This is a genomic window from Natronorubrum halalkaliphilum, from assembly GCF_009834785.1.
GTDB lineage: Archaea > Halobacteriota > Halobacteria > Halobacteriales > Natrialbaceae > Natronorubrum > Natronorubrum halalkaliphilum.
Genome location: NZ_WUYX01000033.1, coordinates 113,916 through 160,186, shown reverse-complemented (window position 1 = coordinate 160,186; position 46,271 = coordinate 113,916). Strand labels below are relative to the sequence as shown.

The 46,271-nt window shown below is 64.0% G+C and carries 39 protein-coding genes (1 of these 39 only partly in view); 19 read left to right on the top strand and 20 right to left on the bottom strand.

Translation table 11 applies throughout. The features are described from left to right. The first annotated feature begins 305 nt into the window (after positions 1-305). Positions 306-1,298 carry a transposase gene (locus tag GS429_RS11550; protein WP_235920794.1) on the top strand — a complete coding sequence of 331 codons (993 nt, stop codon included), beginning with the start codon at positions 306-308 and terminating at the stop codon, positions 1,296-1,298. Between the two features lie 56 nt (positions 1,299-1,354). On the opposite strand, the gene GS429_RS11545 is transcribed toward GS429_RS11550, so the two are convergent. Then, positions 1,355-3,631 (bottom strand): heavy metal translocating P-type ATPase, encoded by a 2,277-nt coding sequence (locus tag GS429_RS11545; protein WP_160065508.1) that lies wholly within the window; start codon positions 3,629-3,631, stop codon positions 1,355-1,357. A 228-nt stretch (positions 3,632-3,859) separates the two neighbouring features. On the opposite strand from GS429_RS11545, the gene GS429_RS22480 reads away from it, so the two are divergent. The 3 genes from GS429_RS22480 to GS429_RS11530 all read left to right on the top strand — a co-directional run bounded on the left by GS429_RS22480 (position 3,860) and on the right by GS429_RS11530 (position 7,806). Further along, the gene (locus GS429_RS22480) at positions 3,860-4,489 is read left to right on the top strand and encodes a helix-turn-helix transcriptional regulator (protein WP_328821360.1); all 630 of its coding nucleotides are present in this window, start codon (positions 3,860-3,862) and stop codon (positions 4,487-4,489) included. Between the two features lie 191 nt (positions 4,490-4,680). Further along, on the top strand, positions 4,681-4,917 hold the full coding sequence (locus GS429_RS11535) for a hypothetical protein (RefSeq protein ID WP_160065506.1): 237 nt from the start codon (positions 4,681-4,683) through the stop codon (positions 4,915-4,917). A gap of 246 nt (positions 4,918-5,163) precedes the next feature. Beyond that, complete coding sequence (locus GS429_RS11530; RefSeq protein ID WP_160065505.1) at positions 5,164-7,806, top strand: heavy metal translocating P-type ATPase; 2,643 nt, start codon at positions 5,164-5,166, stop codon at positions 7,804-7,806. A 163-nt stretch (positions 7,807-7,969) separates the two neighbouring features. Here GS429_RS11530 and GS429_RS11525 read toward each other — a convergent pair whose 3' ends face one another. Both GS429_RS11525 and GS429_RS11520 read right to left on the bottom strand, forming a co-directional pair. After that, the gene (locus GS429_RS11525) at positions 7,970-9,034 is read right to left on the bottom strand and encodes a stage II sporulation protein M (RefSeq protein WP_160065504.1); all 1,065 of its coding nucleotides are present in this window, start codon (positions 9,032-9,034) and stop codon (positions 7,970-7,972) included. A gap of 10 nt (positions 9,035-9,044) precedes the next feature. Further along, positions 9,045-10,121 carry a phosphotransferase family protein gene (locus GS429_RS11520; protein WP_160065503.1) on the bottom strand — a complete coding sequence of 359 codons (1,077 nt, stop codon included), beginning with the start codon at positions 10,119-10,121 and terminating at the stop codon, positions 9,045-9,047. A gap of 116 nt (positions 10,122-10,237) precedes the next feature. On the opposite strand from GS429_RS11520, the gene GS429_RS11515 reads away from it, so the two are divergent. The 3 genes from GS429_RS11515 (at position 10,238) to GS429_RS11505 (ending at position 13,316) form a co-directional block, all read left to right on the top strand. Next, positions 10,238-11,002 (top strand): FkbM family methyltransferase, encoded by a 765-nt coding sequence (locus tag GS429_RS11515; protein ID WP_425438202.1) that lies wholly within the window; start codon positions 10,238-10,240, stop codon positions 11,000-11,002. 165 nt (positions 11,003-11,167) lie between these two features. Further along, positions 11,168-12,466, top strand: coding sequence for an amidohydrolase (locus GS429_RS11510; RefSeq protein WP_160065502.1), 1,299 nt, complete (start codon positions 11,168-11,170; stop codon positions 12,464-12,466). 148 nt (positions 12,467-12,614) lie between these two features. After that, positions 12,615-13,316: a hypothetical protein gene (locus GS429_RS11505; RefSeq protein WP_160065501.1), complete on the top strand. Its 702-nt coding sequence runs from the start codon at positions 12,615-12,617 to the stop codon at positions 13,314-13,316. Positions 13,317-13,899: 583 nt separating this feature from the next. On the opposite strand, the gene GS429_RS21855 is transcribed toward GS429_RS11505, so the two are convergent. The 6 genes from GS429_RS21855 to GS429_RS11480 form a co-directional block, all read right to left on the bottom strand. Then, the gene (locus GS429_RS21855) at positions 13,900-14,058 is read right to left on the bottom strand and encodes a hypothetical protein (protein ID WP_201294004.1); all 159 of its coding nucleotides are present in this window, start codon (positions 14,056-14,058) and stop codon (positions 13,900-13,902) included. A gap of 246 nt (positions 14,059-14,304) precedes the next feature. Then, a complete protein-coding gene (locus tag GS429_RS11500; RefSeq protein ID WP_160065500.1) occupies positions 14,305-15,645 on the bottom strand; it encodes an ABC transporter ATP-binding protein in 1,341 nt (446 codons plus the stop codon). Further along, the gene (locus GS429_RS11495; RefSeq protein ID WP_160065499.1) at positions 15,642-16,868 is read right to left on the bottom strand and encodes an ABC transporter ATP-binding protein; all 1,227 of its coding nucleotides are present in this window, start codon (positions 16,866-16,868) and stop codon (positions 15,642-15,644) included. Before GS429_RS11495 ends, GS429_RS11500 begins: the two co-directional genes overlap by 4 nt. 2 nt (positions 16,869-16,870) lie before the next feature. Then, the gene (locus GS429_RS11490; RefSeq protein WP_160065498.1) at positions 16,871-17,893 is read right to left on the bottom strand and encodes an ABC transporter permease; all 1,023 of its coding nucleotides are present in this window, start codon (positions 17,891-17,893) and stop codon (positions 16,871-16,873) included. Between the two features lie 20 nt (positions 17,894-17,913). After that, positions 17,914-18,912 carry an ABC transporter permease gene (locus tag GS429_RS11485; RefSeq protein ID WP_160065497.1) on the bottom strand — a complete coding sequence of 333 codons (999 nt, stop codon included), beginning with the start codon at positions 18,910-18,912 and terminating at the stop codon, positions 17,914-17,916. 128 nt (positions 18,913-19,040) lie between these two features. After that, positions 19,041-20,648 carry an ABC transporter substrate-binding protein gene (locus GS429_RS11480; RefSeq protein ID WP_160065496.1) on the bottom strand — a complete coding sequence of 536 codons (1,608 nt, stop codon included), beginning with the start codon at positions 20,646-20,648 and terminating at the stop codon, positions 19,041-19,043. Between the two features lie 399 nt (positions 20,649-21,047). Between GS429_RS11480 and GS429_RS11475 the strand changes: the two genes are divergently transcribed. Next, positions 21,048-21,467, top strand: coding sequence for a PPC domain-containing DNA-binding protein (locus GS429_RS11475; protein WP_160065495.1), 420 nt, complete (start codon positions 21,048-21,050; stop codon positions 21,465-21,467). Position 21,468: 1 nt separating this feature from the next. Continuing rightward, positions 21,469-25,197, top strand: a complete 3,729-nt coding sequence (locus tag GS429_RS11470; protein WP_160065494.1) for a DNA polymerase II large subunit — start codon at positions 21,469-21,471, stop codon at positions 25,195-25,197. 187 nt (positions 25,198-25,384) lie between these two features. Here the strand turns inward: GS429_RS11470 and GS429_RS11465 are convergent, their stop codons facing one another. After that, positions 25,385-26,290 (bottom strand): alpha/beta fold hydrolase, encoded by a 906-nt coding sequence (locus GS429_RS11465; RefSeq protein WP_160065493.1) that lies wholly within the window; start codon positions 26,288-26,290, stop codon positions 25,385-25,387. Between the two features lie 646 nt (positions 26,291-26,936). Here GS429_RS11465 and GS429_RS22670 point away from each other — a divergent pair. Both GS429_RS22670 and GS429_RS11455 read left to right on the top strand, forming a co-directional pair. Continuing rightward, positions 26,937-27,296 carry a DUF7130 family rubredoxin-like protein gene (locus GS429_RS22670; protein ID WP_425438201.1) on the top strand — a complete coding sequence of 120 codons (360 nt, stop codon included), beginning with the start codon at positions 26,937-26,939 and terminating at the stop codon, positions 27,294-27,296. After that, entirely contained in the window at positions 27,215-28,123 is a 909-nt protein-coding gene (locus GS429_RS11455) for a ketopantoate reductase family protein (RefSeq protein WP_160065491.1), read from the top strand. Before GS429_RS22670 ends, GS429_RS11455 begins: the two co-directional genes overlap by 82 nt. Before the next feature lie 52 nt (positions 28,124-28,175). Here GS429_RS11455 and GS429_RS11450 read toward each other — a convergent pair whose 3' ends face one another. Next, the gene (locus GS429_RS11450) at positions 28,176-28,541 is read right to left on the bottom strand and encodes a NifU family protein (protein WP_160065490.1); all 366 of its coding nucleotides are present in this window, start codon (positions 28,539-28,541) and stop codon (positions 28,176-28,178) included. A gap of 95 nt (positions 28,542-28,636) precedes the next feature. Beyond that, complete coding sequence (locus GS429_RS11445) at positions 28,637-28,954, bottom strand: DUF5783 family protein (protein ID WP_160065489.1); 318 nt, start codon at positions 28,952-28,954, stop codon at positions 28,637-28,639. A gap of 163 nt (positions 28,955-29,117) precedes the next feature. On the opposite strand from GS429_RS11445, the gene GS429_RS11440 reads away from it, so the two are divergent. Then, positions 29,118-29,501 (top strand): hypothetical protein, encoded by a 384-nt coding sequence (locus GS429_RS11440; protein WP_160065488.1) that lies wholly within the window; start codon positions 29,118-29,120, stop codon positions 29,499-29,501. Between the two features lie 1,020 nt (positions 29,502-30,521). Further along, on the top strand, positions 30,522-31,277 hold the full coding sequence (locus GS429_RS11435; protein ID WP_160065487.1) for a PHP-associated domain-containing protein: 756 nt from the start codon (positions 30,522-30,524) through the stop codon (positions 31,275-31,277). A gap of 54 nt (positions 31,278-31,331) precedes the next feature. Here the strand turns inward: GS429_RS11435 and recJ are convergent, their stop codons facing one another. The 5 genes from recJ to hemC form a co-directional block, all read right to left on the bottom strand. Further along, positions 31,332-32,801: a RecJ family nuclease gene (gene recJ, locus GS429_RS11430; protein WP_160065486.1), complete on the bottom strand. Its 1,470-nt coding sequence runs from the start codon at positions 32,799-32,801 to the stop codon at positions 31,332-31,334. A gap of 116 nt (positions 32,802-32,917) precedes the next feature. Further along, positions 32,918-33,289: a hypothetical protein gene (locus tag GS429_RS11425; protein WP_328821359.1), complete on the bottom strand. Its 372-nt coding sequence runs from the start codon at positions 33,287-33,289 to the stop codon at positions 32,918-32,920. A gap of 131 nt (positions 33,290-33,420) precedes the next feature. After that, complete coding sequence (locus tag GS429_RS11420; protein WP_160065485.1) at positions 33,421-34,164, bottom strand: uroporphyrinogen-III synthase; 744 nt, start codon at positions 34,162-34,164, stop codon at positions 33,421-33,423. Between the two features lie 12 nt (positions 34,165-34,176). Continuing rightward, positions 34,177-34,977: a uroporphyrinogen-III C-methyltransferase gene (cobA, locus tag GS429_RS11415; RefSeq protein ID WP_160065484.1), complete on the bottom strand. Its 801-nt coding sequence runs from the start codon at positions 34,975-34,977 to the stop codon at positions 34,177-34,179. Between the two features lie 13 nt (positions 34,978-34,990). Continuing rightward, positions 34,991-36,133 (bottom strand): hydroxymethylbilane synthase, encoded by a 1,143-nt coding sequence (gene hemC, locus GS429_RS11410; protein ID WP_160065483.1) that lies wholly within the window; start codon positions 36,131-36,133, stop codon positions 34,991-34,993. Between the two features lie 332 nt (positions 36,134-36,465). On the opposite strand from hemC, the gene GS429_RS11405 reads away from it, so the two are divergent. Further along, positions 36,466-36,831 carry a group I truncated hemoglobin gene (locus GS429_RS11405; RefSeq protein WP_160065482.1) on the top strand — a complete coding sequence of 122 codons (366 nt, stop codon included), beginning with the start codon at positions 36,466-36,468 and terminating at the stop codon, positions 36,829-36,831. 65 nt (positions 36,832-36,896) lie between these two features. Continuing rightward, positions 36,897-37,703: a prephenate dehydratase gene (gene pheA / locus GS429_RS11400; protein WP_160065481.1), complete on the top strand. Its 807-nt coding sequence runs from the start codon at positions 36,897-36,899 to the stop codon at positions 37,701-37,703. Between the two features lie 88 nt (positions 37,704-37,791). On the opposite strand, the gene GS429_RS11395 is transcribed toward pheA, so the two are convergent. After that, complete coding sequence (locus tag GS429_RS11395) at positions 37,792-38,919, bottom strand: site-2 protease family protein (protein WP_160065480.1); 1,128 nt, start codon at positions 38,917-38,919, stop codon at positions 37,792-37,794. 118 nt (positions 38,920-39,037) lie between these two features. On the opposite strand from GS429_RS11395, the gene GS429_RS11390 reads away from it, so the two are divergent. The 4 genes from GS429_RS11390 to GS429_RS11375 all read left to right on the top strand — a co-directional run bounded on the left by GS429_RS11390 (position 39,038) and on the right by GS429_RS11375 (position 43,764). After that, complete coding sequence (locus GS429_RS11390) at positions 39,038-39,493, top strand: peroxiredoxin (RefSeq protein ID WP_160065479.1); 456 nt, start codon at positions 39,038-39,040, stop codon at positions 39,491-39,493. Positions 39,494-39,553: 60 nt separating this feature from the next. After that, on the top strand, positions 39,554-39,970 hold the full coding sequence (locus GS429_RS11385) for an Hsp20/alpha crystallin family protein (RefSeq protein ID WP_160065478.1): 417 nt from the start codon (positions 39,554-39,556) through the stop codon (positions 39,968-39,970). 123 nt (positions 39,971-40,093) lie between these two features. After that, positions 40,094-42,754 (top strand): leucine--tRNA ligase, encoded by a 2,661-nt coding sequence (leuS, locus tag GS429_RS11380; protein ID WP_160065477.1) that lies wholly within the window; start codon positions 40,094-40,096, stop codon positions 42,752-42,754. 200 nt (positions 42,755-42,954) lie between these two features. Continuing rightward, a complete protein-coding gene (locus GS429_RS11375) occupies positions 42,955-43,764 on the top strand; it encodes a YqjF family protein (RefSeq protein ID WP_160065476.1) in 810 nt (269 codons plus the stop codon). Positions 43,765-44,000: 236 nt separating this feature from the next. Here the strand turns inward: GS429_RS11375 and GS429_RS11370 are convergent, their stop codons facing one another. Together GS429_RS11370 and thsA are read right to left on the bottom strand one after the other, a co-directional pair. Then, complete coding sequence (locus GS429_RS11370) at positions 44,001-44,993, bottom strand: ornithine cyclodeaminase family protein (protein WP_160065475.1); 993 nt, start codon at positions 44,991-44,993, stop codon at positions 44,001-44,003. A gap of 282 nt (positions 44,994-45,275) precedes the next feature. Next, positions 45,276-46,271, bottom strand: partial view of a thermosome subunit alpha gene (gene thsA / locus GS429_RS11365; RefSeq protein ID WP_160065511.1) — the 3' portion only. The gene runs 666 nt beyond the window's last position; only the last 996 of its 1,662 coding nucleotides appear in the window; the start codon falls outside the window, past its right edge — the gene reads right to left on this strand; the stop codon is at positions 45,276-45,278.

Here is a 46,271-nt window from a genome sequence, read left to right as displayed (position 1 = left end):
CGTTCGCCGACGAACTGCTCGAGCGCTCAGCCAAAACAGCCATCACAATGGAGGTGTCAATTGAAGCTACCAGAGGCGAACTCTAGACGACTTTGGGACGGGACCAAAAACTCGGAGGCATGGCGGAGCCACTTCCGCCTCCTCGACAAATACCACGACGACTCTAACTCATCGGTCACCGAGAAACCCAGTCCACCCGGCTACTGGGGCAACCGTGACGACGGCTACGAACTTCACGGCCTCGTCCGCAACGACCTCTACACCCTCAACTGGGACGAAAACCGAAGGACGAAAACCGAAGTACGTTGGAGTTCGGCGTCGGTGACGTACTCGAAGACCGCTACGACTTCGAGTATCAGGAACGCATCACACTCGAAGTCCGCGGCAACCCACAGTGGGACGGCGACGACAGCCGATTGGAACTCATCTACGACGAACACGCTGACCAGCTTCGTGTCCAGCATCTTGCCCGCATTCAACCAGACAAACTACGTGAACAGCGGGAGGATGCGTTCACTCACACACTCGATTCAGAGAACACGACGCGGGCAGCCGCCATCGACGTAGGTGCGAACAACACACTAGCTGTCGTCACCGAAAGCGGTGATACCGCCGTCTACCACGCCCGCCCGGAGTTTGATCGATTCCAGAGGTATTCCAAGCGAATCGCCACACTCCAATCGAAACTACCAGACGACGAATACACGAGCCACCGTATCCAACGCTTGTACGATGCGAGGTCACGAAAACGCAATCACAGTCGTGACGCGGCGGTGAAACACGCCGCAGAGTGGCTGCTCGAACGGAACGTTGACACGGTGTACGTTGGTGACTTGACCGACGTGTTGGATACTCATTGGAGTGCGGACGTGAACAAGAAGACGCACAATTTCTGGTCGCACCGCCAACTCGTGGAACGGGTAGCGTTGACGCTGGGTGATGTTGGTATGCGTGTTGCGGACGTGTCTGAAGCCGATTCGAGTAGTCGGTGTCCGGAGTGTGGTAGTGAGGATGTGACTCGATCAGGCGATTCGTTCCGGTGTCATGACTGTGAGTTGGATGCTCATAGTGACGTTGTTGGGGCGTGGAACGTGTTGCAGAGTGAAGTGGGGCCGATGGCCCGGCCCGCTGCCCTGTCTGCTGAACGCGGCAGGGACGCACCCGTGAACTCGGAAGAGTGTGATGGGGTGTACTGGGAGTGGGATGGACACGACTGGGTACCCGCCCGTTTTGGGGAAGGTTCGTGTCTGTTTGACCAAACCAGCGTCAGCAAACCCGCAAGTTCACAGCCGGGGTAACCAGTCTGGTTGGATTACCCACGGAGGAATCCTCGCGCTTCAGCGCGGGGAGGAGGTCAAACCGATAGATCCGCCCGTCGAAGCAACTGCGCGTTGATCGCGACGATCACCGTGCTCGCGGACATGAGCACCGCGCCGACCGCGGGCGAAAGCAGGATCCCGATCGGTGCGAGCACGCCGGCAGCAAGCGGCAGGGCGAACACGTTGTAGCCAGCCGCCCAGATGATGTTCTCCTGCATCTTCCGGTAGCTCTTCGCGCTCAGCCGGACGAGGCTGGCGACGTCGCGCGGATCATTTTCGACGAGCACGACGTCGGCGGACTCGACGGCGACGTCGGTTCCCGAGCCGATGGCGATGCCGACGTCCGAGCGCGTCAGCGCGGGGGCGTCGTTGACGCCGTCGCCGACCATCGCGACCAAGTGGCCCCGGTCCTGTAACTCGAGGATCTTCTCGTCTTTGTCCTCGGGTAACACCTCCGCGAAGACGGTGTCGATGCCGAGTTCGTCGGCGACGCTGTGGGCGACGTCCGCGTCGTCGCCGGTCAACATCGCAACCTCGACGCCCATCCCGTGGAGCGCGTCGATCGCCTCGAAACTTTCCTCGCGAATCACGTCTGCCAGCGCGATCGCCCCGACGACCTGCTCGTCCCGGAGCACGTAGACGACGCCCTCGCCGCGGGACCCGGCGTCGTCGGCGAAGCGCTCGAGGTCGCCGTCCGGGTCGACCTCGAGATGGCGGAGCAGGTTCGGGCCGCCGACGGAGACGGTGCGGCCGTCTCGGTCGCTCGATCCACCGGTGCCGTCCGGCTCACCGCCAGCTACGGCCGGTGCCACGTCGTGCTCGATCGTCGCGCGGACGCCCCGGCCCTCGAGTGCCTCGAACCCGCGGACGTCGGGCACCTCGAGGCCGCGGTCGGCCGCTTCGTCGCGGATGGCCTGGGCGATCATGTGTTCGGAGTCGCCCTCGGCGGCGGCCGCGAGCGTGAGGACGTCGTCCTCGCTCCAGTCTGCGACCGTCTCGATCCCGACGATGCCCTGCTCGCCCGCGGTTAGCGTCCCCGTCTTGTCGAAGACGACCGTATCGAGATCTCGGGCTTGTTCCATGGCGATCCGATCACGAACGAGCATCCCGTGCCGGGCGGCCATCGAGGTGTTGATGGCCACGACCAGGGGCACGGCAAGCCCCAGCGCGTGGGGACAGGCGATGACGAGCACCGTCACGACGCGCTCGACGACCGGCAGTCCGAAGCCGACGGCGAGCGTCCAGCCGACGGCGGTCACCGCGGCGACGCCGAGCGCCGCGTAGAACAGCCAGCCAGCGGCCCGGTCGGCCAGAACCTGCGTCCTCGACCGACTCTCCTGTGCGTCCTCGACCAGTCGCATGATTCCCGACAGCGTCGTCTCCTCGCCGGTCGCGGCGACGCGAACGCGCAGGCTGCCGTCGCGGTTGGTCGTCCCGCCGATGACCTCGCTGCCGGGCTCTTTCTTCACCGGTTTCGACTCGCCGGTGACCATCGACTCGTTGACGTTCGACTCGCCCTCCTCGACGACGCCGTCGGCCGGCACGTTCGATCCGGGCCGGACGAGGACGAGTTCGCCTTCCTCGAGGTCGTCGATCGGGACCTCCCGCGTCTCCCCGTCATCAGCGATCCGCTCGGCCGTCTCGGGCATCAACTCGGCGAGTTCGTCGAGCGCACCCGAGGCCCGCCTGACGCTGCGCATCTCGATCCAGTGGCCAAGAAGGAAGATGACGATCAGGGTAACGAGTTCCCAGAAGAACGGTTCGCCGATGCCGAAGCCGGCGGCCGCGATGCTGTAGACGAACGCGACGGTGATCGCCAGCGAGATGAGCAACATCATCCCGGGCTCTCGGTTTCGGGCCTCGACGGCACCCATTCGGAGAAACGGGATCCCGCCGTAGGCGAAGACGACCACGCCGAGGACGGGACCGACGAACCCGCTTCCCGGGAACGTCACCGCGGTGAAGCCGAACCAGTCCTGAAGCATCGGACTGTAGTACAGCACCGGCAGCGCGAGCACGAGACAGACGAAAAACCGCTGTCGGAACATGTCCTCGTGGTCCGAGTGGTCGACGTGGTCGCCGTGGTCGTGCTCGTCGTGCCTGTCATCACGGGGTTCGTCGTGGTCGTGTTCGGTATCGTCATCGTCGCGCCCAGCGTTTCGATCCGCGGCCTTCTCGTCGGCACCCGGCGCGTCGCGGTAGCAGTCACACACGCGACAACACGAGCAGTAGCTGTCCGACGGCTTTTCGTCTCGATCGGGGTTGGTCTCTGTCCGTGAATTGTCGCCGGGATCGTTGGTCGACTCGCTCATCGGTCTCGACAGCCCTCTTCGAGTCGGCGTCGTCGGTGCTCGAACGTCCCGATTGAGGTGACCTCGACTCTCATTGCCGGATAGCTATCGGCGGAGCAACATAGTACTATCACCCAGTTATCACCGATCGCCGCATGGCATCGAACAGGTTCGCTTGCGGGTGCGTGTCCGGTCTCTCCAAAGCGAAACATGGAGGATGCTCACCGAAAAACGATGGAGACGAGAGCCGTGGATCAAACGAGACTCGACGCCGTAATCGCCGCCGTAACGGCCGGGATCGTCGCCCTAGGCGCGATTGCCGCGTGGCAGCAGTATCGCCAGATGCGGATTCACGGCGAGATGATGGGCCACACCGCGACCCACGGCCTGCAGCCGGCCTGGTACCTGCTCGGATCGCTACTCGTCGCGGGCGCTGTTGCTGGGATCTACTGGGCCGTCCGCGACTCGACGGGGACGGACGCGAGTCAGCGGGTCGACACTCGAGCGCACGATACCGATCCGACGATGACCGACTCGACGCTTGCGAGCATCGAGAGCCCGTCGTCGCCGGACTCCGGAACCGAACCGAGAACCGAGTCCCAATCGGAACCGAAGACAGACACCGAACCCGCAGCCGACCCGACGTCGGACTCGACCCCACGAGTGCTCGAGGTTCTCCCGGCGGACGAACGCCGAATTCTCGAGCCCGTCCTCGAGTCGCCCGGAATCACGCAGATCGCGCTCCGGGACCGAGCAGACTTTTCGAAGAGCAAGGTCAGCCAGACCGTCACCGACCTCGAAAAACGGGGATTGCTCTATCGGGAACGACAAGGCCGGACGTACCGCGTCTATCCGAGCGACGACCTCGAGGAGCGCTGATCGCGGCTGACTGCCGCCGCCGGTGGCTCGTACTGATCGTTCCAGCGGGTCGTGTTCGGGCCGCACGAACGGTCTCGTCAATGAAACACGATTAGATCGCCCGAGAAACGGTCTCGAACGCTCTCGTCGCTGAGTTTGCACCCATACTGATACCCTTTCCCCGGTGATACCGGTAACTGAGGAGATCCCAAATGAACCGAACCCCACTCCGAATCGGGCTGGCCGTACTGGTCGCCGTCGGATTACTCGGCGGCGTGGCACTCGTGAGCGCGGACGACGGCAGCGCCGACACGGATGCGATCCAGTGGATGCACGACCGGTTGAGCGATCACGTACACGGTGACCATCACGACCACACCGATCACCACGACGGCAACCACAGCCACGGCGCCCACCACGACGGCAATCACCAACTGGGTGAGCATTAGGGCGGCGTTGGCGGCTGCTAACTGCCTATTTTCCGGCTGAAATCACCGTTTCCTGGGAAAGTCAGTCGTTGCACGGCCCATGATCAGCCGACGGAGATCTCGAGCCGAACATGAACGGCGCTGGGACGATCATCTTCGATCATTCGTCCGATGGACCGACCGAGTTTAGTTTCGAAACTTGTACCCGGAGATATTCACGCTTTCTAAGACACAATCCGCTTGAACGTGTATCCCCTACAGCTATACATGACCACCAGGAGAGCGCACCTCGAGATCACCGGCATGTCCTGTTCGACGTGTTCGGGGGCCGTCGAGGACGCGGTTGGCGGCCTCGAGGGCGTCGAGTCGGCGAGCGCGAACTACGCGACCGACGAGGGGACGGTCGCCTACGACCCGAACGAGCGCTCGCTGGCCGAGATCTACGACGCGATCGAAGACGCGGGCTACGAGGCGGCCTCCGAGACGGAGACGATCACCGTCATGGGAATGTCGTGTTCGACGTGTTCGGGGACCGTCGCGGACGCCGTGACTGAGCTACCGGGCGTGATCCGAGCCGACGTAAACTTCGCCTCGGACGAGGCTCGCGTCGAGTACAACCCGACCGACGTTTCGCTGGGCGAGGTTCACGCGGCCATCGAAGAGGCCGGCTACGAACCCGTCCGCGACGAGGTCGAGGAAACCCAGGGCGAGAGTCAGCGCGAACGGGCCGTCGAGAAAGAACTGCGACGACAGCGACGGCTGGTGATCGGCGGCGGGATCCTCACGCTGGCGTTCATCCCGATGATGTTCGAGATGCTGTTCGGCCTCGCCGGCGTCGCCTCGCCGATTCCGGGCGCGATCGCTCACCCGCCGGGCTGGCTCGAGTTCGTCCTCGCAACCGTGCTGATGGCCACGCTCGGCATGGAGTTCCTTCGGGGCGCCTGGCGGGCGTTTTCCCACAACCGCCGGGCGAACATGGACACGCTGGTAGCCGTCGGTACCTCCGCCGGCTACGTCTACAGTACGGCTGTCCTCGCCGGCGCGATCACCGGCGGACTCTACTTCGAGGCCGTCGCCTTCATCCTCTGGTTCATCACGCTCGGCAACTGGCTCGAGGTCCGCTCGAAGGCCCGAGCCGGTAACGCACTGCGCGAGCTCTTGCAGATGGAAGCCGAGGAGGCGACCGTCGTGGAAGACGGAGAAGAGAAGCAGGTGCCGCTCGAGGACGTCGCCGTCGGCGACGTAATGAAGGTTCGGCCGGGCGAGCGAATTCCGACGGACGGTGTCGTCGTCGACGGCCAGAGCGCCGTGGACGAGTCGATGCTCACCGGCGAGTCGGTCCCGGTCGAAAAGGGTGAGGGGGACGAAGTCGTCGGCTCGACGATCAACGAGAACGGCGTCTTGCTCGTGGAAGCGACGAAGGTCGGCTCCGAGACGGCGATCCAGCAGATCGTCGACCGAGTGAAGGAGGCCCAGTCGCGCCAGCCCGAGATCCAGCGACTGGTCGACAAGGTGAGCGCGTACTTCGTTCCCGCGGTGATCCTCAACGCGGTCTTTTGGGCGCTGCTGTGGTTCGCAGCACCGGATGTGCTGTACGATGTTTCCGCGGCGCTGGGCGCGTGGATCCCGGTCTTAGAGCCCGTCGGCGGCGGCCCCGTCGCGGGTGGCGTGCCGGTCCTCGAGTTCTCCGTGGTCGTCCTCGCCTCGGCGCTGCTGATCGCCTGTCCCTGCGCCCTGGGGCTGGCGACGCCCGCGGCGACGATGGTCGGCTCGACGCTCTCGGCAACCAACGGCGTCCTGTTCAAGGGCGGCGACGTGCTCGAGCAGGTCCGAGGTATCGATACGATCGTCTTCGACAAGACGGGGACCCTGACTCACGGTGAGATGGTGCTGACGGACGTCGAACTCGTCGGGGAGCAGGCCGCGACGGACGGCGGCACCGACGCCGATACAGCAGCGGACGGCGGGGTACTGGCGGGTCCCAACGAACGCGAGGAGGACCTCGAGTCGTACGTTTTGGGCGCGGCTGCGGCGGCCGAGTCCGGCTCCGAACACCCAATTGCGCGGGCAATCGTCGAGGGCGCTGACGAGCGCGGCGTCGCGATCGGCGACGTCAGCGAGTTCGAAAACGTGCCCGGGCACGGAATCCGTGCCGAGACCGACCGCGGCAGCGTCCTGATCGGTCGCCGGAAGCTCCTCGAGGACGCGGGGATCGACACCGGCCCCGCAGAGGAGACGCTGACCCGACTCGAGCGCGAGGGGAAGACGGCGATGCCGGTCGCGGTCGACGGCCGACTGCTGGGCGTGCTCGCGGTAGCCGACGAAGTGCGCGAGAGCGCCACGGAGACCGTCGCAGCGCTCCGCGAGCGCGGCACCGAGGTCGTGATGCTCACCGGCGACAACGAGCGGACGGCCCGCGCGGTGGCCGAACAGGTCGGAATCGATCCCGACAACGTGCGCGCGGCGGTGCTGCCGGAGGACAAGGCGGATCACATCGAGGAACTGCAGTCCGACGGCGCTCGAGTGATGATGGTCGGGGACGGCGTCAACGACGCCCCGGCGCTCACCACGGCGCAGGTCGGCGTCGCCATCGGCTCGGGCACCGACGTCGCCATCGAGTCGGCGGACGTCACCCTGATGCGCGACGATCCGGCGGACGTGCTCAAGGCCGTCCGCATCTCCGAGGCGACCATCTCGAAGGTGCGACAGAACTTGTTCTGGGCCTTCGCTTACAACACGACGCTGATCCCGATCGCCTCGCTGGGCCTGCTGAACCCGGCGCTGGCGGGCCTGGCGATGGCTGCCTCGAGCGTGAGCGTGATGGCCAACAGTCTCTCGTTTGCGAAGTACGACCCGCACGAGGAGTACCGGCTGGCGGTGTTGAAACCGATCGCGTGGCTTCGCCGCTAGCGGGTCGTTGTAGCCGGTAGCCGCAGCGCGGTCAGTTGTCGGTAGCCGGTTGTCGTCGGGTATCGACTAGCAGGTGTCCGCTATTGTCATCGGTCATCAGCCGTCAGCTGTCGACCGTTCGCCGTTGTTCCATATTTTCGATCGGACAGCGTCGAGCCCGTTCTCACCCCATCTGCGTCGGGAAGAGCGCCTCCGCGATGATGAAGGTCACGTAGGCCTCGACGAACGCCGCGAGGACGAGAAGTAGCCACGCGAAGACGACCAGTGCGGTCGTCCGAAGGAGGTACGATCTGGTCACCAGCGCGTCGCGCGTGCCGGCGATCCGCTGGCCGGCGCGGTGGACGAACCGGAACCCGATCCCCGCGGCGATGAACAGCGCGGGCAGTTCGAAGATACCGTGGGGTGCAAGCAGCGCGATGATCAGGCCGAATCCGGTTTCCATCCCGGCGAACACCGCGATGTTGCCGACCAGAACGCCGTTGAATATCATGATGATGACCGTCAGGGTACCCAGCGTGAGCGCCCCGAAGATCGCCGCCAGAAACGGCGGCGTGTTATTCATGATGAAAAACGACGCCGAGAGCTCGAGGTTCTCTTCGCCCGCGAGGTCGTCACCGCCGCCGGGGAGTTCGTCCTCGCCGAACTCCTGCATGATCATCTCGAGAAAGAGGTCGATCAGGTTGACGCCGGCGGCGTAGAGCAACGCTCCGATAAGGGCGCCGAACGCGAACAGCCCGGTCGCAAACCAGGCGTACAGTCGGTGTTCGGTCCAGGCGTCGTCGAGGACCCGGAATACCGCTGGCGTTGTCGTCCGGCCGGCGAGCGCGATCGCACCGAATCCGAGGCCGAGGACGACGGCCCCGGCGGCCGCCGTCGATTCGCCGTAGGCGACGAAGATCGCCGCGGCGGTAGCGAACGTGATCAGCGCGAGCGCGAGCGTGAGTCCGGTCCAGTAGCGGACCGTCGTGGAATTCGGTGGCTCCGGCGGGCCACCGCCGCGTTCCGAATCCGGATCCGAACCCGGATCCGGAGTCGAGGGCGAGGGGGCCGGCTTATCCCTGGGGTCGACCGTCGGCTGCCCCACTCGGGACTCGTCGGCCTCACTGCTGCGATCGCGGTCGACGCCGTAGGTGTCGCGGTGCTCGGCGTCGCCCGTGTCGTCGCGTTCGGATGCGATCGAGGGCCGTCCGTCGCGGTCGTCGCTGTTCCTACTCCCGTTCCCGTTCATACACGATCAGTCAACGAAACGCGAAATAAATCCGCCGACTACTGCAGGATCCGGTTGGTCGCGATTCGGACGGGTCGGAGCCGAGCGACACGACCGACTGTCTCACTGGAGTCCACCGTCCACACTCGAGCAGCTGACGACACTGCCGTCGGAGCTGTTGTCGGCCTCGCGAGTCGCGGGCGATCTGCAGGTAGTTCGCGCCGGACTGGGCCGCCCACAGCAGCTTGTAGATCGGCGCTCGCCGGTCGAACGCCGACTCGAGCGAACCGCGTTCGGCGTACCTCCCTCGAAACGCGCGCCGCAGCCGGTTCCGCTCGTCGCGGGAGAGCCGGCCCGCGTAGCCGTCGATAAACCTGACCTCGGCTCGGGCCAGCGCGTACTCGGCGTGGGTGACGTGGGCGTTTCCCCAGTCGAGGACGGCGGTGACGGTTCCCGGCTTCGCGTCGCTATCGCTCCCGGCGATCAGCAGGTTGCCGGGCTGGTAGTCTCCGTGAGTTACCACCGGCCGACAGCCGTCGTCGCCGGCCAGCGACACCGGCAGCGAATTCAGCGGCGGACCGGGATCGATCGCGTGCCAGCCGTCGGGGTCGCGCAGATGGAGTCCGGTTCCGTCCGCGCTGCGGGCCAGCCCGCCGACCCGATCGAACGCCAGCGCCGGCGTCGCGTGCAACCGACCGAGAAGTCCGCCGGCGTCGGCGACCAGTCGGCGACGAACGGCCGGCTCGAGGTCGAGATAGCGCGGGCCGGGATTCGTCCCCGCGCGGAACTCGTAGCACGCCCAGCGCTCGAGCGGGTCGCCCCGTCCGCGTTCGCGTTCGGTACCCGAAATCGACCCCGAGGCGAGCACCGCTGGCACGGGGAGATCGGTAGTCGCAGCGACGTGCTCGACCACGAGCGGTTCGATCACGTCGCCGGTCCAGACGCTCGCGCCGCCGCGTTTGCACACGACTCGAGGAGCGTCGTCGCCATCGACAGCGAGCCGGCAGATCGCGGTGTCGGCAACGGACCCTGACCGAGGCCGATAGCACGACCGGACCTCGGATCCGAGGGCAACGCTGACGATTCGTTCGACCGTCTCGGCTTCCATTCTCGAGGAGGGACACCGGCGACGACCGTAGGCGTTGGGTTGGAACGCCCCGTCTGTCGCGCGGTAGGAACCGAATATACAATCCGTTTGCGCCCGTCGTCCCGGTCGAACCCAGCGTGTCGATTCACCCCTGTGCCGTCGCGACGCGTCTCTTTCGGAGCGTGCGCAGCGTCGGCTATCGGAGCTACTTCCGACTCGCTCGAGCGAACTACGACCGCGAACTGGTCGCCCGTCGGAACCGGACGCCCGCGGGGACGGTTCGCTGTTACGAACCCCTCAACCGCCACGGGAGCGACGCGATGCTCGCGGACGTGGCCGCCTGCTGCGGTCCCGAAGACACCGTCTACGACATCGGCGCGAACATCGGTATCTACGCCCTTGCGCTGGCGAGCGACGCGCCCGATCGACGGATCGTCGCGTTCGAACCGTCGCCGTCTACCGTCTCCCGACTCCGGGCGAACGTCCGACTGAACGCGCTCGAGGAGCGGATCTCGGTCCGCGCCTGCGGACTCGGCGACGAGACCGACGAGCGCCCCTTCTACGTTTCGACGTACCCCGAACTTTCGGGGTTCGACCGCGAGAGCGCGACCCGCTGGGAAGCGACCGTCGCCGACGTTCGATCCGTCCCGATCCGCCGGCTGGACGACCTCGCCGCCGAGCTTCCGCCCCCGGACGTCGTCAAGATCGACGTCGAAGGGGCGGCTCCGGCCGTCGTTCGGGGGGCTCGCGACACGCTCGAGCGCCACGGGCCGATCGTCTTCCTCGAGAGCCACGCCGAGGGATTCGGTCGGGACATTCCGGGCGAAACGAGGGCGGCGCTCGAGGCGGTCGACTACGCGGTTCGGGAACGAGACGGGTACTGGCGGTGTTCGCCGCGGTAGCGTTGGTTTCGGGGGCTGTCGTGGTGGCGGTTTCGGGGGAGTAGCGATACGTTGGCGGGGGAACCGCGACAACGTCGGTTTCGCGGGAGCCGCAACCGCATCGACCCCCGAAAAGCCGCGGCCCCATTCGATAGTATAAGGCCGTCGCGGGAGAAACGGCGATCCATGACGACACTGGCGATCACCGGCGGGCAGGTGCTGTTGCCCGACATCACGGTGGCTCGTGCGGACGTACTGATCGATCAGGACGACGGCGAGATCCTCGAGATCGGCGATGATCTCGCGGGCGACGTGGACGAGACGCTCGACGCGTCCGACTCGCTCGTGACGCCCGGCTTCGTCAACGGCCACTGTCACGTCGCGATGACGCTGCTCCGGGGGTACGCCGACGACAAGTCCCTCGACGCCTGGCTTCAGGAGGACATCTGGCCGACGGAAGCCGAACTGACGCCCGAAGACGTCAACCTGGGCGCGAAACTCGGCTTGCTCGAGATGATCAAGTCCGGGACGACCGCCTTCGCGGACATGTACTTCATGGTACCCCAGATCGCGGACGCCGTCGAGGAGGCCGGCCTCCGCGCTCGCCTCGGTCACGGCATCGTCACCGTCGCCTCGGACGACGAGGAGGCCCGCGCGGACGCACGGGAAGGACTCGAGGTCGCCCGCGAACTCGACGGCCGGGCCGACGGCCGTATCTCGACGGCCTTCATGCCGCACTCGCTGACGACCGTCGGCGCGGAGTACTTAGACGAGTTCGTACCGCAGGCCCGCGAGATCGGGGTTCCGATCCACTATCACGCCAACGAAACCGCAAACGAGGTTGCGCCGATCGTCGAGGAACGCGGCGTGCGGCCGATGGCCTACGCCGCCGAGCGGGGGATGGTCGAACCGGAGGACTTCATCGCCCACGGCGTCCACCTCGACGAGAGCGAGATCGCCCTGCTCGCGGAGGCCGGGACGAGCGTGATCCACTGTCCGGCCTCGAATATGAAACTGGCCAGCGGGATGGCTCCCGTCCAGCGCATGCTCGACGCCGGGGTGACGGTGGGGATCGGCACAGACGGCGCAGCCTCGAACAACGATCTCTCAATGTTAGACGAGGCCCGAGACGCGGCCATGATCGGAAAGATCGCCGGCGAGGACGCCAGCGCCGTTCCCGCGGAAGCGGTCGTCGAGATGATGACCCAGGGCAGCGCCGACGCCATCGGTCTCGATACCGGCTATCTCGAGGAAGGTGCGCCCGCCGATCTGGCCGTGATCGACCTCGAACAGGCTCACCTGACGCCGCGTCACGATCTCGTCAGCCATCTCGCGTATGCCGCCGCGGCGGCCGACGTCCGCCACACCGTCTGTGACGGCCAGGTGCTCATGCGCGACCGAGAAGTGCTGTCTCTCGATGCGGACGCGGTTCGGACTCAGGCGAGCGAAGCGGCCGAGGCGTTGGTCGCCCGCGCCGAAGAGTGAGTCCGACCGGTAGACAAACGGCACGAAATCTAAACACTCAGAATAAGTTATAAACTCTCAAAACGCCTCTAAAGTCGTTTTGTAGGAACCGAACCGTCGGGAACTGCCGGGTGGGTTTATTCGCTAATTCCTGAATGTCTCGATCGGGATGAGTACACGGAAACTGGTCGCGGCGACGCTGGCTGCCGTCATGATTTTCGCGGCGTTCGCACCCGCGGGTGCGGCGGCTGCGACGGCCGATGACGGTGACGGCGACAGTCTCGACGTGTCCGACGACGAATTCGCACTCGAGGTCAAACAGACAGGGAACGACGTACTCGCGACGGTCACCGAGGCCGGCGCGGGCGTCGAGAACGTGACCGTCACCGCCTCGGCCGTCGACGAGAACGCGTCCTACGCGGACAGCGCGACGACGGACGGGAACGGAACGGCCGTCTTCGACGCGCCGATCGGGAACGAGAGCGTCGCGGTCGAGTTCGAAGCGACGCTCGACGACGAGTTCGCGACGGAAACCGTGACGCTCGAACCGGCCGAATTCGACACCTTCGGATCGCTCGTCTCCGCGTTCGTCGAGGACGCGAAAGGCGACACCGACGGGCCGCTCGGGCTGACGGTGGCGAACTTCGTCGTCGCGAACAATCCGGGTAACGCGCCCGATCACGCGGGCCCGCCGAGCCACGCGGGGCCGCCTGGCGAGGATACGGAGACGGGTAATCAGGGACCACCGGAACACGCCGGTGGCCCGTCGGATGCGGACGATGATGACGACGAAACGGGCGACAATGAAGCGGACGATGACGGGAACGGTAACGGCGGCGGTCCACCGGACCACGCCAACTCGTCTGACTAATACGGTCGCCTGTACCGATTCACCGGTACAACCGCATGACGGTCGCGGTTGCGCCGGAACTGACGTACGGCGGCCCGTATAACGAACGGACATCGGTCGACGGCGCAGTCATCGTGAGGTCAGAGGCACGATCCCGTCGTCGGTGTCCCGATCGAACGTCGGTGCCGTTTTCCGTCTCGATTTTCGGTCGGTCGCACTCATACTGTTAGAAACGTTTTTAAACGGAACACAGCGCGAGTACCCCGTCCCACCGTAGGGAGGGGATGAAGCGCGTTCGCGCGACTGCTTCCCCAGTTCCTATCGGAACGTCGTAGTGCTGTTTGGAATCCACGCTATTGGTCTCGCAAAACACCGCACGGTTGCGCCGGGCCTGCGTCCTGCCCCCCTGAAGGGGGTGGGCGCACGGACATACCCACGCAAGTCGCTGCCGTAATTCGTCTACGCGATCGGGTTCGACGTAGCACCTCCCGTTCGATCGCCTGCCTTCTCAAAGAGACGTACCTTCAGTGGCTACTACAGTCGGTTTCGATCGGACGGAAGAAGGGGAATCCGCAACCGCGGCGAGGGTCATCGGGCCCGTTCCTCACCCGGTGAGGAAACCGCCCGGCGGAATACGCGTTGCGGGACTGCCGTCGTCGTTCGTCGATCGGTCGTCACCGAACCCGGGTGAGTGTTCGATCGTTCGTCGCGCCTTCGCGAGTCGGTTCGAGCCTGCCGTAACGGTAGCGAGTATTTTACTCATACACGAGTAACAAGGAGAGTCGAGCGTATAAGTATTTATGAGATGAAAGATCGTGTCACTCTGACGGCGAGAAGAACGGTTTCCGGTATAGAGCGAACGAACGTCTCGAGACCGCTCGATACGGAATGAGGACCCTCATTTTGAACAGCACCTCGTGTCTTGAGCACAGTTGACAAGCATACAAAATCAGATACTACTGGCGAATCGTTGCGAGAGGACCGCCGTATTCGACCCGACGGAGGTCCGTTACCGGTGGAGGTGACAGGCCGCGAAGTGCGTCCCCGTCCCGAGTTCGGACTCGAGTTCGTAGGCGGGTTGCTCCTGGGCGCAGATACTCCGCTCGGCGAAGGACTCGAGCAGGAGATCGGTCGCCCGTTTCCACCCCTCTCGTTCGTCGTCTTCGTCGCCCTGATACTCGCCGTCGCCTTCGATGAGATCGATCGCCTCCTCGACGATCTCACCAGCCTCGCCTCGGGGTGTGTCGCCGCCGAAGAACTCCCGTCGGATCTCGGGGGCCGTCATCGGTTCGAACGTCCGACGCTTGACGGCGCGCATGAACGCTCGGGTGTGCTTCCACTGCTCGTCGGTCAGATCGTACTCCTCGGGCTTTATCAGCCGCGGACACCGCGTCCGGAACCGACAGCCCGAAGGCGGATTCTGGGGACTCGGAACCTCGCCCTCGAGGACGCCCCGAACCCCGGTCTCCCGCGGATCCGGGACGGGAATCGACTCGAGTAACGCCCTCGTGTAGGGATGCTGTGGGTTCTCGAACAGTTCCTCCTTCTCGGCGAGTTCGACGATATGGCCCAGATACATCACCGCGACCCGGTCGGAGATGTGCCGGATAACCGAGAGGTCGTGGGCGATAAAGAGGTAGGTCAGCCCGAACTCCTCCTGGAGTTCCTCCATCGTGTTCATCACCTGCGCCTGGATGGAGACGTCGAGTGCGGAGACGGGTTCGTCACAGACGACGAAGTCGGGGTCGACCGATAGTGCACGCGCCAGGTTAATCCGCTGGCGCTGTCCGCCGGAGAAGGCGTGGGGATGGCGGTTATAGTGGCGCGGATCGAGACCGACCTTCTCGAGCAACTCCTTCGCACGGGCTTCGCGGCCCTCGTCGTCGAACATGTCGTGGGCCCGCATCGGCTCTTCGATGATCTGACCGACTTTCATCCGGGGGTCCAGCGACGACTGCGGATCCTGGAAGATCATCTGGATCTCCGAGCGCTTCTGACGCAGTTCCTCGCCGCTCATCTCGGCCAGATCGTCGCCCTTGAAGCTGATCGTCCCGTCGGTGGGATCCAGCAGGCGAAGGAGGGTGCGCCCGAGCGTACTCTTCCCACAGCCCGACTCGCCGACCAGTCCCAGCGTCTCACCCATCTTGATCTCGAAGGAGACGTCGTCGACGGCTTCTACCTGATCGACCCCGAAACTCACCGGCGGGAACTGGTCGGTCTCGAGGTTGATGCCCGCGAACAACCCCGAATCCGACGAGAAGTACTTCGTCAGCCCGTCGACCTCGAGCAACGTCTCGCCGTGGGCGATATCGCTCTCTCCGAAGCCGATCGGTTCGTCCGGCGTACTCATGGCCGTGACTCACCTCCGTCTCTGTTCGGACTTCGATTCGTTTGGTTTGCTTCGTTCGCCTTTCCGCCGTCGGTAGATGCTTGCCCCTCTTCGACCGTCGAATCCACGTTCTCATCCGAGCCCGTCTCACCGACTCTCGTCTCGGCTTCGTCACCTTTCTCGAGTGGCACGCTCTCGTCGTAACCCACGTCGAAGACGTCGTGTTTGACACAGGCTGCCCGATGCGGGTACCCCTCAGCCTGGTCGACCTCGAGATTCTCCGGATGAACGCGCGTACAGACTTCCCTGGCGTCGGGACAGCGGGGATGGAACCGACAGCCGGAGGGTGGGTTGATCGCTTCGGGCATCACGCCTTCGATGGGCTCGAGTTCGTCGACGGTTCGGTCGGGTCGTGGCATCGAATCCAGGAGAGCGCTCGTGTAGGGGTGTTTAGTGTCGTAGAACAACTCGTCTACCGGTGCCTGCTCGACGACTTCGCCGAGATACATGACGTTCACCCGGTCACAGATTTCGGCGACGACGCCCATATCGTGGGTGACCCAGATAAAACTCGTATCGTAGCGATCCTGCAGATCGTCGACGAGGTCGAGGATCTGCCCCTCGACGGTGACGTCCAGTGCGGTCGTCGGCTCGTCGGCGATGATCAGGTTCGGCTCGCAGGCCAGCGCCATCGCGATGAGCACGCGTTGGCGCATGCCCCCGGAGAACTGGTGCGGGTACTCCTCGTACCGGTCTTCGGGGTCGGGAATGCCGACCTCGCGAAGCATTCGAACGGCCTCGGCTTTCGCCTCGTCTTTCGGAAGCTCACGGTTGATTTCGATGAATTCCCGAAGCTGACCGCCGACGGTAAACACCGGGTTGAGCGACTCCATCGGATCCTGAAAGATCACCGCGATCTCCCGGCCGCGGATCCGCTCGCGCATTTCGGACTCCGAGAGCATGTCCGGGTGTTCCCGGAGCTCTCCGTCGGGGCCCTCCTCGAGATCGAAGATCGTTTCGCCCTTGTACTCGATCGTCCCGCCGACGATCTCGCCAGGGCTTTCGACGAGCCGAAGCAGGCTCATCGAGGCGACGCTCTTGCCGGCCCCCGATTCGCCGACGAGGCCGACGATCTCTCCCTCGTAGACTTCGAAGGAGATGCCGTCGACGGCGCGAACGGTACCGGTCTCGGTGAAGAACTGAGTCTTGAGGTTTTCGACGCGAAGCAGTGGTTCAGAGCTCATGGTTAGTTTTCGATCCGCGGGTCGAGTGCGTCCTGAAGCCCGTCGCCGAACAGGTTGAACCCCATGATGGTCACGAGGATCGCCAGGCCGGGCCAGATCGACAGCCAGATGTTCGAGTGCATATACCGACCGTGAGCGATTCGGAGCATTTCACCCCAGTCGGGCGTCGGCGGCTGGGCACCGTACCCCAGGAAGGAGAGACCGGCGACGATCAGGATCGTCACGCCGATCTGCAGCGTTGCGTACACCATGACGGGTGCGAAGCTGTTCGGAATGACGTGTCTGCGGATGATGTTGCGGTCCTTGACTCCCGCGGCGCGTGCGGCCTCGATATAATCCATCTCCCGAACGGACAGCACCCGACTGCGGATGATCCGGGCGAACACCGGGATGAAGGCGATGCCGACGCCGATCACCGCGTACTGAATGTCGGGGCTGCCTCCGCTGATGAAGACCGTGAAGACGATGATCAGCACGAGCGGCGGAATCGCGTACACCGTCTCGACCGACCGCATCAGGAGGTCGTCGATCCAGCCGCCGTAGTAGCCCGCGATCGAACCGATTATCGTTCCGCCGATCAGGCCGATCGCCGTCGATGCGAGCCCGACGCTGACCGACACCTGCGAGCCGTAGATGATGCGGGTGAAGTAGTCGCGTCCCTGCGGATCGGTCCCCAGCGGATGGGAGAGGGACCCGCCGTCGACGAACACCGGTGGCTCGTTCGGGTGCGCTTCACCCGGCGGCGGAATCCGCGTCGGGTGGTCGAAGAACGGAATCGCCTGTGCGGCGGTGTAGTCCGACATCGTGTCGAACGTGAGCCGCGAGAGGTTGCTATCGATCGCCGCGAACGCCGCGATGAAGATGACGAACGCGACGATGTACAGCCCGATACGAGCGGTCGCGTCTCGCTTGACCTTCGCCAGGGTGTAGCGCCAACCGACGCGCGTTTCGACCTCTTCGTCGACCGACCCGCCTTCGGCGGCACCCGGCTCCTGATCGTCGAGTTGTGATTCGGTCGTCGCCATTTGTTATGCACCTCTCATTGTCACTCACGCTCCCCGTAGGTCACTCGCGGATCGATGTACGCGTAGGAGATGTCCGTAATGACGACACCGACGACGAACATGAACCCGAGGACCATCGTGATTCCCATGATTAACTGGTAGTCGAGTTGCTGGATCGCCTCGACGAACAGGCGTCCGATCCCATTGATCGCGAAGACGGTCTCGACCAGGACGGCACCCCCGAGTGCCGTCGACAGGTTGAGCCCGATGATGGTGATGATCGGTAGCTGGGCCGATCGGAACGCGTGTTTTCGGAGGATCGTCCGCTCCGGAACGCCGTACGCGCGGGCGAGTTTGACGTACTCCTCCTGTAACGATTCGATCATCTGCGTTCGTTCGACCCGCATCAGCGTCGCCATCTGGAGCGTCCCCAGCGCGATCATCGGCAGTATCAGGTGCCTGATCGTCTCCGTCCAGTGTTCGAGGTAGCTGCCGTGACCGGCCGCTTCGGGCGGTTGCCACGGGTAAACCAGTCCCGCCGACGGAAGGACGCCGAGTCTGACCGCGAAGACGATGATCAGCATGATGCCGATCCAGAACGAAGGCGTGCTGACGCCGATCAGGGCGACGATCCGCGAGATGTGGTCCGTCGGTTCGTTCCGGCGTTTGGCCGCGATGATCCCGAGGGGGATCGCGGTCACAATCGCGAAGAGATACGCTGACAGGACCAGCAGTAGCGTCGGACCGGCCCGCTCGAGCATGAGATCGGAGACGGGCCGCCTGCGGTGGATGCTGTAGCCCAGATCGCCCTGGACGAGTCCGGTCATGTAGTTCCAGTACCGGACGTGCAGCGGCTGATCGAGCCCGTAGCGTTGTTCGATCGTCCTGATGAGTTCCTCGTCGGCTTGCTGGCCCTGTAACATGAGTCTGACGGGGTCGCCCGGTGCCAGATTTGCCAGCACGAACGTGATGATGGAGATTCCGATCAGGACGGGAATCGCCTGGAGCAGTCGGTAAATCGTGTATCGAAGCAGTCCCATGTGCGTTCGTCTCGATTACAGTGTCAGTATCGTCATCCTGTGAGGCGTCCGTTGGCGCCGTTCGGTTCGGTGATCCAGTCGGTTCCGGTTTCGATCGCATCCGAAAGGAGGCGATGGCGTCTCGACGCCTACTCCTCGTCGATGCCGACGTTGTTGTCGTCGGAGACGAGTTCCGGATTGTACGAGACGTTCGGATGCGGCTGCATGTCGGTGACGTAGTCCTGGGTCGCGATCGTGTTGTGCTCGGAGTAAGCGGCCATCGCTGGAAGCTCCTCGACGATTTCGTCGATGACGTCGATATACATCTCGCGACGCTCGTCCTGATCGGCCGTCTGTCGCGCCTCGGAGATCGTATCGTGGAAGTCGTCGCTTCCCTCGTAGAAGTGCCCCTGGGTGACGCCGGCGTTGTCCTCGTGGAACAGGTTGTAGAGGTAAACGTCGGGATCGGGGCCGCCGGTCCAACCGAGGATGTACATCTCGTAGTCGTCCGCGTCGCCCGAGATGTACGTGTCAGTCAGCGTCGCGAAGTCGAGGCTCTGGACTTCGGCGTCGTAGCCAAGTTCGTCCAGTCGTGACGCGATCAGTTCGCCCAGCGCGATGCGCACGTCGTCCGGCGGGACGATGATGGTCGGATTCCAGTCGTCGGGATCGTCCAGCCCCGACTCGAGTAACTCCTCGGCTTCGTCTGGATCGTAGTCCGGTGTGGCTTCGTCCCAGTCGTCCGTCGGGAAGTCCCAGATCTCGTTGACGATCGGCGGAATCGGAGAGGCTATCGGCGTTCCGCCGTCGCCGAGGTTCGCGTCGACGAACTCGCTCATCGAGAACGCGTGGGCGATCCCCCGTCGCACCTCGGGATCGGTCGTCTCCCCTTCGTTGCAGTTGAACGCGACGTACATGTAGGACGGGCTCTCGGTCCGGTGGACGTCGATCCCCTCCTCGCCGTCGATCTGGTCCCAGTCTTCCGGCGGGACGGTCGCGATCGCGTCCGTGTCGCCCGCGAGAATCTGTGAGACGCGGCCGGCGTCGTCTTCGGCCGCCTCGAACCGGACCGACTCGAGTTCGGGCTGTGGGTCGCCCCAGTAGTCGTCCCATGCCTCGAGTTCGACGAACTCGTCGGACGTCCAGTCGTCGAACGTGAACGGGCCGGAGCCGACGGGGTTCGTGTTGTAGTCGTCCGGATCGTCGGTTCGTACCGACTCGTTGACGACGTACGTCGCCACCGTGAGAGTTTCGAACGGCCCGTAGGGATGTTCGAGATCGATCTGGACCGTGTGCTCGTCGATAGCCTCCGTTCCGTCCACGTCGATGAAGTCGTACTCCGGCCGGTTGTCGGTGTCCTCTTCGACGGGTGCGGTAAACGAGTGGGCGACGTCCTCGGCGGTGACGGGGTCACCGTTGTGGAACTCCGCGTCGTCGACGATTTCGATGATGTATCGTTCGCCGTCTTCCTCCTCTTCGGGCTCGCCCGCGGCGAGTTTGGGCTGGAGCTCGAGGTCGTAGTCGTACTCGTACAGGCCGTCGTAGACCTGGTGGATGATTTGCGCGCTGTAGGCGTCGTTGGAGACGATTGGATCGAAGTCGCCCTCCGGATTCACTTCCTGCGTATACAGGAGGTGTTGTCCGTCGGGTCCGGCGCCATTGTCCCCACCAATGCACCCCGCAACCATGCCTGCACTGACCGCTGCACCTGATGCAAGTAACCGCCGTCGTGTGGCGGTGAGCTGGTCGTGTACCATCTCGATAAACAATGCCACCCGTGGTATATTGGTAGCAGGGGGCTACAGATCGAAAGCAGATTTTACCGCATTCCTAATCGGACAAATATTGACTCTTTCACAAACAACTATTAAAGATACATCTATTTTAACTATATGAGATACTAAATGAATAGCTACGCTGACACATCCCTTTCATATCTGACCTACAATCAAACCGCGCGACGACGCTCTCGACGGCATCGATATGAGGCCCTATTTGTCCGCAAAACTACTGATGTGTATTCAATTGCACAGGACAGTACAGCAGTGAGTGAATGTGTGATAGCAATTACTAATCTGATTCGGAAACAGCTCGGTCGCCAGCCTCTGGATCGAAGACCAGTGGCATTTTTGTCATCGCCCCCGTGATGGCACAGTATGAACTACAGGGCGGTCGAGACGGACGCGGAGTATATCGCCCGCCTCGAGACTGGTGCCGACTGGCGGGCCGAGATCGAGTCACTCGCCCGCGAGGTCGAGGCCGACGCGGCCTGGTTTCAGGGTCTCGGGGCTGTCCAGGATGCCGAATGCTGGTTTTACGATCAGGACGACTGCACGTACGAGGCCATCGAGTTCGACGAGCCACTCGAGGTCGCAAGCTGCGTCGGCAACGTCTCCTGGCTGGATGACGAGCGCTTTGCCCACACTCACGCCGTTCTCTCGGATCCCGACGGGAACGCCCTTGCAGGCCATCTGAACGAAGCAACCGTCTGGGCCGGCGAGGTCTACATGCGGGTCTTCGAGGAGGGTCTCGAACGCGAGTACGACGAATCGACCGAACTCGATCTCTGGCTCTGATATGCGGGAGGAAGACAAACGGTACTTCCAGCGTCTCGAGTCCGAGTTAGACGAGGCGTTCGACGTCGCCGAACGAGCCAAAGAGCGCGGCGCTGATCCCGACTCCGAGGTCGAGATTCCGGTCGCCAAGGACATGGCCGACCGCGTCGAGAACATTCTCGGCATCGACGGCGTCGCCGAACGGGTCCGCGAACTCGAGGGCCAGATGTCCCGCGAGGAGGCTGCGCTCGAACTCGCGAAGGACTTCGCGGAAGGCAGAGTCGGCGACTACGAAACGAAAGCGGGCAAGGTCGAAGGGGCGGTCCGAACCGCAGTCGCTCTGCTTACCGAGGGTGTTGTCGCCGCGCCCATCGAGGGGATCGACAGGGTCGAAATCCTCGAGAACGACGACGGGACCGAGTTCATCAACGTCTACTACGCCGGGCCGATCCGATCGGCCGGCGGGACGGCACAGGCGCTGTCCGTCCTCGTGGCCGACTACACGCGCGCTTTGGTCGGAATCGAACAGTACAACGCTCGAACCGACGAGATCGAACGCTACGCCGAGGAGATCGGTCTCTACGACAAGGAGACCGGACTCCAGTACACGCCGAAGGCGAAGGAGGCCAAGTTCATCGCCAAACACCTCCCGATCATGCTCGACGGAGAGGCGACGGGCGACGAGGAAGTCTCCGGCTTTCGCGACCTAGAGCGCGTCGACACCAACAGCGCCCGCGGCGGGATGTGTCTCGTCCTCGCGGAGGGAATCGCGCTCAAGGCTCCGAAAATCCAGCGTTACACGCGAAATCTTGACGAGATCGACTGGCCGTGGCTGCAGGACCTGATCGACGGCAACTACGCCGACGACGAGGGGGACACAGCGGGCGACGGAACTGAGGACGGGGACGACGATGCGAAAGCAGACGCGGACGCGGACGAGAACGACGGTGGGGCAGCCGACGGCGAAGACGGCGACTCCGACGACGGGACGGGCGGTCCACCGCGGGCCGACCCGTCGACGAAGTTCCTCCGAGATCTGATCGCCGGCCGTCCGGTCTTCTCCCATCCCAGCGCCGAGGGTGGGTTCCGACTCCGGTACGGCCGCGCGCGTAACCACGGGTTCGCGACCGGCGGGATCCATCCCGCGACGATGCATCTGGTCGACGACTTCCTCGCGACGGGGACCCAGATCAAGACCGAACGACCGGGGAAAGCCCACGGGATCATCCCCGTCGACAGCATCGACGGCCCCACGGTCAAACTGGCAAACGGCGACGTGCGCCGGATCGACGACCCGGAGGAGGCCCTCGAGATCAGAAACGGCGTCGAGAAGATCCTCGATACCGGCGAGTATCTGGTCAACTACGGTGAGTTCGTCGAGAACAACCACCCGCTCGCACCGGCCTCCTACGTCTACGAATGGTGGATTCAGGACATGGACGACGCTGGCGCGGACGCGCAGGCACTCGAGGACGACCCGCGGATCGATCAGGAGTTCCCCGACGCCGAGACCGCCCTCGAGTGGGCCCTCGAGTACGACGCGCCGCTCCATCCCCAGTACACCTACCTCTGGCACGATATCTCGGTCGAAGCGTTCTGTGACCTCGCCGACGCGGTCTCGGGGGGCTGGATCGAGAACGAGAGCAGTTCTAATGACGCTGACGACAACGACGGCACGCTCGTCCTCGAGTACAGCGACGCGACTCGAGACGCCCTCGAGACGATCATCATCGAACACCGCCAGCGGCCTGACGAGAACCGGATCGAGATCGACGACTGGCGGCCGTTCGTCCGGACGGTCGGCTGCGAACCGCGACGGGCGGTTACCGACGGTGCTGCGCTGGAGTCCGATCGGGATACCGATGCCGGTGCTGATCCCGACGCGGACGAGCAGACGGGCGAGCAGACGGAACGCCGGGAGTCGGCCCCCACCATCGAACTCGAGCGCACCTGGACCGACGATGACCTCTCCGAACGCGCTCGGATGTGGGGCCACGAAACGGACGGCGACAACGCCATCGAGGCGGTCAACGAGGTCGCTCCGTTTACGGTCCGCGAACGCGCACCGACCCGGGTCGGCAACCGGATGGGCCGCCCCGAAAAGTCCGAACGCCGCGACCTGAGCCCGCCGGTCCACACCCTGTTCCCGATCGGCGAGGCCGGCGGCGCACAGCGCAACGTCGCCGACGCCGCCAAACACGCCGAGACGATGCAGGACACCCCCGGCGTCGTCGAGGTCCAGATCGGCCGCCAGCGCTGTCCCGACTGCGAGACGGAGACCTTTAAGAACCGCTGTCCGGACTGCAACTCGCGGACGACTCCCGACTATCGCTGTCCCGACTGCGACTCGCGGATCGAGCCCGACGAGGCCGGTCGCGTCGAGTGTGACCACTGTGAGCGCGAGGCCACCTGCGTCGAGAACCGCGAAATCGACGTCCACGAGGAGTACCGCAACGCCCTCGAGTCGGTCGGCGAACGCGAGAACGCCTTCGAGATTCTGAAAGGCGTTAAAGGGCTGTCTTCGGCGACCAAAATCCCCGAACCGATCGAGAAAGGTGTGCTCCGGGCGAAACACGACGTCTCCTCGTTTAAAGACGGCACCGTCCGCTACGATATGACTGACCTTCCCGTGACGTCGGTCCGGGCCGCCGAACTCGATATCGACGTCGGCCAACTACAGGCGCTCGGCTACGAGGAAGACATCCACGGCGATCCGCTGACCCACGAGGACCAACTGGTCGAACTCAAAGTCCAGGATATCGTGCTCTCGGATGGTGCAGCCGAGCACATGATGCAGACCGCCGACTTCATCGACGACCTGCTCGAGCAGTACTACGGCCTCGAGCCGTACTACGAGATCGACGACCGACAGGAACTGGTCGGCGAGTTGGTGTTCGGGATGGCGCCACACACGAGCGCAGCAACTGTCGGGAGGGTGATCGGTTTCACGAGTGCGGCTGTCGGATATGCACATCCGTACTTTCACGCCGCAAAACGCAGGAATTGTGACGGTGACGAAGATTGCGTTATGCTCCTTATGGACGGGTTATTGAACTTTAGTACCAGTTTCTTGCCAGATCAACGGGGCGGGAAGATGGACGCGCCCTTGGTCATGTCCTCTCGGATCGACCCCTCCGAAATCGACGACGAGGCCCACAACATGGACATCGCCTCGCAGTACCCCCGCGAGTTCTATCTCGCGACCCTCGAGCAGGCCGATCCCGAGTCCGTCGACATCCAGATCGGTGAGGATACCCTTGGCACCGACGGGGAGTACGCTGGTTTCGAGCATACCCACGACACCACCGACATCGCGATGGGCCCCGATCTCTCCGCCTACAAGACGCTGGGCTCGATGATGGACAAGATGGACGCCCAGCTCGAGCTCTCGCGCAAACTCGAGGCCGTCGACGAAACTGACGTGGCCGAGCGGGTTATCGAGTACCACTTCCTGCCGGACCTGATCGGGAACCTGCGGGCGTTCGCCCGGCAGGAGACCCGCTGTCTCGACTGCGGCGAGAAGTTCCGCCGGATGCCCCTGACCGGCGACTGCCGGGAATGCGGCGGCCGCGTTAACCTCACCGTCCACAAGGGGTCGGTCAACAAGTACATGCAGACCGCGATCCAGGTCGCCGATGAGTACGATTGTCGCCCCTACACGAAACAGCGGCTAGAAGTGCTCGAGAAATCGCTCGAGAGTATCTTCGAGAACGACAAGAACAAGCAGAGCGGGATCGAGGACTTCATGTAGGAGCTTTTTCGCTACAGTCTCCCGCGACGGCGAATCGCCGTCGCGGTGTCCCTCCGCAAACCCTCCACCAGAAGCACTCCTTCCTCCGTTCCGGCCGATCCGCGGTCTCCACATCAGTCGTCGGCCCGCTCGTTCGCCCTGAGGGCTCACTCACGGTGAGTAGCGGTGAACATTCAAACGATCCCGATCAGTCGCTCGCTCGAGTGAGCCCCGGAATCTCCGCTTTCGGATACTGGGGCCGTGGCGCGTGGGAGTCCGGCAGCCAGTCCAGGAGGCGCTCGTTGAACCGCTCGGGTCGTTCACGGGGGGTCCAATGACCGCAGTTGTCCACCAGATCCAGTTCAGCGTCCGGAATCCGGTCCGCCGCTCGCATCGACCACTCGACGGGAACCAGCGGGTCTTCCTTGCCGTGGACGAGTAACGTCGGAACGGATAGCGTCTCGAGATCGTCGACGAAGTTCGTCTCGACGCGGCCGTCGAAGGAGAGTTCGTTCCCCTGAAACTCCTTGAACGCCTGGATCGAGCCCGGTTCCATGAGCTTCTGCCTGACGTCCTCGACGAACGGGTCGGGGAGGTCGTCGGCGTCCGCAACGAGACTGTCGAGGACCATTCGGACACTCTTGGTGGAGGTGCTGGCGGCGATTTTCCCAAACTCGGTCATTCCGGGGACCTGTGACAGGAGTTTCCAGGGCAACGCGTTCGGTAGTCGGTCACCGAGCCCGTAGCTGTCGACCAGCGCGAGCTGTTCGACGCGGTCGGGATGCTCGAGGGCGTAGCCCAGCGCGACGCCGCCGCCCATCGAAATCCCGGCGAGCGAGACGCGTTCTTCCGGAATCGTCTTGAGGAACCCCTCGAGGACGTCGACGTACGTCTCGAGGGTGTGGGTCACGTCTCCGGTGCTGTTTCCGTACTCCGGCCAGTCGATCCCGTAGACCCGGTAGTCGTCCGCGAGGGCGTCGATGGTGTGTCGCCACGAAACCGTCGCGTCGTCGATTCCCGCGCCGTGACAGAGCACGACGGGTGGGCCGCTCGTTCCCGCCCGCCGATAGGCGATTCGGCAGTCGCCGACGGTGGCGATACCGGTTCCCGTCATGGCACGGATACGCCGTCGCTGGGCTTGTTTCGAAGCGGTTCAGTAGTCGCAGTCGGCTGGAGGGGACTGTCGAAACGAGTCGAGCGACGCTTCATAACTGCCGGTTGCGCCGGAACGGTGTCGGCCTTTTCCCCAGCAGTAGCCGGGCCACTGCTGACGCTCACGAACTCGAGACAGTGTGATTCGACCGGAAGCGCACTATCGGGCGAACCAGGTGTGCTACTAACTCTCACTCTCTGGTATCTGGATGGGGATGTTATATCGTTTTCTATTACCGTGTGTACCACTCACATATACTCGTCTGCTGGTGGTTTTGCGAACGACGGCCGACAGACGCTCGCGAACTGGCCGAATACCGGGTGTTCAACGGCGTTTTCGCGGAAGAACTTCCGAGGTAAGTAACTACACTCGAGTACAATACTCACGCCGTCTCGACGAGTGGGGTGCGAGGAACAGGATTCTATATCGCGGCTATTGATTTACGCACTGTTTACTGCATATCTGTACAGTCTCACAGCGATATAATTCACCCGCCTCGAGCATCGCACTACCGTTCTTGCCTCTGAGGGCGTTATTCATCACTAAGGATACAGAACACGACCAGCCGCATCCCGAGTTCGAACGGCAGTCTACGCGGAAGGCAGCGATGATCGGCCGTATCCGCGGCTTCGACGAGGAGGGGTTCCACGTCACGCTCCGGGACGGTCTCGAGAGACTGAGCATCGAGCACGTTCGATGCGGCGACGAGTTCGGTGAAGCGCACGTGATATGGCGTTGTCTCGAGTGCGGAGAGATGGGCGGACTTCATAGCGACCTGCCCGACAGCTGTTCGTTCTGCGGGACCGTACGCGAAACCTCTCCTACTGAACGAGGACTGGGCCGAAAACCGCTTTTATTACGGTCGCCTCACTGCAAGCTACAGCCATGGATATCGTGGTCTTCGGAGCCGGCAGCCTCGGCAGCCTCGTCGGCGGGATACTCGCGCGTGACTCTTCCAACGAGGTAACGCTCGTCGCTCGCGACGCCCATGCCGACGCTGTCGCCGAATCGGGCCTCGAACTGGTCGGCAAACTCGAGGCGACCGTCGACCCGGCCGCGACGACCGACGGTCGCGGACTCGAGGCCGACCTCGCGATCGTCACGGTCAAATCGTTCGACACGGCAGCCGCGGCCGAGGTGCTCGAAACGGGGTCGTACGGGTCCGTTCTCTCACTCCAGAACGGCATGGGGAACGAGGAGGCGCTCGCGGCCCGACTCGAGTGCCCGATTCTTGCCGGAACCGCTTCCTACGGCGCAATCCTGCGAGATCCGGGAGTCGTCGAGTGTACGGGTATCGGTGAGATCGTCCTCGGCGCACGAACCGGCGGCCCCTCCGCCCACGCCGACCGGATCGGGGACCTGTTCGCCTCGGCGGGCCTTGAGACGACCGTCGCCGCGGACATGCCGCGGCGACTCTGGGAGAAACTCGCAGTCAACGCCGGAATCAACGCGGTGACGGCGCTGACGAGGACCGAGAACGGTGCGGTTCTCGAGGCCGACACGAACGACCTCGCCCGGACTGCGACGAGAGAAACGGCACGGGTCGCTCGCGCCGTCGACGTGAGGCTCTCGAATCGTACGGCTCTCGACGCGATGGAAGACGTCGCGGCTGCGACGGCGGGGAACACGTCTTCGATGCACCAGGACGTTCTCGCAGCCCGACGGACCGAAATCGACGCGATCAACGGCTACGTGGTCGACCGAGCGGCCGAACGCGAACTCGAGGTACCGACGAACCGGCTGCTGGCATCGCTCGTTCGGACGTGGGAACGTGGTCGTGGCCTTCGAGAGTAACAGCTGTCCGGTGTCGAAAACAACAATCAACGCCGCCGGAGACGATGTCGAGTTAGAACGGAGCTTCGGGGCCTTCGTCCGTTTCAGCGCCGTCGTCGTCGACGGTTTCGCCGGGGAACGACGGGCTCATGCCGCCGCCCATGTCGTCGCCGCCCTCGGCGCCGGTGTGGGCGTTGACTTTTTCGATTTCGGGAATTTCTTTGACCATTCGGCTCTTGATCGCCTGAATCGTCATCGGGGAGATACCGCAGCCGCTGCAGGCGCCGCCGAGTGCGATGGTGACCTCACCGCTCTCACGGTCGAGGTCCTGAATCGCAGCGCTGCCGCCGTGCATCTGAATCTGCGGGAAGTTCCGTCGCAGGAAGTTCGCGACGCGGTCTTCGAGATCGTCTCCGTCGTTCTGGGTCTCGGTGCTCATAGAACTGCATTGGGTATCAGCCCCCCTAAACCTTCCGTCATCCATGTTCGGCTGTCGACACCTCCGGCACGCGTCCGACGGGTGTCCCGTGTCGATTATGCGAAGCCGAAGACACGCCGCAGTTCGGTTTCGATCTCTTCGACGTGGATCTCGAGGACCTCTTCGAACCGATCTTCCTCGACGAGGACGCCGGTTACCCGGCCGTGGGGATCGTCGGGAAGTTCGATTCGGAACTCGCCGTCACCCTCGTAAAACGGTTCGCTTTCGTTCAACACCTGTTGATCGATCGCGTGTACGAGCTCGGAGTCGTACCGGTCGTTCATCCGATTGAACGCGTTCTTGTACGCCTGTTGGAGTTCGGGAAAGTAGTTGGCGTACTTGTCTTCGAATTTCTCGGGGTCGAAGTCGGCCATACCCGTATCGACGATGAGCGACGACAAAAGTCGGACGATCGACCGCTCGGCGGTAACAACCGATTAAACGTATCAACCACCTGTCTCGGTAGGCATCTCCTATATACGGACGACGCGTACGCAAGCGGAACCAACACTCATGCGTCGGTCCTGAGCACTGCATATGTCCCTCGATCATCCCCCCATTCCACGCGAGGCGCTGCCGCCAAAATGGGGGCCCGTTGCCTGCTGTGACGGCAAGTTCGCGTACCGTCACAGCCAGCCACCGATCGAACTCATCGCCGACCGGTCTGCAGACCGGTCGCATCCGGGACTCGGCCTCAGTCACTGCTGGGAACTCCGATATCGATATTCGCTCGGCGACCGAGCCATTGTCGAGTCCATCGGTCGGGTCTCGACTCGGCGAGCCGCCGTCGATGGATTGCTCGAGTGTATGCACCGAATCCACGAGTCCGTTGACCAACCGGCCGATCCAATCGAGATGGAGGCGACCCTCGACCGAATTCGGTTTTCGGACGCCGTTCCCGACGACGAGCCAGCGCCGTAGTACGGTGTGACTCGTCGTTTTCACCTCGCCCGCCCCATTCTATATAGTGGTATGTGGTGTATTGCTCTCTTCGCGCTCGAGACTGGAGCGCTGCTCTCACACAGCGAGTAGCCGCGCAGCGGCCGTTATTCGTCCGTACGCAAATGTGGTTTATGGACCACAACGGATCCAGCAGTCTTCCATCGATGGTACTTGATCGCGTTCAGGATCTGATACACGCCGAACTCGTCCGATAGTTCGACGTCATTCACCGTGTTGAACGGCTTGCTCATCACGGATACGACGAATGTACTCGCCACTCGCGATATGTGATCGGGGCGGGACTGCAGTCTCCCGATCGGATCGGCAGTGGATTCTATTGTCGCTCTCGAACCTCATCGCACACCGGTCACAACGCCATCCAGTGGTCGGATGGCCAGTGACGGTCGGGAGTCACTATCGACCACTATCCGCGATATCGATCAACCGTACGTCGGCCGGCCCTCGATGATCGAACTATCACAGTCGACAACGTCGGCCGTGAGAACTGACGTGGCGAATACGTTTTTCACTCACAGCCTCCGAGATGCGTCGGATTCTCAACTGTGTTGTCGAAGGTGCTCGTTCGAATACCGCAGACTATCTCCCGTAGCTCGATGCCGAACCGTCTCCGTTAGCCGACACGGTGCTCGGTTTGTTTTCGGCGCACTGATCTACGCCGGAGAACGCACCAGTTCGTGATACCGAGATTCACCTCTTCTGGGTCCGACTTTCCCCTCGCACTAATCGATGATTGCCTCGAATGGGTGCAAGACGACCGCTCGGTATCTCTCGGCTGCTTCACTCCCGGACCTACTCGCTCGAATCGTCCAATCTCGATACTTCTGGGCTGGCAGTGACCGACGACATCTCCGGAATCTAATCCTATAAATCACATATTGCGATACGGAATAGCAACCTTTCCGTCGTCTTCGCTCGGTGGCGGAGCGCTTATACTTGATTCCGAAGAAGAGGGGGTACCGGAAGCTCTCCGATCGTCCTATGACATCTCAGATCCCCTTCGCTATCGACTTCCACGTCCACTCAGACGACTCCTACGACGGTCACGAACCGATCGAACTCGTTCTCGAGCATGCGGCGGATATCGGCCTCGATGGGGTCGTTATCACCGATCACGACGAAATCAGCGAGTCATTACGTGCTGCAGCCCTCGCCCCCGAGTACGGCCTGGTCGGTATCCCCGGTGTCGAGGTCTCGACCCGGCACGGCCACCTGCTGGCAATCGGTGTCGAGGAACGTCCGGATCCCGGACAGCCGTTCATGGAGACGGTCGAAACCGTCCGTGAACTCGGCGGAATCGCGATCGTTCCCCACCCCTTCCAACGCAGCCGCCACGGCGTCCGCAAACGACGCATCAAAGACGCCGATGCGATCGAGACCTACAACTCGATGGTCTTTACCGGGTACCGGAATCGGCGCGCTCGCACGTTCGCTCGCCGCCGCGACTATCCCGAAATCGGCGCGAGCGACGCTCACTACCTTCCGAACGTCGGCAAGGCCTACACCGAGATTCTCGTCGAACCCGACGCCGAAAACCCGACCAAGGCCGATATCGACGGCGACGAACTCGTCGAAGCCATTCTCGAGGGTCGAACGCAGATTCGCGGTAAGCGCACGCCGATTCACAAGAGCACGGTTCAGTACGCCAAAGGTGCGGTTCGGAAGTCGACGTATCTGCTGACCTCGCGTGCGCCGCTGCTGCCGACGGTTCCGGCGTCGATGGATCGGTCGGGATAGCGGTTCGTATCCGGGTATCCGATTACCGATTACCGACTATCGACTATCGACTAATCAGGAAAGTTGCTCGCCGAGGATTTCGTCGGCGCGTTCGACGAACGCTTCCTCTTCGCCTGTCGGTACCGTCGCACCGGCAGCAACGTCGTGGCCGCCACCGTCACCGCCGACGACGCGCGAGGCGTCTCCCATCACGGCGGAGAGGTCGAGCCCCTTCCGGACGAGGTTGTGCGTGCCCCGAGCCGAGACTTTGACCTCGTCGTCGTTTTTCTCCGCGAAGGCGATGATCGGCTTCGACCGACTGATCCCCGCGTTGCCCATCGCCATTCCGGCGACAATGCCCACGATGGTCTCCCGGATCCGGTCGCCGGCGTGGAACCACTGCAGGTTGTCCGCGTGAGTGACGCCTTCGCGCGTCACGAGATCGATTCCTTCCGAAAGGTTGCGGCGGTGCTCCCGGAGCAGTTTTCGGGCGCGCTCGAGGGCGTCCGTTCGATCGCCGAGGCAGACGCCGAGACCGACGTCGGCCCGTTCGTAGCGGGCGGTCGCGTTGAGCAGCGTCGAGAACTCGCTGGCATCCCGGAGTTCGGTCCCGACCGGCTCCTCGGGAAGGACGTAGGCAGTGCTGACGAGTTGGTCGATCTTTTTCGCGGGGACGCCGCTCGAGACCGCCCGTTTGACGAGCGCGCTGGCGACGGTTTGTTTCTCGTCGTTCGTCAGTCCGGACCAGCGCCGCCACTCGCCGTCGCGTTTCAACTCGAGGTCGAGGCCATCGAGAAATCGCAGCGCACCCTGTTGGTCGTTCGAGATACCGGGAATGTGGACGTCGGTGGCGTACTCGAGGAGTTTCGGTAGCGGACGGGTCTGTTTCCCGTAGAGTGCGAGATCTTTGCCGGTCTCGATGACGCCGGCGTCGACGCCTTCTTCGACGATTTTTGCGTTCGCGCCGTGGAGTTCGCCGCCCGAGGCCTGCATGTCGCCGACGGCGCCGACGACGGCGAGGGCCGCGAGGTCGCGGTTGTCCGCTCGGGCGGCGGCAGTCGTCCCGCCGTCGGTCGCGACGGACCGGGCCGTCCGGTTGTCCGCAACGGTCGCCAGTGCTCGGGCGAGCACGTAACTCGCGCCGGCTCCCGAAAGCTCTGAGGCACCGTTGATGCCGAACAGGAGCGGGTTGAGGTGGTATTCGGTTTCTCGATCGGCGGGCTGGTGGTGGTCCGCGATGACGGGGGTGAAATCGCCGGCGTCCTCGCGGTCGCCGATCACGTCGAGCTGGCCGCTCCCGAAGTCTGTAAAGAGGACAGTGTCGTAGTCGGTCGCCGCGATATCGGCGACCGCCGCCTCGTCGAGCTGTTTCTCGAAGACCGTCTCGAAGGGAATTCCAGCCCGCTCGAGCGCGCTCGAGGCGATCGCGGCGCTGGTTAGTCCGTCGGCGTCGATGTGGGAGGCGAGCAGGACGCGATCGGCCTCGCACAATCGCTGTGCACAGCGAGTCGCACGGTCTTCGAGATCGGGAATCGGCCCAGCCATCGAGGTGTGGTTGGGCCGCCTTCGCTGATAAAGGTGCGGTCTGGTCCTCGTGTGACCAACCGATCGGGTGCCACACTGATCGCCGACTCGGCCGGCGATCGGGTGTGTAGTGGCGTTCAGAGGTAGCCGTGGGTTGCGAGCAGTTCCGGCAGCGATTCGGCGTACAGCAGCAGGGGGATATTGTTCGCTGCGAACAGCACGTACATGAGCACGACGACCGCGACGAAGCGACTGTCCAGCGGTTCCGGGAGCACGTGACCGATCGCGACGACGATCAGGGCGTATCCGGTCGCTGCAAGCGCGACGCCGGGTAATCCGAACAGTCCGTAGAAGAAGACGGTGACGGGGTTGAGTTCGGTGGCGTACGGAACGAGAAAGAACAGCGTCGCGGCGATCACGTCGATACCCCAGAGGAGGAGAAAGGCTACTCGCAATCTGACAGTTCCCGGCGGATCCAGTTTGTTCTCGAGGACTGATTCTACTGCCACGGGCCGTCTAGGCGTCCGACGAGCGTACGTGTTGACCTTGCGACCTCCAGTTGCGAGCGACTCACACGCGCTTTCGCCGCGGTTTCAACCGTGTTCCGTAGATACTTCGTGAGAGACGAAGTGGAGGCCGTTCACTCGCGAGGCGTCGGGACGGTCGCGAACGTCTCGCGGGCGAGTGCATCGAACGTGGCGTCGTCGGGAACCACGTCGACGTCGATCCCTAGGGACCGGGCGGTCTCGGCGGTCGGATCGCCGATGACCCCGACGGTAGCGTCTGCAAGGCCCGCCAGCGCGTCCTCGCGGATCCCTCGCTCGGCGGCGGCCTCGAGGAAGTGCTCGACGGTGAGAGAGGAGGTGAAACAGAGAGCATCGAGGCTACCTTCGGCGGCTAACTCGGTCGACTTGCCGCTGCCAGCCGGCCGAACCAGCCGGTAGAGAACCGTCTCGTGGACGTACGCGCCTGCATCTTCGAACCCGTCGAGTAACACGTCGCTGCCGTGGTCGCTGCGGGCGACTTCGACGCGCGCGCCGTCGATCCGCCCGTCGAGTGCGGCGACCAGACCGCTCGAGGTGAACTCCTCGGGAACGAGATCGACGGCGTACCCTTCGGCACGGAGCGCATCGGCCGTCGCAGGACCGATCGCACAGACGGTTTCCGCGCCCGGTTGCCAGCCCGCTTCGGAGACGAGTTCTGCGCCGGTCTTGCTCGTGAAGACGACGTAGTCGGCGTCGGTTCGCGGCGTCGCGCCGGTCGCGTCGACCGCGAGCATCGGGTCCGGGACGGGGTCGGCTCCGAGGTCTTCGAGCAGGGCGACGGCGTCAGTGAGTCGGTCGTCGTCGGGTCGGAAGACGGCGACCGTGGGTGTTCCGTGCATCGTTCGCTCTCGTTAGCTACCTTCGCCGGCGTCGCCGTAATCGTTCCGAAGGAACTCGACGACCGAGTCGCGGGTCCCGGCGACGTCGCCGATTACCGTCACGGCGGGTGGCGAAATGCCGTTCTCGTCGCGAACGTCGACGATCGTTTCGAGCGTGCCCGTGCCGACCTGTTGGGTGGGCCAGGTACCGCGTTCGACGAGCGCGACGGGCGTTTCGGGTCGCATCCCGGCGTCGCGGAGCGCTCTCGTGTAATCGGGTAACCGAGTGACTCCCATGAGGACGACGATGGTTCCACCAGTCGCTGCGAGGGCCTCCCAGTCGACGGTCGACTCCGGTTTGTTCGGATCTTCGTGGCCCGTGACGAACGAAACGGAAGAGGCGTGATCGCGGTGGGTCACCGGAATGCCGGCTACCGCGGGTGCAGCGATGGCGGACGTAACGGCCGGAACCACCTCGAACGGGACGTCGCGAGCGGCGAGATACTCGGCCTCTTCGCCGCCGCGGCCGAAGACGAACGAGTCGCCGCCTTTGAGCCGAACGACGGAGTTACCCTCGCGGGCGAGTTCGACTAACCGCTCGTTGATCTCGGACTGGGGTGTTCGATTGTCGCCGTGTGCGCGTTTTCCGACGTCTTCGCGGCGACCTGCGGGAAGCAGTTCGATGATTTCCGGCCCCGGTAGCTTGTCGTGGAGCACGATGTCAGCGGTTTCGAGCAGGCGCTTGGCTTTGATGGTCAGCAGATCGGGATCACCGGGTCCGCTCCCGACGAGATAGACGGTTCCGGGAGCGGGGTCGATAGTGTCTTCAGCCATCTCCGTCTGATCGCTACTTCCCCATCGGCTTATCATCCTCGGCAACGTCAGTATTGTCGGTCCCGTCGGCGTCGTCCCGCGCCCGTTCGATGAGCGTGGCCGCACCGCGCTCGGACAGGTCGCGGGCAAACTCCCGTGCGGCTTCGGCGTGGGTTTCGACCGGCAGATCGCGGCTCCCGGTCACCGACTCCTTGCCGTCGCGGTCGAAGACGGTGACGCTGGCGTGAACGTACTCGCCCTGAAGCACCGCGTAGATGCCGACCGGGGCGATACAGCCGCCGCCGAGTTCCGCGAGAATGCTCCGTTCGACCGTCGTCTCGACGCGACTGCGGGGGTGGTCGATCGCGGACTGAATCTCCCGGGCCGTCTCGCCGTCGGTCGCCGTCACCGCGAGCGCACCCTGGCCCGGCGCGGGGACGAACGTCGACGTGGGCAGTTCCTGGTACTCAACGTAGTGTTCTAACCCGCTGCGCTCGAGGCCCGCCTGTGCGAGGACGATCGCATCGTACTCGGTCTCGACCTCGCGGCCGAGGGCCTGCTTCTCGAGTTCCGAAAGGCCGTCGAACCACTCGTCGGCCGTCCGGTCGAACTCGGGTTCGAAATCCTCGTCGCCGGTGTTACCCTTGCGTTCCTTATCGGCCTCCGTGCGCTCCTGATGCTCGGCCTGTAACGCGGGCGCGAGTAGCTTCTCGAGGCGCGTATCCACGTTCCCGCGCAGCGGTTCGATTTCGAGATTGGGGCGCTCCGAGAGCAACTGCGCGCGCCGTCGGAGACTCGAGGTGCCGACGGTCGCGCCGTCGGGGAGTTCCTCGAGCGTCGACCCGTCGGGCGTGACGAGGGCGTCGCCCGGCGCGCCCCGTTCCGGCACCGCCGCGGTGATCAGTTCCTGTGGCTGCTCCGTCGGCATGTCCTTCATCGAGTGGATCGCGCCGTCGAGGTCGCCCTCGAGGACGCGCTCGTCGAGTTCGCGGACGAACGCGCCGGTCTTTCCCAGCCGGTGGATTAGCTCGTCTCTGATCTGGTCGCCCGTCGTCTCGACGGTGACGAGTTCGGCTTCGTACCGTCGGTCCTTGAGGGCCTCCTGTACCAGTGAGGCCTGTCGTCGGGCGAGCGTAGAGCCCCGCGTCGCCAATCGCAACGTCCCGCGTGTTCTCATAGCCATCAGTCGTCGCTTGGAGTATGAAAAGCGCACGCTTGACCGGCGCGGGTCCGTTTCGATGACATTACCGGCTGGGGGACGGAGTGGGGTGGCGAGTGGGCGGGTTGAACGGGTCGGCTGGATCGAGCGGTCGGACGGATCGGATAGATTGGACGGATCGGACAGATTGACGACTTGGGCGGACTGAACGGGCCGGACCAGTACGAGGGATCCGACGGATCCGACGGACCGGTTCCCCGCTATCGACGCGACCGACCGCAGCCGAGTCTGATCGCAGCGAATATATTCGAACTGTTGTTTATGTGCGTCGGGCCGGTAGCCGCAGGCGGATGAGCGACACTCTCTACGAACGACTCGGCGGCGAGGACGCGATTGCGGCGGTTGTCGACCGATTCTACGAACGAATTGTGGCGGACGAACGAGTTTCCCACTTCTTCGACGACGTCGACATGCAAAAACAACGGGCCCACCAGACGCAGTTCATCAGCGCGGTCGCCGGCGGTCCCGTCGACTACACCGGTGAGAACATGGCGTCCGCACACGACGATCTCGGCATCAACCGGACGGACTTCACTGTTATCGCCACGCACCTCGAGAAGACGCTCGCGGAGTTCGACGTCGACGAAGCCGACCGGAACGCCGTCCTCTCGGCGGTCGCGGAGTACGAGGACGACATCGTCACGGCGACCGCGTGAGCCGATCCACGCGAGACTAACACCGACCCGAGGTATTTTGGCCCCGTCCACGCTATCACCTGCCAATGACTGCAGTTACGTTGGGTCCCGAAGGAACCTACTCACATCGAGCAGCGACGGCAGTCGACGACGCGGTCGAGTTCCGTCAGTCCGTGACCTCGATCGTCGACGCCGTTGCCGGCGGCGAGTACGACCGCGGCGTCATCCCGATCGAGAACAGTATCGAGGGCAGCGTCACCGAAAGCCTCGACGCCCTCGCGGAGTACGACGTCGCCGTCGTCCGAGAAATCGTCACCCCGATCAGACACGCCCTGATCGCTCAGGGTCCGGAGTTCGACACCGTTGCCAGCCACTCGCAGGCGCTCGCACAGTGTCGCTCCTACCTCGAGCGCGAGTATCCCGACGCTACGCTCGAAGCCGTCGCGAGCACCGCTCAGGGCGTCGAATTCGCCCGCGACGATCCGTCGATGGCGGGCATCGGTCACCCCGACAACGGTGGCGACGGTCTCGAGGTGATCGCCGAGGACATTCAGGACCAGGATTCCAACGCGACGCGGTTCTTCGCGCTCGCGCCCGCCGAAGCGCGTTCGAAAGGGGGCGGCAAGAGTTCGCTCGTGGTCTATCCGAACGCGAACTACCCCGGCCTGCTGCTCGAACTGCTCGAGCCCTTCGCGGATCGAGATATCAACCTGACGCGCGTCGAGTCCCGGCCGAGCGGTCAGCGGCTGGGTGACTACGTCTTCCACGTCGACATCGAGGCAGGACTGTACGAGGCCCGGACGAAGGAAGCGATCGAGGATCTCGAGGACCTGGCGGAGAAGGGCTGGGTCCGTCGGCTGGGGTCGTACGATACCGAACACGTGGTCGGATAACAGTTGTAGCGAAGACTGGTTATTTAGCCAGAAGCGCGTCGAGTCGCTCCGTTTTCGACCGGTAACGAACGGCCGCCGACCGGGGTGCTCAGAACGCGACGGTGTCGCGGCGGAAATTGAGGACCGCGGTGAAATCTTCCTGTGAGACCAGTCCGATTGGAACCCCGTCTCGCTCGACGAGGACGGCCTCCGATCGGCCGCTTCGAAGTTCCTGAAGCGCGTCGAACGCGCTCGTTTCGCCGTCGATTCGTGGAAGGTCGGTCGTCGCGATTTCGCCGACGGTCGTGGTCTCGTACTCCGCGGGTCGGATATCGCGTAGCGCGGACGCGGTGATCGCGCCGACGACCGTGCCGCTCTTGTCGACGACGGCCAGATTCGTCCGGCGGGCACTGAGCAGGCGAGCGAGTATGGTTTCGGCGGTCGCGTCGGCCGGCACCGTCTCGGACTGGCTAACCAGATCGCTGACGCTGAACCCCGAGAGCAGTTCGGCGATGACGACGGTGCGGGATTCGGTTGTCGCACCGATATAGATGAACAGGGCCACCAGCACGAGAACCGGACTGAATGCGACGACCACGCCCAGGAAGATGAACACGATCGCAAACGCGATCCCGGCACGGGCGGCCGTCCGTGTGGCGCTGACGTACGAGCGGTTGCGGGCGAGGACGGCTCGAAGCACACGGCCGCCGTCCATCGGAAACGCCGGGAGCATGTTGAAAATCGCCAGCACAACGTTCATCACGGCGAGCAGCCCGAGAGCAAAGACGACGAGCGTGGCCGACTCGGGAACCACGAAGAGCGCGGCGAGACAGACAGCTCCGACGAGGAGGCTCGTGACGGGACCGGCGACCGCGATCCAGAACTCGCGGTTCCACTCCTTTGGCATCTCGGTCAGGCTCGCCAGGCCGCCGAGAATCCAGAGCGTGATCGACTCGACCTCGATGTCGTAGCGCATGGCCGCCCAGGCGTGACCCAGTTCGTGTAACGTGACGCTCGCGAACAGCCCGATGGCGGCGGCGGTGCCGATGATCCACCGATCGGCGTCGGTGAGCTGTGCGGCTTCGACCGTCGCCGGCGTCATGCTGTTGATGAGCGTCGCGTACGCCGCCAGCTGTTCGCCGCTGCCGATGAGCCACGCGAGGATCGGGAGAAAGACGAACAGCGAGATATTCAACCGGATCGGGATACCCCAGACGCGAAGGACCGTGTAATTCATAGATCAACCCACAGATACCGGACTGTTAGGTGTTGCTGAATACGACGACCCGGAGGGGAGTCGAGACGATTCGATCGTATCGCAAACGGTTTTCAGCATCCCCGCGGTACACCCGCCCATGACCCTCGAGGAAGGCACCGACGCGCCGACCGTGACCGCACCGAACCAGAACGGCGAGGAAATCACCCTCGAGTTCGACGATCCGACCGTCCTCTACTTCTACCCGAAAGACGACACCCCAGGCTGTACGATCGAGGCCAATCAGTTCCAGCGCGAGCGCGAGAGCTACGCGGATGCGGGCGTGGACGTCTACGGCGTCTCGACCGACGACGTGGACTCCCACGACGCGTTTTGCGAACAGGAGGGCCTCGAGTTCGACCTGCTGGCCGATCCGGAGGCCGAACTCGCCGCGGCGTTCGGCGTCGACGTACAGGGTGGAACGACCGCGCGGACGACCTTCGTCCTCGCCGACGGCGAGGTGAAGGCGGTCTACGAGAACGTCGATCCGGACGGCCACGCGCGCGACGTCTTGTTCGACGCGCTCGAGGACGGGTTGGTATCGCTGCCCGAGTGACTTTCTTCTGACCTCGAGTCGCGGGCAGAATTTATCCCGTTCGAGGGCGTAGCGGCGACTATGCGAGGAAATCCGTTCGAGGATATCGAGGCAATGCTCGACCGCGTCAGCCAGCAGGTCGAATCGGGAATGACCAGCGGCGGACTGCAGGTCCCGGGATCGGTTCCGGTCGACGTCGTCGACACCGGCGAGGAGTACCTCGTCACCGCCGATTTACCGGGCTACGAGACCGACGACATCGACCTCACCCTCTCGGAAGGAACCTTGCGCCTCGAGGCCGGCCGCGAGGACGAGGAGTACGCGGAGGGGCGCTATCTCCGCCGGGAACGGACCCGAACCTCGGCGAACCGGCGGATTCGTCTGCCGGAGCCGGTCGAGGAAGAGGCGGTGTCGGCCGGCTACGACGAGGGCGTGTTGACGGTTCGACTCCCGAAAGTCGCCGGCAGCGACGACTCGAGGGAGATCGATATCGAGTAACGAGTCGGTGCTTGCCGCGACCGTCGTCGAAACTCGGACGCTTTTCGGGGTGGGCCAATCCTGCCACGACCGACAGGTGTATGGAAAGCTATAGGGCGGCGACGGCCACATTCGTATATAAGAATGAGCGACGCGGGATACGACCACGAGTCGGTCGAACGGCGCTGGCAGGAGGCGTGGGACGAGGCGGACGCCTATCGAACGCCCGACGATATCGAGGATCCGACGTACGTCCTCGGGATGTACCCGTATCCGTCGGGCAAACTCCACATGGGACACGTCCGAAACTACACGATTACGGACGCGTACGCCCGGTTCCGACGGATGCAGGGCGACGAGGTACTCCATCCGATGGGGTGGGACGCCTTCGGGCTGCCCGCGGAGAACGCGGCCAAGGAACGCGACACCAACCCGCGCGACTGGACGTTCGACTGCATCGACACGATGCGCGACCAGATGAACGCGATGGGCTTTGGCTACGACTGGGATCGCGAGATCGCCACCTGCACGCCGGAGTACTATCAGTGGAATCAGTGGCTCTTCTCCCGGTTCCACGACGAAGGACTGGTCGAACGCCGCGACGCCGAGGTCAACTGGTGTCCCCACTGCGAGACGGTCCTGGCCGACGAGCAGGTCGAAGGCGAGGCCGAACTCTGCTGGCGCTGTGATACGCCGGTCGAACAGCGCGAACTCGAGCAGTGGTTCCTGAAGATTACGGAGTACGCAGACGAGTTACTCGAGGACATCGACGACCTCGAGGGCTGGCCGAACTCGGTCCGCCAGATGCAGCGCAACTGGATTGGCCGGCAGTACGGGACGGAACTGGACTTTGCCATCGACGGCTATGGCTCGGTCGAGGCCTTCACAACTCGCGTCGACACCATCCACGGCGCGACGTTCTTCGCGCTCGCGCCGGACCACCCGATCAGCGAGGCGGTCGCCGAGGAAGACGAAGACGTTCGCCAGTTTATCGAGCACGAGGCTGACCCCGAAGGCGACGAGCCGAACGGCGTCGAGACCGACCTGACCGCGACCAACCCCGTCACGGGCGACGAGATCCCCGTCTACGTCGCCGACTTCGTCCTCTCGGACGTCGGGACGGGCGCCCTGATGGCCGTCCCCGGCCACGACGAGCGCGACCACGCCTTCGCACAGAAGATGGACGAAGAGATCAAGCCGGTCATCGCGCCGAAACCCGAGGACTGGGACGGCGAGACGGTCCCCGACGCGCCGGACGTCAGCGAGGAAGCGTTCACCGACGACGGTGTGCTCGTGAACTCGGGCGACTACTCCGGCCTCAAGAGCGAGGTGGCTCGCGAGCGGCTGACCGACGAGATCGACAGCGCCGAGGAGGCCACCCAGTACCAGCTTCGCGACTGGGGGATCTCCCGCCAACGGTACTGGGGAACGCCGATTCCGGTCGTTCACTGCCACGACGACTGCGGTGCCGTCATGGTTCCCGAGGAGGACCTGCCCGTGGAGTTGCCGGAGTTCATCAACACCACCGGGAACCCGCTGGATGCCGCCGAGGAGTGGAAGCGGACGACCTGCCCCGAGTGTGGTGGCGAGGCGACTCGCGAAACGGACACGATGGACACCTTCGTCGACTCCTCGTGGTACTTCCTGCGATACGTCTCGCCGGGTGCGGAAGACGTGCCCTTCGACTTGGAGCAGGCCAACGACTGGATGCCCGTCGATCAGTACGTCGGCGGCATCGAACACGCCGTGATGCACCTGCTCTACTCCCGATTCTTCACGAAGGTGCTGGCCGACCACGAGGGGCTCGAGCACCGCGAACCCTTCACGAACCTGCTGGCACAGGGGATGGTCCAATTGGAGGGCGAGAAGATGTCCAAATCGAAGGGGAACACGGTCTCGCCTCAGCGGATCGTCGAGGAGTACGGCGCCGACACGGCCCGACTCTTTATGATGCAGGCCGCCCAGCCCGAGCGCGACTTCGACTGGAGCGAGGAGGGTGTTCGCTCGACGTACGCGTTCCTCGGCCGGCTCAAGGGGATGGTCGAAGACTACGTCGCCGATGAGCCGGACGGCGAGAACGACACCGTCGCGAGCTACGTCGACGCGGAAATCGACGCGACGATCGCCATCGCCTCGGAGGAGTACGACGATCTGACGTTCAACCGAGCGCTGCGGGAAACTCAGGATCTGACGCGGACGCTGCGGCAATACGCCACTCACGCCGATCCCCATCCGGCGACCTACGAGCGCGGGCTGTCGGCGGTCGTCCGCCTACTCGCACCGGTCGCTCCCCACCTCGCGGAGGAGCTGTGGGACGACCTGGGTAACGACGACCTCGTCGCCGACGCCGAGTGGCCGACCGCCGAGGTCGACCGCGACCACGTTCGCAAACGCCGCCAACTGGTCCAGAACACCCGCGAGGACATCCGTGACATCGTCGAGGTCGCCGGCATCGAAGAGCCGACGGGGATCGACGTCGTCATCGCTCCCGAGTGGAAGTACGACGCCCTCGAGATCGCGATCGAGAGCGACGCCGACAACCTGATCGGCGAACTCATGCAGGAGTCCCACATCCGCGAGCAAGGCGACGCGGCGGCGGACTACGGCCAGGATCTGCAGGCCGAACGCGAGGCGCTCTCGATGACGCTCTCGCCGGGCGAGGAACACGCCGCCCTCGAGTCAGCGGCCTGGCTGATCGAACGCGAGTTCGACGCGCCAGTGCGCGTCGTTCGCGCCGCCGACGCCGACGACAGCGTGCTGAAAAACGCTACACCCGGTCGGCCGGGGATCGAGATCGACGACTGAGACGGACTGCTGTGCCGAGTACCCGGCGCAACCACAGCCGCCGTAGGTGCGTCGGTACTGACGTCCAGTCGACTGTCTGCCAGTGTCACTCGTCGAACCCCTCGAGTAGCCAAACCGTAATCGGATCTGACAGCCAACTGTCTCCTTTATGCCGCTGTCTCACGTATCGTGAGGTACAGCCCCTGGGCTGACTCTCGAGGATGAACGAACAGAACGAACGTCAGTCACGAGATCGATCACGAACGCGAACGGATCCGTTTCGCTGGACGTTTTCCGGCGGGTCGTCACCGACCGCTCCCCACGTCGCCTCGATGACGTGGCGGGACGGACTCTTCATCCACTGGCCGGTCGATCCCGACGCCCTTCGCCCGCACGTACCCGACCAACTCACGCTCGAAACGCGGGACGGGGCCGCCTGGATCAGCGTCCTTCCGTTCGTCCTCACGAAGGCCGGTCTCCGCGGAACGCCGCCGGCTCTCAGAATGGCGTTTGCCGAACTTAACGTTCGCACGTACGTCCGGCACCGCGGCGATCCCGGTCTGTTCTTCTTCAGTATCGACGTCGGCAGTCCGCTGATCGCCGCGGCCATCGGTCGGACGACTCGGCTGCCGGTCTATCACGCACACATGCGAGTCGGTGCCGACGACGAACAGGTCGCGTTCTCGAGTACGCGAGGCCAGACCGCGGTCGGTACCCGTCCGCGGTTCGAGTCGGCGGACACCCCTGCACGCTTTTCGGCGACGTACGGTCCGGTCGGGGACGTGTACACGCCGGACCCGGAGTCGTTCGCGTACTGGCTGACCGAGCGCCGGCGGTTCTACGCGGCGGAGCAGCGAGGCGTTCTGGCCGCCGAAATCGCACACGATCCGTGGCCGCTTCAGCCCGCGGAGGTGACGATCCACGAGAACACGATGTTCGAGGCGAACGATCTGCCGGAGCCGACGGGCGATCCGGTCGTCCACTACTGCGATGAGCTCTCGATGACGGGTTCGATTCCGCGACTGCTCTGATACGGTTTACTGTAGTCAATTACCGCCGATCGCCAGAACGGGGTCGGCGATCGGCGGTACATAGTTACAGCAATCCGTATGAGAGACCGCTGCGGATACTGGTTGCGGGCCGCTTCTTGGTCCTCCCGACTCGCGGCTCTCCGTTTCAATTCTCGATTCCGGCTCTCGATGCAGTACCGACGTTCAATAGCGAAAATCGCCAATCGAACCACTCGATTTCCCCGTCGTCACAGCCGCTACTGTTCGGTATCGATCAGACCGAACGCGTAGCCGTCGTCGCCTTCGCGAGCGTTCTCGTAGACGACGTGGGCTGCGGCGACGTCCTGGATGGCCAGGCCGGTCGAGTCGAAGACGGTGACGCCCGTCTCGGCGGTTCGACCGTCTTTCGCGCCGACGACGATCTCGCCGATTTCGCCGTAGATGTCGTCGTCCGTGAGCACGCCCTCGTGGTAGGGGACGTTGATCTCGCCCGAGTGCGTACACTGCTCGTGGTCGTCGATGACGATTCTGGCCGCCCGCAGGAGGTCGTCCGCGAGTTCGTGTTTGCCCTCGGCGTCGGCACCCATCGCGTTGATGTGGGTGTGCTCGCCGACGTCGTCCGGACCGACGATCGGGTCTTCGACGGGCGTTACCGTCGAGAGGATGTCGCAGTGCCCGGCCTCCGAAATCGAACCGCTGCGGATGTCGAATCGGTCGTCAAACGCCTCGACGAACCGCTCGACGCGCTCCGTGTCCGGGTCCGAGACGACGACCTCCGTGATGTCGCGCACCTCGCTGATCGCCTCGAGTTGGGTGTACGACTGGACGCCGGCCCCGACGATGCCGAGACTCGAGGCGTCCTCGACGGCGAGGTGGTCGGTCGCGACGGCCGCCGCGGCGCCGGTGCGTTTCATCGTGAGCATGGTCCCGTCCATGATCGCAAGCGGGACCGCGGTCTCCGGGTCGGAGTAGATCATCGTCCCCAGCACCGTCGGGAGATCGTGATCGGTGGGGTTGTCCGGGTGGACGTTGACCCACTTCAGCCCGGCGGCGTCCCAGTCGTCGGTCTCGAGGTAGGCGGGCATCGACCGAAAGTCGCCGTTGTACTGGGGCAGATCGATATATGATTTCGCGGGCATCTGGGTGTCTCCGCGTTCGAATGCCCCGAAGGCTTGCTCGACGGCGTCGATGACGTCGGCGAGTCGCGCGTGTTCGTCGACGTCGTCGCTGTTCAGAAGAATCGTGTTCATGCTGGCGAATATTGCGGGAAGCTACTTATTCGTAGTGAATCGCCGGAGGCACCGCAACTGCTCATCAGTAACCGTTTCGAACGCGATAGGCGGTTCTCACCGTGTTTTCGAGAAGGTGGTGGCAATAGAATAACACGTCAGCCGAACGGCAAACGAATATGGACCGACTCGAAACGGCGGTCAGCGGTCGGCGGCGGTGGCTCGTGGGCCAGGGTCACTGCCCACGGCTCACGTTGTTCGCCGTTCGCCGTTTCGGAGGGGTTCGCTGTGCTCGCCCCTCGCTTACATCATGCCGCCCATGCCGCCGCCCATACCGCCCATGCCGCCGCCCATGCCACCGCCGCCCGGTGGCATCTCCTCGTCACCATCGTCGTCGGCAACCGCGAGGTCGCCGGCGGCGATGACGTCGTCGATGCGAAGCAGCATGACGGCCGCCTCGGTGGCGGACTCGATGGCCTGGGTCTTCACGCGAAGCGGCTCGTAGACGCCCTCGGAATCCATGTCGATGGTGTCGCCGGTGAAGGCGTCCAGTCCGGAGCTCGTGTCGCCGGCGTCGTGGTCGGCGCGAAGTTCCACGAGGGAGTCGATGGGGTCGAGCCCGGCGTTCTCGGCCAGCGTGCGCGGGATGACCTCAAGGGCGTCGGCGAACGCTTCGACGGCGAGCTGTTCGCGCCCGCCGACGGAGTCGGCGTAGTCGCGCAGCGCGAGCGAGAGCTCGACTTCGGGAGCGCCGCCACCGGCGAGGACTTTGCCGTCCTCGACCGTGGTGCGGACGACGCCCAGCGAGTCCTCGATGGCGCGGTCGACTTCGTCGATGACGTGTTCGGTGCCACCCCGAAGGATGAGGGTGACGGCCTTGGCGTCGTCGACGTCCTCGACGAAGATGCGCTGGTCGCCGGCGATCTCCTTCTGGGCGACGCTGCCGGCGAAGCCGAGGTCGTCCTCGGTCAGGTCGTCGACGCTCGTGACGGGCGTGGCACCGGTTGCGCGGGCCAGCTGTCCCTGGTCGCTGGACTTGACGCGGCGGACGGCGATGATGCCTTCCTGGGCGAGGTAGTGCTGGGCCATGTCGTCGATGCCGCCGTCGACGAAGACGACGTCAGCGCCGACAGCGGCGATCTCCTCGGCCATCTCGCGCAGCTGGGCCTCTTCCTGCTCTAAGAACTGCTCGAGCTGGTCGGGGTCGGTGACGTTGACCTCGGCGTCGATCTCGGTCTCCTTGATCTCGAGGTCGCCGTCGATGATGGCGACGTTTGCGTCCTCGGCGAAGTACGGCAT

What these genes read in the sequence shown, in the direction of transcription:
- GS429_RS11545 (WP_160065508.1), bottom strand. Translation starts at nt 3,631, where the DNA reads ATGAGCGAGTCGACCAACGATCCCGGCGACAATTCACGGACAGAGACC.
- GS429_RS11535 (WP_160065506.1), top strand. Translation starts at nt 4,681, where the DNA reads ATGAACCGAACCCCACTCCGAATCGGGCTGGCCGTACTGGTCGCCGTC.
- GS429_RS11530 (WP_160065505.1), top strand. Translation starts at nt 5,164, where the DNA reads ATGACCACCAGGAGAGCGCACCTCGAGATCACCGGCATGTCCTGTTCG.
- GS429_RS11525 (WP_160065504.1), bottom strand. Translation starts at nt 9,034, where the DNA reads ATGAACGGGAACGGGAGTAGGAACAGCGACGACCGCGACGGACGGCCC.
- GS429_RS11520 (WP_160065503.1), bottom strand. Translation starts at nt 10,121, where the DNA reads ATGGAAGCCGAGACGGTCGAACGAATCGTCAGCGTTGCCCTCGGATCC.
- GS429_RS11510 (WP_160065502.1), top strand. Translation starts at nt 11,168, where the DNA reads ATGACGACACTGGCGATCACCGGCGGGCAGGTGCTGTTGCCCGACATC.
- GS429_RS11505 (WP_160065501.1), top strand. Translation starts at nt 12,615, where the DNA reads ATGAGTACACGGAAACTGGTCGCGGCGACGCTGGCTGCCGTCATGATT.
- GS429_RS21855 (WP_201294004.1), bottom strand. Translation starts at nt 14,058, where the DNA reads ATGAGTAAAATACTCGCTACCGTTACGGCAGGCTCGAACCGACTCGCG.
- GS429_RS11500 (WP_160065500.1), bottom strand. Translation starts at nt 15,645, where the DNA reads ATGAGTACGCCGGACGAACCGATCGGCTTCGGAGAGAGCGATATCGCC.
- GS429_RS11495 (WP_160065499.1), bottom strand. Translation starts at nt 16,868, where the DNA reads ATGAGCTCTGAACCACTGCTTCGCGTCGAAAACCTCAAGACTCAGTTC.
- GS429_RS11490 (WP_160065498.1), bottom strand. Translation starts at nt 17,893, where the DNA reads ATGGCGACGACCGAATCACAACTCGACGATCAGGAGCCGGGTGCCGCC.
- GS429_RS11485 (WP_160065497.1), bottom strand. Translation starts at nt 18,912, where the DNA reads ATGGGACTGCTTCGATACACGATTTACCGACTGCTCCAGGCGATTCCC.
- GS429_RS11480 (WP_160065496.1), bottom strand. Translation starts at nt 20,648, where the DNA reads ATGGTACACGACCAGCTCACCGCCACACGACGGCGGTTACTTGCATCA.
- GS429_RS11475 (WP_160065495.1), top strand. Translation starts at nt 21,048, where the DNA reads ATGAACTACAGGGCGGTCGAGACGGACGCGGAGTATATCGCCCGCCTC.
- GS429_RS11470 (WP_160065494.1), top strand. Translation starts at nt 21,469, where the DNA reads ATGCGGGAGGAAGACAAACGGTACTTCCAGCGTCTCGAGTCCGAGTTA.
- GS429_RS11465 (WP_160065493.1), bottom strand. Translation starts at nt 26,290, where the DNA reads ATGACGGGAACCGGTATCGCCACCGTCGGCGACTGCCGAATCGCCTAT.
- GS429_RS22670 (WP_425438201.1), top strand. Translation starts at nt 26,937, where the DNA reads ATGATCGGCCGTATCCGCGGCTTCGACGAGGAGGGGTTCCACGTCACG.
- GS429_RS11455 (WP_160065491.1), top strand. Translation starts at nt 27,215, where the DNA reads ATGGATATCGTGGTCTTCGGAGCCGGCAGCCTCGGCAGCCTCGTCGGC.
- GS429_RS11450 (WP_160065490.1), bottom strand. Translation starts at nt 28,541, where the DNA reads ATGAGCACCGAGACCCAGAACGACGGAGACGATCTCGAAGACCGCGTC.
- GS429_RS11445 (WP_160065489.1), bottom strand. Translation starts at nt 28,954, where the DNA reads ATGGCCGACTTCGACCCCGAGAAATTCGAAGACAAGTACGCCAACTAC.
- GS429_RS11440 (WP_160065488.1), top strand. Translation starts at nt 29,118, where the DNA reads ATGTCCCTCGATCATCCCCCCATTCCACGCGAGGCGCTGCCGCCAAAA.
- GS429_RS11435 (WP_160065487.1), top strand. Translation starts at nt 30,522, where the DNA reads ATGACATCTCAGATCCCCTTCGCTATCGACTTCCACGTCCACTCAGAC.
- recJ (WP_160065486.1), bottom strand. Translation starts at nt 32,801, where the DNA reads ATGGCTGGGCCGATTCCCGATCTCGAAGACCGTGCGACTCGCTGTGCA.
- GS429_RS11420 (WP_160065485.1), bottom strand. Translation starts at nt 34,164, where the DNA reads ATGCACGGAACACCCACGGTCGCCGTCTTCCGACCCGACGACGACCGA.
- cobA (WP_160065484.1), bottom strand. Translation starts at nt 34,977, where the DNA reads ATGGCTGAAGACACTATCGACCCCGCTCCCGGAACCGTCTATCTCGTC.
- hemC (WP_160065483.1), bottom strand. Translation starts at nt 36,133, where the DNA reads ATGAGAACACGCGGGACGTTGCGATTGGCGACGCGGGGCTCTACGCTC.
- GS429_RS11405 (WP_160065482.1), top strand. Translation starts at nt 36,466, where the DNA reads ATGAGCGACACTCTCTACGAACGACTCGGCGGCGAGGACGCGATTGCG.
- pheA (WP_160065481.1), top strand. Translation starts at nt 36,897, where the DNA reads ATGACTGCAGTTACGTTGGGTCCCGAAGGAACCTACTCACATCGAGCA.
- GS429_RS11395 (WP_160065480.1), bottom strand. Translation starts at nt 38,919, where the DNA reads ATGAATTACACGGTCCTTCGCGTCTGGGGTATCCCGATCCGGTTGAAT.
- GS429_RS11390 (WP_160065479.1), top strand. Translation starts at nt 39,038, where the DNA reads ATGACCCTCGAGGAAGGCACCGACGCGCCGACCGTGACCGCACCGAAC.
- GS429_RS11385 (WP_160065478.1), top strand. Translation starts at nt 39,554, where the DNA reads ATGCGAGGAAATCCGTTCGAGGATATCGAGGCAATGCTCGACCGCGTC.
- leuS (WP_160065477.1), top strand. Translation starts at nt 40,094, where the DNA reads ATGAGCGACGCGGGATACGACCACGAGTCGGTCGAACGGCGCTGGCAG.
- GS429_RS11375 (WP_160065476.1), top strand. Translation starts at nt 42,955, where the DNA reads ATGAACGAACAGAACGAACGTCAGTCACGAGATCGATCACGAACGCGA.
- GS429_RS11370 (WP_160065475.1), bottom strand. Translation starts at nt 44,993, where the DNA reads ATGAACACGATTCTTCTGAACAGCGACGACGTCGACGAACACGCGCGA.